The sequence below is a fragment of the Membranihabitans marinus genome (genome assembly GCF_019802045.1).
GTDB lineage: Bacteria > Bacteroidota > Bacteroidia > Chitinophagales > Saprospiraceae > Membranihabitans > Membranihabitans marinus_A.
In genome coordinates, this window is record NZ_JAHVHU010000014.1 from 1 (window position 1) to 57,671 (window position 57,671).

The window sequence follows — 57,671 nt, forward strand, 5'->3', positions numbered from 1 at the left end:
GATACCTTAAAGTATGGAGCGGGTGCCACTATAACTGATGTATCGGTCAGTTATGTGGGTGTAGAAGGAACTACAGGGACAACTAATTATACCAATTTTGACGGACAGTCTGATTATCTCATTATAGATGATGAGCAGGTTGGAACCGGAAAGGAGGATGTATTCGAGGTGAAAGTGACCTTTGCAGTGGATCCTGCTGCGGTCACTCCTCAGAGTGCGGACTGTGAACTCACAGAGGGTGAAGAAGGAACGGGCTTGCTGAACACTGCTGAAGTCAGCGACGGCGTTCCGTCGAAGCGTGATGATGCCTGTACAGATATGCCGAATCCATCGGTCAATATCGTGAAGACGGTAACGGCAGGACCGACGTCTACGGGCAATGTGAATGAATATACGATTACGTATCAGGTTGAAGTGAGTAACACAAGTGACGCTCTGGCATTCTATGATTTGTCGGATACCTTAAAGTATGGAGCGGGTGCTACTATAACCGATGTATCGGTCAGTTATGTGAGTGGAGATGGCGAGACCGGAACAACTAATTATACCAATTTTGACGGACAGTCTGATTATCTCATTATAGATGATGAGCAAGTTGGAGTAGATCAAGTGGATGTATTCGAGGTGGAAGTGACCTTTGCAGTGGATCCTGCTGCGGTCACTCCTCAGAGTGCAGACTGTGAACTCACGGAGGGGGAAGAAGGAACGGGCTTGCTGAACACAGCTGAAGTCAGCGACGGCGTTCCGTCGAAGAATGATGATGCCTGTGCAGATATGCCGAATCCATCGGTGGATATCGTGAAGACGGTAACGGCAGGACCGACGTCTACGGGCAATGTGAACGAATATACGATAACGTATCAGATTGAAGTGAGTAACACAAGTGAGGCTCTGGCATTCTATGATTTGTCGGATACCTTAAAGTATGGAGCGGGTGCTACTATAACCGATGTATCGGTCAGTTATGTGAGTGGAGATGGCGAGACCGGAACAACTAATTATACCAATTTTGACGGACAGTCTGATTATCTAATTATAGATGATGAGCAGGTTGGAGTAGATCAAGTGGATGTATTCGAGGTGGAAGTGACCTTTGCAGTGGATCCTGCTGCGGTCACTCCTCAGAGTGCAGACTGTGAACTCACGGAGGGGGAAGAAGGAACGGGCTTGCTGAACACAGCTGAAGTCAGCGACGGCGTTCCGTCGAAGAATGATGATGCCTGTGCAGATATGCCGAATCCATCGGTGGATATCGTGAAGACGGTAACGGCAGGACCGACGTCTACGGGCAATGTGAACGAATATACGATAACGTATCAGGTTGAAGTGAGTAACACAAGTGACGCTCTGGCATTCTACGATTTGTCGGATACCTTAAAGTATGGAGCGGGTGCCACTATAACTGATGTATCGGTCAGTTATGTGGGTGTAGAAGGAACTACAGGAACAGCTAATTATACCAACTTTGACGGACAGTCTGATTATCTCATTATAGATGATGAGCAGGTAGGAACCGGTAAGGAGGATGTGTTTCAGATCGTTGTGACTTTTGAGGTGGATCCTGCAAAGGTTACGTCTCAGAGTGCGGACTGTGAACTCACGGAGGGTGAAGAAGGAACGGGCTTACTAAATATAGCGGAAGTCAGCGACGGCGTTCCGTCGAAGCGTGATGATGCCTGTACAGATATGCCGAATCCATCGGTCAATATCGTGAAGACGGTAACGGCAGGACCGACGTCTACGGGCAATGTGAATGAATATACGATGACGTATCAAGTTGAAGTGAGTAACACAAGTGACGCTCTGGCATTCTATGATTTGTCGGATACCTTAAAGTATGGAGCGGGCGCTACTATAACCGATGTATCGGTCAGTTATGTGGGTGTAGAAGGAACTACAGGGACAACTAATTATACCAATTTTGACGGACAGTCTGATTATCTCATTATAGATGATGAGCAAGTTGGAGTAGCTCAAGTGGATGTATTCGAGGTGGAAGTGACCTTTGCAGTGGATCCTGCTGCGGTCACTCCTCAGAGTGCGGACTGTGAACTCACAGAGGGTGAAGAAGGAACGGGCTTGCTGAACACAGCTGAAGTAAGTGACGGCGTTCCGTCGAAGAATGATGATGCCTGTGCAGAGCAACCTTTGATATGCAGTACAACAGTTAATCAACATGTCAGTTGTAATGGCGGTGATGATGGTATGGCGACAGCAAGTGCAGTTGGAGGTTTGGTTCCGTTCAGTTTTGAATGGTCAAATGGTGATAAAACTGCTACGGCATCTAATCTAAGTGCCGGAACTTATATCGTAATAGTAACCGATGCATTAGGAAATACCAGTAAATGCGAGGTGACAGTAAAAGAGCCCGATCCATTGTCCCTGACTTGCTCCTCTAATTTCGAGAGTAACGAATTGAACTGCAATGGAGATACCGATGGGGAAGTAAAAGTATCTGTATCTGGTGGTACGGAGGACTATACCTATAATTGGGTCAATATGAATGATCTCCAGACCTCGATAGGAGACGGAGCTTCTGTGATGGGTCTCGGAGCAGGCACCTATAAAGTGACGGTTACGGATGCGAATGGATGTACTGCCACTTGCGAGGTCACGTTGTCGGAGCCTGATCCATTGATGTTTTGTGTGGATTTGGAATGTGCCGGTATCACCGATGGTCCTGCTCAGACCTATGTTACGGTCCACCCTATGGGTGGAACTCCGGGGTATCAATACCAGGTTTTGTATTCGGCGGATCAATCAATCCACACGGACTGGACAGACATTTCATATGGTGGAGTGTTTACCTTGCCGGATGGTGGATATATTTTGAGGGTACGAGATGAGAATGGATGTATCGCTACTGCTGAAGAATGTGAAAATATTCTCCAGCCAAGATTGGATCTCAGAAGTACTTATAGCTTAAACCCACCTAGTGAAATCGAGATTAATGCGAGTTGTTGCCGAATATTTTGTAATGATGCTGCGACATTTGAATGTAGTGATGAAGAAGGTATCCAGGCGTGGTTAAATGGAGGTGCCTATCGGCTTGAAGGCGATTGTTCTGGTCTTACCGTGGTTCACGATTTGGATACGATAACGGGTTGTGGTATTTATGAAGTAACCTTTACTATCGTTGACGCAAATGGTGATCCTGACCGGGATGATCAAGGTCAGGTCAAGTCGTGTACTAATACTTTGATAATTCAGGACACGAAAGCCCCTGTTATCGTAGTGGAATCGCTGAAAACGTTGGATTGTAGCGAGAGTATAGAATTTGACGAACCTGAAATTTTTGACAATTGTGATGATAATGTAGAAGTTGAAGTATCTACAGAATGGTATATTGATGGATTTGCAGATTGCCGACATCGCAGAACATGGACCGCCACGGATGATTGTGGGAATACGAGTACGGCGACCCAAGTAATTCAAATCATTGATTCCGAACTTCCGGAACTGGTTCCGGTGCATCCTTTGCTTCAGGGATTGGGTGATGGTGATTCGATATTCGTCGAATGCAGTAAACCGGCATTTTTTACAACGGCTGCCTTTGAAGTCAAACAGGATTGTTCCAAATGCCCTCAGAACTTGACCGTTAACATGGATGATTATATCAATTTTCATCATTGTGAAGATGGAAAGGAACTGCAGGAAATCGTGTGCTGGTGGTACGTGACCGATAAATACGATCGTACGGTGCGACATACCATTCATATTTTCATGATGGATCGCATGCCGCCTGAATTCGTTAGTGTACCTGAAGATAAAACCATTGCCTGTGATGCCCCGGTGGAGTTTGGTCAGGTAGTGACCTATGATGCGTGCAGCAAGAATGTATCTTTGACACATCGGGACACGTTTGGTGTGAATGCTGCTGGTCAGAGTACGATTACCCGGGTATGGACAGCAACCGATGGATGTGGAAACTGGGACACAGCTTCACAGACCATTACCCTGGAAGGAACCGGGCCTGTGTTCTCTAGTTTGCCGGAAGACAAAGTCTTGCCCGCAGGATCCGAGATTGTTTTTGATGATCCGGTAGCGGGTAGTAGTTGTGGTGAAGTAAACATCACTGTGGACGGGGATGATGCTGTGGCTGGTGATCAATGCGCAGGATGGACGTATACCCGGACCTGGAAGGCGGTCAGTGCTAATGGGTTGTCTGCCACAACCTCGCAGACCATTACAGTCAAACCTGATGATGAAGCGCCGGTATTTAATAAAATGCCCGGGGATGTGGTGTTGCCGTGTGGGTCAAAATTACCTCCATTCAATATTAGTGTGACTGATAATGTGGACGAGGGCGTGGTCATATCTGTAGCTTCTACGGCGGAAGGAGAAGGCTGTGATCAGGTGATTACCCGAACCTGGACAGCAACAGATGCATGTGGAAATGCGTCATCGGTTAGTCAAGAAGTACGGTTTGCTGCGAATTTGGACATTGCCTTTACCTATGTGCCCGGCACTTTTAGAGGGAATATTGGAGATTTAGTGCCCGAAGATATGGCGGTAGCCTCTTCGCAATGCACAGAAGGTGAAGTTGTGATCTCCGTGGAGGATAGTGTAATACAGGATGCCACGTGTGATCGATCGATTCATCGGCTCTTTATAGCTACGGACGGATGTGGGAACCGAGATACAGCGGTGCAGGTGATTGCTTTGATCGACAATGTTCCCCCTGTGTTGACCAACACTATAGCTGGTAAAAGTATAGAGTGTGGTGACTCGGTGGTGTATGACGAGCCGGTATTTGCGGACAATGTCGGAATAGAGTCTGTGATAACTACAGATACAGTGGTCCGTGAACAATGTAATGGTTACTACAAGAGGACCTGGTTGGCGATCGATTCGTGTGGAAACTCGACCGAGGTCAGTCAGACCCTGACCATTCTTCCGGATACAAAAGCTCCGGAATTTACCACAAGAGACAGCATTGTCCAGATTGGTTGCAAGGATACGATGCCTGATTTTTCACCTGTAGCTTTTGATAATTGTTCCTCACAAGTTGCCCTTGAAATGGAAGAAACGACCACAGGTACCTCTTGTGATGAGCGGACGGTTCGTATTTGGACGGCCACGGACAGCTGCGGGAACAGTTCCACGCTGAAGTGGGAGATAATCCGTCGGGATACTTTGGCTCCACAGTTCGACCACATCCCGGAAGACTATAGCGTGCTGTGTATAGAGGATGTGGTATTTGATACGCTGAGCGTCACAGATGACTGCACGGACTCTGTTCAAGTGAATTATATGGACCTGAAGCGAGAGGGGAATTGCTTTACCGGATTTACGATCAGCCGTATCTGGCGGGTGATGGATGATTGTGGAAATATGAACCAGACCATGCAAAACATCTTTGTAATGGGAGATACCATGGCACCGATGATTACGGAGGTTCCTGCTGATACGGTGGTTGCCTGTGGATTTGATCTTCCAGAACAAACGGTGGAAGTGGCTGAGAATTGTCGCGTTGATACAGTAATGGTCCGGCAAGACTACCGACCACTCGGAGTGAAGGATTGTGCAGACGGGGCTGGATACTACCTCATCCGAAGCTGGGTGGCGGTGGATCAATGTGGTAATCGGGATACAGCAAGTCAGTATATTGCAGTTCTTGGCGAAGGGCAGACGAGCCTGACGGCTTTTGTAGAAGTACCGGCTACAAAAATTGTATCGTGTGTTAGCGAGGCTGTATTTGGAGAGCCGGTTGTAAAATCAACGTGTGATTCTATCGCAATAACGACAGAGGACTTTACTCTGGGAGAACCGTGTGGACCTGAATACAAGATGATCCGGGAATGGACGGCGACGGATACCTGCGGTCAATCTGTGTCGACGTACCAGACGATAATTATCCGTCAGGATACCACAGCTCCACTTTTAAGCCTGGAGTATCCGGTGAAGTTTATGGGCTGTGGCAGTGACGCCACGGAGGAGTCTTTGACCTTTGATCAACCGGTGGTCCGTGATCCTTGCGGTACTGAATTAACGCAGACGGAAAATGAAACCATTTTTGATAGCAGTGACGCTGATTCTATACAGGTAAGAACGTGGACCTATATGGATCAATGCGGGAACCAGTCTTCGATTAGCCAGCAGCTGATCTTTGGATTGAATGATACGGATGATTATTTTCACTCGGAACGAGACACGTTTAATCTGAGCTGTGTGTTTGACATGGAAACACATCGCCCGGTGGTATACAGCTGCGACACCGTCCTGGTGAGTTATGAAGATGTGGTGTCAGACTCTACGTGTCATAATCAGTTGACCGTATTGCGGACCTGGACTGCATCGGATACTTCCGGTAATGTGGACCGTTATGTACAACTGTTTATGATTAATGATGAAATCGCTCCGGTGATTGAGTTGGCGAGTGATACTTTGCATATGACCTCCTTGGAATATGCCACAAACGGTGCAGAATCAAACATTGTGTCCGTGTCAGATAACTGTGGTTCGGTCACTGAAGAGGTCAGCATTACAAAGCAAGAACGTAACGGTGAGGTGTGGTATGAGTATACCGTGTATGTGAGTGATGAGTGCGGAAATTCCACTACGGAATACTTTGTAGTCATCATATCAGAGAAGCCCCCAATCGTAAATCTGCAGTATAACAGTCCGGAAGTCGTGGCTCAAGTGTCCGGCGGGGTGGCTCCCTTCGACTATTCCTGGAGTTACCTTCGTCCTGGCAAGCAGGGTTGGGTACCTGTGAAGGAAAGTGGGAATAAAATAAGTCTGAAGAACATGGGGATGATCCACAAGGTCAAGGTCCGTGTTCGTGATGCACAGAATCAGTGGAGTGAAGGGCAATTGGACTTGATGGTGACGAAAGATGTTAAACGGAACATTACTCTTCATCCCAATCCGGCTCGTGATTACGTAGAAGTTCGAATGGAAATGGAAGATATAAACCGAATAGAATTGTACAATATGTTGGGCCAAAGAGTGAAAGTCTACGAATTTGATGCTCTGCGGGATCAATCGAGGATGCAGTTGGATCTGCGGGATGTACTGCAGGGATCATATACGCTTCGCTTTATTAATGATTACAGAGTTTACACCAGGTCATTAATTAAAGTAAATTAGAATATTTTTAAGTGTGCCTGAAAAGGGTACACCGGGAAGTTTGTTTCTTAAGGGGTTGGCTCTCTCTTCCTTCAGGAGGAGGGGGCCTTTTTTTTGGAAGCTGAAAAGATGGTTGCTAAAAAGCGCAGGTATAACCTGAGCTGGACTGTGTATTTTTTGATGAATAAAATTGGAGAATATTCGGATTACATCCGGAAATCATGAATTCAGAGGATGTCGCTAATTAACCTATATAAACGACTCTATGGAGATTTTTATGATCTGTGTAGGTATCGAGAATAGTAAAGTATCGCTTGTTCCGTAAGATTGCCTGACCAGCCTGGTCGAAAAATCTATTGATGTTACTAGCCCAAACCCAGAAATATCATAAGCAATACGAAGAAACATGTGTAATGATTTTCCAGTCCTTGCCGCACCACTTTTAAGGCCTGAACCAGATGGTTTTTAGCAGTATTTGGTGAAATTTTCAACTTGACGGCGATTTCTTCGAGTGAAAGTCCATTTTTCCGACTTAAAATATAGACCTCTTTTTGTCGGGGCGAAAGCGAGTTAAGTAATTCTTCGATTTCGTTTTCAAGCTCTTCTTTGTAGATGTCCAGCAAGACGGAATTCGATTGCCGCTCCATGTGATACCATACCGTCTCTTGATATTTTTTTTCCGTAGCGAGCTTTCGGTAGTGATCTGTGAGGTGATTCCGGGCCAGGGTATACAACCAGGCATCGAGATTGTCAATGTTTTCAAAGGTGTCTTTCTTTTGCCAGAATTTCACAAAAACATCCTGGGTCAGGTCCTCAGCGAGAGCGGGAACCTTAACGTGTTTAAGGAAAAATTGGTAAATAAAATCTCGGTAGGACTCGTAAATCTTATTCATTTTCACATTCTTGATCGCGTGAAATTAACGGAATTGATCGGAATTCAAAACTATTTTTCAGGCAACTTGCAGAAATATTAAAATTGTGAAAATTTATTGAAAATATATAGTCCCAATTGGTTTGTAATTCGTCAATAGAATGGCGGAAACTGACTGAAAGAGTGAAGAGGCTTTTGATCAACCTGATTTTTGCCTTATTGCGGAGTTAAAATTCAGCGATCAAATGTGAATAGAAATAAAATAACGGTATACTTGCCAAATTTGTCGAGTAGTACGTTTGAAATATTATAAACATTGACGAAAATGACAATTATTAGAATATTGATATAATTATATACAATAAATTTATATGAAACAATTATCTACTTTTATATTTATTGGAATCTGTTGGTGCCTGGTTGCCACCCATCAGAAGGCCTATGCGAGTGACCGCCAAGGGGCCGGTCTGACTGTGGAGCAAAATCGGGTTGAGGTGAATGTGACAGGACAGGTGACCGATAAAGATGGTGAAGCTTTGATCGGTGTTAACGTGATCGTCAAAGGAACCAACAAAGGGACGGCAACGGATTTTGATGGTAACTATTCATTGGAAGCGGTCGATGACGATGCGATATTGGTGTTTTCTTACATCGGATATCAGACGCTTGAAGAATCTGTTGACGGACGAGACGTGGTAAATGTTGTCCTGCAAGACGATTCACAAACCCTCGATGAACTGGTCATCGTCGCCTATGGTGAACAAACCAAAGAAAGCGTGATTGGCGCCATCACTACGATGTCCACAGATGACCTGAAGATACCGGTGAGTAAAATCAGTAATAGTCTGGCGGGACAATTGGCCGGAGTCGTCTCTGTACAAGGTACCGGGGAGCCCGGTGCGGGATCTTCCTTTTGGATCCGTGGCGTAAGTACCTTTGGGGCGAACAACCGTCCACTGGTGTTGGTCGATGGGGTAGAGCGGTCACTTGACCTGGTAGACCCGGAAGATGTCGCTTCTTTTTCTATTCTAAAAGATGCGACCGCCACGGCAGTGTATGGGGTCCGGGGGGCTAACGGCATCGTATTGATTACGACTAAAAGAGGTAGGGAAAGCGAGAAACCTCTCATTAACGGAAAGGTTGAGTATGGGACGCTGTCACCGACCCGATTACCGGAATTGGCCACAGCCGAACAGTGGATGGATTATTACAATGATATCACATTTAGTGCGTCCAACCGAATTCCTTTCCCGGAGCACGAAAAGCAAAAATATTTAAGTGGGGAAGATCCGGATCTGTATCCAAATGTCAATTGGATGGATCAGATTTTCAAACCATCCACGACCAGCCAACGGGCAAATCTCAATGTAAGTGGTGGTGGAAAAGTTCTGCGATATTTTGTTTCGGGTTCTTACTACAATGAGAATGGAATTTTTGATCCCAAAGTCACCAAGCAGTACAATCCGTCCATGAACTACGATAAATTTAATTTTCGATCCAATCTGGATGTCGATTTGTCCTCATCCACGACCGTAAGCTTGAGTTTGTCCAATCAATATGAAACAAAAAATCGTCTTGGGGTGGCACTGGGTACCATGTATCAAATCCTGATGACTACACCCTCTATTTCCATCCCGACTGAGTATTCTGACGGAACACATGCTCAGCCTCTGGTAGGAAGCAACCCGTATTATTCACTCAACAGTACCGGATATTCTCAGGATTTTTGGAATAACTCTCAGGCATTGGTTGGATTGAAGCAAGATCTATCCGGTATCGTGACGCCGGGTCTGGAATTTAATTTTAGATTTTCATGGGATGCATACAACGGGTCAACGCTGGATAAACGGAAGCACCCGGCCACCTATTATGCCACCGGCCGCGATGAAAACGGAGATTTGATTCTACATAAAAATGCTGACGGAAGTGATTATTTGTCCCTGGCCCGATCGAACCGTGGAAACCGCACGACGAACCTGGAGTCTAGCTTGAATTATAAACGAACTTTTGCGGATGATCATCGCGTGGGTGGTTTGTTTTTGTTCAATATGCGGGAACATACGAATAATTTTCCAGGTAGTTTTATAGCTGCTTTTCCCAACCGGAACATTGGAGTCGCTGCCCGGGGGACATATTCTTACCGGAACACTTATTTTGTGGAAGGAAACTTTGGATACAACGGTTCAGAAAATTTTGCACCCGGACATCGATTTGGGTTTTTCCCATCCGTTGCACTCGGCTATATGGTGAGCAACGCGCCCTATTTTAAAGAAGTTTTCCCGTATGTTTCTCTGTTGAAATTGAAAGGTTCTTATGGGGAGATCGGCAATGATAAGATTGGGGGAAACCGGCGCTTTGCTTTTAACTCAGAAATGCAATTTACAGGCGGGTATCATTTTGGACGGACGGGCCAACAATGGCGTGGGGGGATCGCAACAGGACACCCTGGAAACCCTAATGTAGCCTGGGAAAGTGCTCTTAAGCAGAATGTTGGAATCGAACTTGGTCTTTTCCATGAACTGGAGATTCAGGCAGACTTCTTCTATGAAAAGCGGGAGGGAATCTATATTCTCCAGGAGAGCGTGCCCTCCATCGTGGGGGTCAATGTACCTCAGTATGTTAACCTGGGTCGGATGGAAAACCGCGGGGTTGATGCTTCTTTGGAGTACACGAAAAACATCAATGACTTTACCATCCAGGTTCGAAGCAATTTTACTTTTAACCGAAATAAAAAACTGTATGATGATAAGCCCACACCGATATGGGCCTATCAATCTGAGGTCGGTAAACCGCTCTATCAGCAAAGAGGGTTGATCGCACTGGGCTTGTTTGAGTCTTATGCAGATATTGAGAACAGTCCGGTTCAGAAATTCGGAGATGTTCAGCCCGGTGACGTGAAATACAAAGACATTAACGGTGATGGGGTGATCGATAGTTACGATTTCGTAGCCATAGGTCGTACCCATATTCCGGAAATTAGTTATGGCGCCGGGGTGTCGATGGGATGGAAGGGCGCTGACCTTTCCCTCTTTTTTCAAGGGGTAGAGAATGTGACTCGGATTCTGAGTGGGAATCCGGTAGTAGGTCCTTCGGGAAGTATCTTGGTCAATGGTCAGATCTTTTCTGATCTTGCGGATAATCGATGGACAGCAGCCAATCCGGATCCACAGGCCAAATACCCACGCCTCCACCTGGCTTATAATGAAAACAATCGCCACCATTCCACTTTGTTTCAACGCGATATGAGCTTTTTACGGTTAAAACAGGCAGAACTAGGCTATACACTTCCTGAGAACTTCACCGAGAAAGCAAAAATGTCTACTGTGCGTGTTTATGTGCAGGCGGTGAATCTTTTTACGTTTAGCAAATTCAAACTTTGGGACCCCGAATTGAGTACGAGTTATGGAGCAATTTATCCCCAAATGAAAACCATAAATTTTGGATTAAACATCAAGATATAAAAACTGACTTATGAATATTATACCGAAATATACCCTGTTGTTTATTGTGCTGATCCTGGGTCTTAGTTCCTGTGAAAGCTACCTTGACGTAGAACTGCAGAACCAGCTGACCCTGGATGAAGTGTTTGATAAACGAGAAACCACCGAGTCCTACCTGGCTCAGATTTATGGTTATTTGCCCGATGAACAGAATATTGTCACCGGAGATGGTACCGTGGTGCCGCGCAGCGATGAAGCCCTCTTTTCCTGGTTGTCCGGTGTGGGGTGGCTGAATTTTAATAATGGATCATGGGGGCCAACCAGTGGTGCCTATCAGACGTGGCAGCACGACTACAATGGTATTAATCAAGCCACTATTTTTATCAATAATGTTGATAAAAACACAGAACTCAACGCAGAGACCATTGCCGTGATGAAAGCAGAGGCGCGTTTTTTACGGGCTTACTTTTATTTTACCTTGCTAAGAAAATACGGACCAGTTTATATCTGGGGTGATCAGCCTTCCGACATTACGATACGACCAGAAGAAATCGATCGGCACAGTCTCCAGGAGAACCTGGACTTTATATTGTCTGAATATGACAAAGCCATTGAAGTATTGCCCCGCCAGGTGACCGATGAAGCTTGGGCAGGACGTATTACCAAAGGTGCTGCGATGTCAGCCAAATCACGATTAACCTTGTATGCGGCCAGACCTTTGTTCAATGGAACCCCACTGTATCATGGTATGAAGAACCATTATGGTGATTTTCTATTCCCTCAGTCGACCGACCCGGAGAAGTGGGAGGTCGCCGCGAAAGCGGCAAAGGCTGTCATTGACCTCAATCAATATACGCTAAATGAAAACACCAGTGAATCGGATCCGTTTAAGCGGGCCATCAAATCCTACATGGGCATTTTCTTTGACTTTTGGAATGATGAGGTCATTTGGGGACGTTGGTATAGCAATGCCCATTCGTTTGTCGTCCGGGCTTCTCCGCCACGGGTGGTTAAGCAAGGGTATGGCGGCTACAGCCCGTCATTAAAACTAGTGGATACATATCCCATGAAGGAATCCGGTCGGTACCCGGTGACGGGCTATACAGAAAACGGACAACCCATCATCGATCCGGCGTCTGGCTACAGCGATGAAGGGTTCACAAACCCCTACATCCACCCTTTGGATGATTTTGCACCCATCAACGCCCACAACAGCTGCGTAGGTCGCGATGCCCGGTTTTATGCGTCTGTATTGGCTAATGGAATGAACTGGATCAATACGTATAAAGGTGAAAAAGTGGTGACTTTTCATACTGGGGGTACATCAACCTATCAGCAATCTGGTGACTGCGTAAAATCCGGGTACTTGTGGCGACGTATGAGTGATCCTACGAACAACATCGAAGAAGGGAAATGGGGGCAGTTTGCCTGGCCTTACTACCGGTTGGCTGAAATATATTTGAATTACGCAGAAGCCTGCAACGAAAAGCCCAACCGGGATGAAGCTGAAGCGCTCCTCTACATCAACAAGGTACGCGCACGGAGTGGATTGAACAAATTGGAAGATGCTTATCCGGAGGTGATTGGAAACCAAGAATTACTGCGGGATCTATTACGAAAAGAACGTATGGTTGAGTTAGCTTTTGAAAGTCATCGCTATTACGATATCAGAACCTGGATGATCGCTGAAGAGGAATTCTCGGGTCCGAATTATACCCGCAATTTGTTAGCGACAGAATATGAAGAATCCTGGGGAAGAACGGATAAGGTGTTTCCTGGCGAAAAAGTGTTTGAACCTAAACACTATTTTTTCCCGATTCACCAGAACCAATTGAATGAAATGAAAAATATCACACAGAATTATGGCTGGTAAATTTAAAATAGCCCAAATACAAAGGACCATGGACAGAATACGAGTATTTTTTATGTTACTATTCCTGGGATTCACGACCTTGTTTTTTAGTTGTGAAGACAATAGACGCGTGGATATTGTCGAGGATAAGGTCTATCTTCTGGAGTCCGGATTCAATGAACAAGAGATGCTCAATATGGATTCTTATATCCATCACATCATGGTGATCAAAAGTGGGATTGGAACACAAAGCGGAACGGTGAAACTAGTGGTTGATGAGAATATTGTGGATTCCTACAACGAAGAACACGGTACGCAATACCAGGTTGTTCCGTCCAACTTGTATGAAATCTCTACCTCGGACATAGTGTTCAACAAGCAGGATTACCGGGTTCCTTTTGAAGTTCGTATGAATGCACCAGCCATCCGGGAACTTCAAAAAGAAAATTCAGAAGAATATGTGATCCCAATCCGGGCTGAGGTGGTTTCCGGTAATATTACAAAAGGGGAGCCGGAACAAATGGAGTCTTTGGTTTTACCACATGTAATTGATCCTTACCTATCATTTACAGATAACGGCTTGGTGTCTGGAAATACCATTGTAGATTTTGAATCACCGGATGAAACGTTGATTTTCTCCGAAGTAGAGGTGAATTTCGTAAATCAATGGAATATAGATTTTGAGGTAGAAGTTGATCCTGCTCTCGTCGTAGAATACAATGAAAGGAATGGAACAAATTATACTTCGTTGCATCCTGAAGCCTTTCAGATCGACGAAGAAACTCTTAGCTTGAAAGCTATAGATAATGATCATGCCTTCAAAATTTCCATTTCAAAACAAGGTTTTATTGATGCGAATGGGAATTATTTATTTGGGGATTACCTGATTCCTGTGGTCCTCACTTCCACAGATAAATTTGGAGTAGATCCTGAAAGACGTACACAACTTATTCCTGTAACTTTTCGACCGAACCGATTAGATCGGAGCAAGTGGGAAATTATTGATTGGAATTCATGTATTTGTGAGGAACCTCAGTATGAGGGTCTCGGACGGGTGCCTGAAAATTTATTGGATGGAGATGGAGATACTTATTGGGGGTCCAAATGGGATGAACCCAAACCATTTCCATACTATTTCGTATTTGATATGAAAACCAGTCACACCGTTTATCAGATGGACTTGCACAAGCCATTGAGTGCGAGCTGGCGAGGAAATGTGAAGTCGGGATATTTTGAGATTAGCAATGATGGAGAAACCTGGACGCGGATCGGGTCGTGGGAGATGCTTGGGAATGCACCCCGGGAACATGCATATCAAGTAGGACCTGCTTCTGGTCGTTACATAAAATTAGTCATCGAAGAAGCATTCACCTATGTGGATCAGGAAATCGGACCAGAAAGTGGTGCCAATGTTGACCTGGCTGAGTTTGTAGTCTGGGGAGAATAGGGGAAGATTACTACTTTCGTGCTCTGGTGTCTTCGAGCACGAAAGTTTTAGGACGGACAATTGTGGACCAGGGCGTCTGGGCATTGGTGCATTTCATGTAGATGAAAGGCTTTGATTCATAATAATTGGTGATACCGCACCATCCATTTTTTATCATTACGATTTCGTCCCCGGATTCCTACCCAACTCATTGAGTAGAAATTTGATCGAGCCGTTCAGTGGCTGATGATAAATAATTTGTGCCTTCTGATTCTGACCAAGAATGATATAATTATTCGGTTGGCGCACGGATCCCGTGAGCGACAAACCACGCTTAGGAGTAGTTGGCATAGAAGGGTGGCAACGAAGAATGTCAAATGTCTCCAGGCAGGCCTGTGGCATTCTTCCATTCAATATCCTGAACATGTGGGCAAATGTGCCGCTACCCGGTCCCAGGTAATTTAACCCGGTTTATTCATCTCGTCATTTATTAAGATGTATAATGAGCAGGGCATCAATTGCTTAAACTCCTAAATTGGGTATACTATATCGCCCAATTTTGGTTGATATTTGACTTTTGATTCATACATTATCCTCGGGATAGAATCCTCCCACAGCCACGGCGGGGACAGGTCGGTTCCCTCATCCAAGGTTCACCGAACCTTGTGCCCCGGCTAAGCCGAGGCTTCATTCGCTCATCTTCATCAACGATGGATTTACCATCTTTGGTCTGCGTTGCACTCCGACCATCTTCAGTCATTCCTGGCATCTGCACCTGTCTAACTGCCATTAAAACAATAATCAACGCCAGGTAGGTAAATCAAAAGCCATGAATTTTGCAGGTTAATTCGCTTTGCAATACTCCACACTTCAAAAATATTCAGACTAGTATAGTCCTAAATGTTGAAGTCTGCGTCATTAATGATGAAAGAGGCAGTGAAGGACGGGGGCATGGAAATTGATACAAAAAGCCCCGACACCACAGCTCTCCATAAAAGCTACAGCCAAAAAATGAATGACGAGGAAATAAATCAGTTGATCAAAAAGTATCGGAATAATGAACTTTCCGATACTGAATTCCAGGATTTTCTGCTTCTGCTGCGAAACAAGGATGAAGTAACGGTCAATCTGATGCTTGATGAAGCAAAAGCTGATTGGGTGCCATCTCGCTCGATACTGCTCAAAATGCAGGAAACTCAAATAAATCGGAACCGAGCGACAAGAAGGAAGCGGTTATTTATCTGGAGCAGCGCCGCTGCGGTAGTTCTTTTGATTGTTGGGTATTTCCTCTTCACTGCTCCGCAAGTGCAAGAAGATATTGTATATCAAACTGGCTATGGAGAAACCCTTCATATAGAGCTGCCTGACGGGAGCACGGCGCTTTTGAATGCCAATTCCTCGCTGACGTGGAAAGGAGACTGGGAGAAAAATCATCTGCGACAGGTCAGTTTGGATGGAGAAGCTTTTTTTGATGTTACAAAGAAAGAGAAGATCCCATTTGAAGTTGATGCTTCTGTCCTGCGGGTTCATGTTTTGGGAACCGAATTCAATGTTCGTAACCGGCCCAATGATGTTGATGTGTTTTTACATGAAGGAAAAGTTGATGTTCGAGTGAAGCAGGAGGAAGTAAAAGAACTTTCGATGAAGCCCGGCGATTTCATTCATTTTGATAAAGCGGATGAAAATATGACTATAGATGAAAACAAACGGATAGGAAAAAAAGCCGCGTGGGTTGATGGCATGCTTGAGTTTGAAAATAGAGAAATACAAGAAATTTTGAAAGAGTATGAAATCTTGTACGGGAAGAAATTTAAGATTGAGAATGCTGAACTTGCTAATAAACGAATGGATTTTTCCTTGCCGTATTCCGACTGGGATTTGGTTCGTAAAGCACTTGGGATCGCATTGGGTGCAGAATTTAATGAGTTAGGAGATACCATAATTGTGAAATAAATAATTGTCCAATGAAAAGAATAATTACCTGTTTGCTATTTATTACCTGCCACCTTTTTGTGTCGGTGAACACAATGGTTGCAGAACCAGCCGGATCGGATCCAAATGATGGTCGACTGTTGGATATTATCCATGATATTAGTGAACGATATAATGTACACTTTACCTATAATCGGGAGATCGTAGAAAATGTCGAAATCGAAAATTATAAGCCAGACGGCTATCATGACGCCAACGAAGCATTGGAAAGTGTGTTGGCGGGCACCAATCTGAAATTTGTGATGCTGGAGATGAAGTATGTGATCATCTACCAGGATGATGCAGAAGGCATGCAATCGCTGAAACAGATGATTGAAGTACTCGAAACGATTATTGATGAAAAGAAAGTGACCCGAAAAGTCACGTCTTTGCAGAAGCTTGGTTCTTCCAGAGGGTTGAATAATATAAAGCTTGAAAAACACCGAATGGTGGTGAATGTATCCGGTACCGTGACAGATGATGAAGGTGAGCCTTTGATCGGAGTCAACGTTTTGGTAAAGGGATCTACGAAAGGAACAGCCACGGATTTTGATGGTAATTTTACCCTGGAGGATGTCAATGAAAAAGCAACTTTGGTTTTTTCTTACGTGGGATATCAGCGTAAAGAGGTGGCTTTGGAAGGACGCACGAATATTGTGGTGATCATGAAAAGTGATTCGGAGCTTTTGGATGAGGTCGTAGTAGTTGGTATGGGGGAGCAACGAAAAGCCAGTGTGATCGGAGCTATTTCCAATGTAAATATGGACGATCTCAAGGTGCCCAGTCGGTCCATGACCAATGCCTTAGCCGGAAAAATGGCCGGAGCTGTGGTGGTTCAACGGACCGGGGAATTGGGGAATGATAATGGAGGGTTTTGGATCCGGGGTATTTCGACCTTTAGTTCCAATCGGTCTCCACTGATCCTGGTCGATGGTGTGGAGCGGGAGATGCAGGATTTGAATCCTGAAAACGTAGAATCCGTATCGATATTGAAAGATGCTTCAGCAACGGCGGTCTACGGGGTTCGAGCTGCGAACGGTGTTGTTCTGGTGACGACGCGGAAAGGAAAAGTTCAAAAACCTGCCATCGAATTTAAGACTGAATACGGTGTATCAGATTTGCCGGGACTGCCTGATTATCTTGGTGGTGCAGATTATGCCCGACTTTACAACGAAGCTTTGGGGCGTGATAATTATTCTGAAGAATATATCGAAAACCTGGTGAGCGGGGCAGATCCTATGCTTTATCCGAACGTAGACTGGTTCGATGAGACCTATACCAAATATTCGAATAATGCGCAGGCGACCCTCAATGTACGAGGTGGGGGAGATGTAGCCCGGTATTTTGTGGGACTGGGATTTTTGGGAGAAAATGGAAACTTTAAGGAAAGCCCTGAAACCGCATATAGCTCCAACCTGGGACTCCAGCGATATAACTTCCGTTCTAATGTGGATATTACTTTGTCGGAGACCACGGTGGTGGACTTGGAAGTAGGTGGTTATTTGACCGATCTGCATACCCCTGGTTTGGGAAGAAATATCTACGGAACCAATTTTTCACCAGCTGGTGAATTGTTTTACTGGTCCAATCTGTCGACTCCAATTTCCAATCCGGTGAAAATACCTATTGGTGTGGACGCCAATGGCAATACAGAGTACGGCTGGGGAGCTCCATCCCAGGTAGGCGAGAAAAACCCCGCAGAACGATTACTCGGATCCGGATACAATACGGAGTATCGGAATCAGCTCATGAGCCAGATAACTTTGAATCAGGATCTGGGTATGATTACTGATGGGCTGAAACTAAAATCATCATATTCTTTTGATGCGTATAACCTGACACGGATCCAACGATGGAAACAATCGACAACCTATGGAGTGCAGGGACGTGAAGAAGATACCGGAGACTTGATCTACAATGAAGTCGATAAAGGGCAGGAGTTTTTGAACTATTCACGGTCACTTCAAAGCAATCGGGCCAAAGAATTTAAATTCCAGCTGATTTATAATAATACGATTCAGGACCGACATCGGATCGGGGGGATGTTGATGTATTATCAACGGGATTTTATCAATGGAAATGCCGGATCTTCGATTCTGGCTTTACCATACCGTCGACAGGGAATTGCAGCGCGGATGACGTATGATTACGATGACAGATATTTTGGTGAGTTAAACGTGGGTTACAACGGGTCAGAGAACTTTCCGAAAGAAAGCCGGTTTGGTGTCTTTCCTGCCGTGGCGGGTGGATGGTTGGTATCCAATGAGGATTTCTGGAGCGGAAGAATGCGACGGTTGATCAATGTGTTGAAAATCAAAGGATCTTATGGTCTGGTCGGGTCGGAAGCGTTACCTGGCGGACAGCGATATGGCTATTTGTCGATCTATGGCGGTGGTCTCGGTGGTTATCATTTCGGAGAAACACCCCGTGGATTTGGCGGTGTAGGATTGGACCGGATTGGTGTACAAGACTTGACCTGGGAGAAAGGGATTAAAAAGAATATTGGATTTGAAATGCTGATGTTCAATGGTGATATCTCGCTGGAAGTGGATTATTTCCATGAGCGACGACATGATATTCTATTACGTAGAACTTCCTTACCGGCTATTGTGGGAATCAATTCTGTGCCTTTTGCGAATCGAGGAGAAATGATTAATCGTGGAATGGATGGTACATTGGAAGTCTCCAGAAGTTATGAAAACGGCTACACTAGGGTATATGGTAACTTTACTTATGCCCGTGACAAAATATTGGAGCAAGATGAGCCCGATCGAAACTATGAATACCGGCAACGGACCGGTCATAAATACGGCCAGAACTTTGGATTGATCGCTCTAGGCTATTTTGTCGATGAAGCAGATATTGAAAACAGTCCCGAACAAACTTTTGGAGATGTACGTCCAGGTGATGTAAAGTATAAGGACATTAATGGCGATGGGAAGATCACCATCGATGATGAAGTGCCGATCGGGTTTTCCAATTTGCCGGAGATCAATTATGGATTTGGAATACAAACCATGTACCGCAACTTTGATATTGGTATTTTCTTCCGGGGACAAGGTCGGGTTTCTTATAGCCTGGGTGGCGCATATGTTCCATTTAACCAGGGCGTTGGGAAAGGCAACCTTTATGTACAGGCCTTAGATCGCTGGACGGTGGATAATCCGCGTCAGGATGCTCAGTATCCCCGTTTGTACAATGGTACTTCCGCCAATAACTGGCAGCGATCAACCAAGACGCTTTATGATGGGAGCTTTCTCCGATTGTCCGATGTCGAATTGGGCTACACTTTGCGGGCTGATGCGTTGTCAAAAATCGGCATGGAGTCCGTCCGTTTTTATCTTATCGGTAACAATGTGGCTCTTTTTTCAAATTGGAAGATGTGGGACCCTGAAACAGGATCCGCAAGTGGAAGCAATTACCCATTACAGCGAAAATTTAACTTCGGTATTCGAGGAACTTTCTAAAATACGTAGAACATGAGATTATTATATATTACACTGATCATTTTTATTCTGGGAAGTTGCGAATTTCTCGACAAACTACCCGATGATATGAAAACAGGCGAAACGGTCTGGACATCCAGAAAAGAAACCGAAAGTTTTCTGTACAACGTTTACGCCGCTATTCCGACGCCAGCTCTGAATCTGGGGTATGGTTTTATGGGAATTTCTGATGAGATTGATTTTACCTGGAACGTTTATCCAAGTTACAATATTAATCTTGGGAACTGGAATTCAAACTCCAATTTTCAAAATCATTGGGGCCGGTATTACAAGGCCATTCGAGCTTCTTTTGTATTTGAAAACAATGTAGATCGAAACCCAGAACTCAGTGAGGAGCTCATCGCTCAGTACAAAGCTGAGGTTAAGTTCCTTCGAGGATATTATTATTGGCAGTTAATCCAGCAATATGGCCCCGTTCCGTTGATTACTGAAGAACGACCAGTGAGTGCGGATTGGGATTTGTTTCGGGCTCCCTTCGATACCGTCGTCGAATACATCATCGAAATGATGGAAGAAGCCCAGAAAGACCTGCCGGTTCGATGGCAGAACACCGATCGCACCTGGCTGGGTAAACCCGATCAAATGACGTGCAAAGCTATTATCGCAGCCGCTTTGACGACCGCTGCCAGTCCGCAGTGGAATGGAAATTCGGAATATAATGGATTTACAAATAGTGATGGTACCGCTTTGGCTTCGACTTCTTATGATCCTGGGAAGTGGCAACGGGCCATGGAGGCAAATAAAGCGGTGATTGATCTGGCAGAAAGTGGACAAGTCGATGTGAAACTATACCGAAATAATGAAAATGGAAAAGGCACAGAATTTAGCGCATTTAAATCTGTTCGGCAGGTCCATTTGGATGGTTGGAACCCGGAGATTATTTGGGGAAAGTCGAATTATAATCCCACAGGATGGTCAGTGCATGCTTCACCAGGTCCCAATAACCTGGGAGGGATTGCTCCCACGCAGCGAATCGTCGATGCTTTCATGATGGAGAATGGAAAGTGGATCACAGATTCGGAATCCGGTTATGTAGAAGAAGGATTTGCAGCAGAAGGGGGAGCTAATTATATTCCTGATGGGCTGAATCCATCGTCAGACCGTGTGGATATTATCGAAGCCATCCGAAATGAAGATGCATGGGGGCACTGGCCCGGTGAATGGAATATGTATGCCAATCGGGAACCGAGGTTTTATGCTTCCGTTTTGTACAATAAGCGAATTATTCCTCAAGTTCCTCGTGATATTGCAAAGAGAGATTACTACTCGTCCCCGGGACAGAAAAATGGATACGGTCGGGTAGAATTTTATTATGGCGGATCATCTCGTCAGTCTGGATCGTATACTTTTTTCCCGCGGACAGGTTATTTGGTTTTAAAAAATGTAAGTTTTCAAAGCAATATGCGGGATCGAAATATCGCAGATGCCAACCGACCATTGATTCTCATTCGGTACGCCAAAGTTCTCTTGGATTATATCGAATGTCTAAATGAGGTAGACCCCAACCATCCGGATATAGAAAAGTATTGGAATGACATCCGAGATCGCGCTGGTATTCCTGGAATATATGACGCTTATCCGGAAATCAAAGGGAATAAGGAACTCCAGCTGGAACATATCCTTCGCGAGCGACAGGTAGAGTTAGCGTTCGAAGAATCTTTTGATCGCTACTTTACCATGCGTCGACGCCTTTTAGCAGGAACGGCAGATGATGGCGATCCGATGCGTAAATACGGCGCCGGAGGTAAAATGTGGGGCATGGATATCAATGCAGGAAATCCATCTACCAATGATTTTGATTTTACGGGTTTCTATGAACGAGTCCCTTTCGAAACGCGGGTGTTCGACGATAAAATGTATTTGTTCCCGATACCGCAAAGCGAAATAGACCGGAATAAGAATTTAGTTCAGAATCCAGGTTGGTAATTTTTTATAAAGTAAATGTAGAAAAATGAAAAATATCCTAATATATGCGTGCCTAATCGTCATGTGTACCCAGATGTCCTGTGAAAAGGGACTTGATTTGATAGAGGTAGATAGTACGGTTTATATTCCTCAGTATGGCATCTCGGAGCATCCTTTGTTGCTGGGAGAGTCGTTTCTCAACCTGGGGGTTTATCAGGCAGGAGTCAATCAAAAAGCTGGTAACCTGGAAGTGACAATGGATGTTGATCCGTCTGCTTTGGAAGATTTTTTGGCAGACCATCCAGATTTTGAGATGCTCCCCGAAAACTATTTTGATCTGGCTGAGAATAAAGTAGTAATTCCTTCAGGTGATGAGCGAGGTTTTTTGCCGGTGCACATCAAGAACATCGGGACGGACTTTGTTGACAAGAACTATGTTCTGCCGATTAGTATTCAGGATGTCTCCCCGGAAGTCGATGTTCTGGAAGATCAGAAAACGGCATTTTTGACTTTTCCCCGTTATCGCAATATGTACGAAGGAAATTATAAGGCTTTTGGAACCGTCTCTGAGGAAACTGGAAATGCCACTGTAGATAAAATAGATAAAGTAATTTTTGCAGAGACAGCCGGTCCGCAAAGCATTCGCATCAATAGCCTGATCAAGTCAGGAGATGTGATTCTGACGGTGAAGGGCACCGAGGTAGAGGTCGCAGAAGCGCCCGGGTCGGAAAGTTTGGAAATCTCGAACCAGGCAGGTAAGTCCAGTACTTTCACCGGAGCGTTTGATCCGGTTTACCAGCGGGCCAATGGGACCTTTGATCTTTATTTCACCTATGAAACCAATGGAGAGAAGAATAATGTACAGGTGCAACTCGATTTTTGGATGGAGTGATATGTAGCTGATTAGTTAATTAAATACACTCAATGGGGGCCATTAATTGTCTTTGGATATGTATTCTGCTGGTATGTGCTTCTTTAATTTCATGTGATAAGAAGGAAGATGCCGGGCATCACCAATCTGTACCTGCCGCAATATTTGCTACGTTCGAAGACGGCCATGGCCTGTTTTTTCCACAGGAATCTACACCATATGGGGATACCATTCATTTTGTTTTTGGAACACACTTTCCCGAAGGCAGTGACCAGGAAATAGATGTTTCCCGAATGTGGCTCCAGGCGAATGGATCCGTTGAAGTGGCCGTGGATGGCAGATCACCTGCTTACGTGGACCTCAATCGACCCACCACCATTACGATAAAGTCACCTGGAAATATGCCAAGCCGACATGTCGTCATGGGTGAGATTAGAAAAAGTTCTGAAGCTCAGATAACTCATTTTAGTGTGCCGGAGGTCGGTTTTGGAAGCTTTATCCGCGAAGATGAGAAAGTGATCGAATTGCTGATCGGTGACCGGGATTCCGGTTTGCTTAAGCCAACCATCGAGCTGTCTCCGTATGCCACTATAACACCAGATTCTTCAGAAGCACAAAATTTCACCAAAGAAATAGAATATGTGGTGACGGCTGAGGATGGAACTCAGGTGCGATACACCGTAAAACCGGTACCGCCGGGATACGGAAAAATCGATATAGCGGATATGGTCTTGATCTACCACGGTGGCGTACATCGTCCGATGGAATGGACAAAGGATCAATTTGATCCCTATGTGACCTATGAAGATGAGAAGGGGGGCAAAAATTGGCTTTTTGACGGATTCTTGTTTTTGGAATTCAAGGACGGTCAGGGGCGTGGTTTTGCACCTGGTTATGTAGAAGGGAACGCCCGGCGAACGGAGTGGGAGTGGTTAATGGATCGGCACTTTGGTAACCATACGGCTTTTGCTGCATTGGATGCCAGCATTGAATCCCATATTTCGGAGTTAGGTTCGCCCCCGTTCAAACACAAAGTGGTGATGGGGCTGCCTTCACCTATTCCTGGACAAAAAGATTGGGGAGAATTGAATGGCGAACGGCTGGACTTCTCCAAAAGATCAGATCGATTAAAAGCCGCACATTGGTTTATTGATACTTTTATCCAACGTTTTGAAGCCCAAAACTATAAGCACATCGAATTGGATGGATTCTACTGGGTTGATGAAGATGTCGCTAAAAATGAAGACCTTTTGAATAATCTTGGTGATTATATACGGAAGGGTGATAATCGCTTTTATTGGATCCCTTATTGGCGGGCCAAAGGAAACAACCGATGGAAGGAGCTGGGTTTTGATTTTGCCTGGCAACAACCGAACCACTTTTTTAACTCCGGTGTCCCGGATTCTCGATTGGATGTAGCGTGTGAGTTTGGCCGGGAACATGGCATGGGGATGGAAATGGAATTTGACGGTCGTGCTATAGCTCATTCACCCACAGGATTTCGAAGTCGTCTGGAAGCTTACATCGATTATTTTGAAAAAAATCTGGTATATCGGTATGCGTCGATTGCCTATTATGAAGGGGGAAATGGCATCTATCATTTTTCAAGGTCCAATGACCCGTTGGACAAAAAACTGTTGGGCAGGTTAGCCAAAAAAATTATTGAGCGGAAAAAGTGGTTTTTTCCGGAAGACGACGATTAAAGTATTGAAATAGAATAAATTATACTATGATGATGGACTGTACATGCAGTAAGAAGATTAGGCCTGGGATTGACACGGGAGCTATAAGTATTATACGATCGGGCATTCTGATTGTTTTTTTAGTTCTTTTGATGGGAACTCTAAGTCATGGGCAATCCGATTATGGCCGCATCGATATGGCGGACGTTGTGTTGATTTATCACGGGGGTGTACATCGACCGATGGAATGGACGCAGGACCAGTTTGATCCTTATGTGGTGTATGAAGACGAGACTGGAGCAAAAGATTGGTTGTTTGACGGATTTCTGTTTCTGGAATTTAAAGACGGAAATGGTCGGGGGTTTGCGCCCGGATACGTGGGAGAACATGCCCGGAAGACAGAGTGGGAGTGGTTGATGGACCGTCATTTTGGTGCGACAACAGCTTTTGGCGCTTTAGATGCCAGCATTGATGCGCAAATCAAAGAACTTGGTGCCCCACCATTCAAACACAAAGTCATCATGGGCTTGCCGTCGCCAATTCCGGATTTTCAGGATTGGGGGGAGTTGGATGGCCAGACTTTAGACTTTTCATCGGAGGAGGACCGGCTAAAGGCCGCTTATTGGTTTATTGAAGAATTTGTCAATCGATTTAAAGCAGCAGATTATAAGCATATTGAACTGGAAGGTTTTTATTGGGTGGATGAAGATGTTGCGAAGAATGAAGATATTCTCAATCAAATTGGCGATTACGTACGAACCAAAGATCTTAAGTTTGTTTGGATTCCGTATTGGGGAGCTAAAGGATATGACCGATGGCAAGAACTGGGCTTTGATTTTGCCTGGCAACAACCGAATCACTTTTTCAATTCCAATGTCCCTGATTCTCAGCTTGATAAAGCCTGTGAATTTGGTCGCAAACATGGGATGGGGATGGAAATGGAATTTGACGGCCGGGCTCTGGCTCGTTCTGAAACTGGATTTAGTCACCGTTTGGAAGCATATATACACTACTTTGAGCGACATCATGTGTTTTCAGAGGCATCGATTGCTTACTATGAAGGTGGGAATGGAGTTTATCAGTTTTCAAAATCCGACAATCCGGCGGATAAAAAGCTTTTTCATAAATTAGCACAAAAAATTATTGACCGGAAAACTATGTTTTTTTCGAACGGTAAAAAGTAGAATTTAGGTAAAAAAATCCGGTGATATTCGCGAAATGAGCTGTGAAGTTGTTTACTTGCACCGGATAACCAACGGACTTTATGGACGTGGATGGTTCAGTGGAAGGTGAGCTTCATTTCTTTCAGCACGAAAGAGTGAAGATATACGAATGGTGTTACTCCACATCGTGAGCGAAGTGATGCTTGTTTTTTTTTATTCATTGCGCAATGTATTAACCGATATGCGATATTTGTCACTACTAAATAAAGCTACAGTCTTCTGTCTGATCGGGGGACTTTTTCTATTTTATTCCTGCACACCAAAACGATCTGAAGTAAAAGTACTTTTACTAGCATCACCGCAAAGTCTGGACAGTGCGGTGCTCCCGGACATCGAAGCAAAAGACTGGAAACTAACACAAGTTACTCCAACTGCTGGTTTTTTGAATGAGGACACGTTAGCTACTTACAGTGCTGTTCTTTTACGCTTGTCGGACCTGGATGATCTTTACTACCGGGATCGCAATGTATTAGAACGCTATGTGGAAAGTGGAGGCGGATTGGTTGCGCTTATCGACACGATCAAACCGTACCCGGTCTGGAAGATTACAAAAACTTTACAGGAACTGGAACTGAATATACCATCCATGTATGGTGCCGGTCACGTGGTTCTTGTGCCTTCGCATGGACAGGAAGGCTTGGTAGAAGCATTGCAATCAGCGGTTGGTCCGAATTATGTGGTCAGTTTTGATGATGCGATAACAGGTCGTATACCAGACAGCAGCCGGTTTTCAAGACAGGTTCTCGTACAAGGTATGGATGAACCCATGGAAATGGAGATTTTGCCGAATAATGATATCTTGATGGTTGAGCGGAAAGGATTGGTGAAACTGTATGATGCATCAGAAGGAGAGATTCGGGTAATCCACCGATTTGATGTCTTTAGTGGAATAGAAGACGGTTTACTGGGCATGACGATTGATCCGGATTTTGAGGAAAATGGGTGGGTTTATTTTTACTATGCCGTTGGTGGTGATGATCACAAGAACCGATTATCACGAATCGATTACCAGGAGGGGCAACTTAATCTGGATAGTGAGAAAATTTTACTGGAAATACCTATGCAGCGGCAGTATTGCTGTCATTCAGCGGGTTATCTGACCTTCGACTCGCAAGGGATGTTGTATCTGTCTACCGGTGACAATACCAACGCTGAAGAAGCGGAGGGGTATATTCCGATTGATGAGCGTCCGGGAAGGGAGTTGGCAGATGACCAGGCCACTGCTGCCAACACCAATGACCTCCGGGGCAAAATCCTACGAATAAAACCTGAAGATGACGGAACGTATTCTATTCCTGAAGGAAATCTTTTTCCAGAAGGCATGGCCAATACACGGCCTGAGATTTATATCATGGGGTGCCGGAATCCTTATCGGTTTAGTGTGGACAAAAACGGGACGGTTTATTGGGGCGATGTTGGTCCCTACACCAAAGTCCAGGGAAAGTATGGATCTTTAAGTTATGATGAATTTAACCGTGCAGATGAACCCGGTTTTTATGGCTGGCCTTATTTCCTGGGAGACAATGAAGCCTACCCCTACTATGATTTTGAAACCAAAGAGGTAGGACCCCGGTTTGATCCGGAAAATCCGGTCAATTTATCACCGAACAATACCGGACTCAAAGAACTTCCTTTACCACAGCCTGCCTTTATATGGTATGGAAGTGAGCGCATTGACCGTTTTCCGCTAGTAGGGCAGGGAGGTGCATCCGGTATGGCGGGGCCCGTCTATGACTATGCGGCTATGGATGGAGCTCCATTTCAATTGGCCGGTTACTATGATGGGAAATTGATTATATACGAATGGATTCGAAATTGGTTTTTAGTAGTGGAATTTGATGAAGAAGGGGAAATGGTCAGCATGGAACCCTTTCTGGATCAGTTTGATTTTTCATCTCCGGTTGATTTCAAATTTGGACCCGATGGTGCGATGTACGTGCTCGAATATGGATCCAATTGGTTTTCCAAAAATACAGATGCCAAGTTGGTTCGGATCGAGTATGTGGAAGGGAACAGAGCGCCGGAAGCCGTCATAGAAGCAGATTATTTGGTAGGTGCGGCTCCATTGGATGTGCAATTTGATGCCGGGAGTTCCATTGATTTTGATCAGGATGATCAGTTAAGCTATGTATGGCGCATTAAGGGAGAGGAATTGAGCGGCGTGGTGGTTGATTATCGATTTGAAGAACCAGGAAGTTATTCCGTGACACTTGCAGTCACAGATTCAGAGGGTGCGAGCGGTGAAACATCGGTGCAAGTTGTGGTGGGAAACACCCCGCCTGAAATCAACTTGGATATTGCGGGTAACAAGACATTCATCCCTAAGAATGGAAAGTTAGCGTATTCCATTTCTGGGAAGGATGCGGAGGATGGAGAGATTCAAGGGGTGGATTTGCATCCTCAGTTTGGTTATTTGGATCACCGGGCGGATCTGGCATTGATACTGAGTAATTCAGAAACAGTCAATCTAGGTCAGTTTTCCGAAGGAAAATCACTCATAGAAAAAAGTGACTGCCAATCGTGTCACCATACCGCTGAAAAATCAGTGGGGCCCGCTTATCAGGATGTAGCCGCTAAATATCAAAATACACCGGTCATCGTGGAAGATTTGGCTGCAAAGGTTATCGAAGGAGGAAGTGGTAATTGGGGGAGTCGGCCGATGACCCCTCATCCTCATCTGAATGAACAGGATGCCAGAAAAATGATCCAATACATCATGTCATTGGATGAAAAGACTGCTACCTTATCTCCCCAAGGCATCCTTGAGTTTGACAGCCATGCGCCGGAAGATCAGTCCGGTGGATATGTGCTCATGGCTGAATATACGGATCAAGGGGGTGAAAACGACACCCCGCCGCTACACACCCGGAGTTACAATGTATGGCAGTCGTCCCGGATTGAAGCAGAGTCCTTTGATGAAGGCAATGTAAGTATTGGAACGATTACTACAGAAAAACTAAGTTATATCCGTGGAATCCTTGATGGTTCTTATGTTGTGTATGAAAACATAGACCTCACAGACATCGATCACTTGCAATATCGGATCCAGGCCAATGGTCCTGGAGGTAAAATCAGTATTCATTTGGATCGCATTGACGGACCTGTAGTGAGCGAATTGGTTGTAACACGGAAAGCTGGCGGGAGCTGGGATGTGTACAAAGGAGAATTGCAATCAACGGACTCTGTGCATGATTTGTACATCGTATTTACAAACCCCGATAATCCACGCTACAACTTATTTAATATTGATTGGGTGGAGTTTGTGCAGTGAGGTGTAGCAGTTGGCACTTGCAGAGTAGATAGATGCGGGTGGATAGTGCCCGGCACCTTAATAGGGCATATACGTGTGAATATGAAGTGGCTAATGCGGTGGATGGTGTTTAGCTCGTGTTGGGACAGTTAGCGGAGTAATGTCCGGCACCCTATTCCGGATTATTTACCACGATTTAATAGATAAAGTTTATGGAGGTGTAGTGTAAGTAAGGTAATAGCCAGGAATTTGGTAAAGGAAGTGGGCTTTTAATTACGGAGAATCTTAACCCGCAAAATTCATGGCTTTTGATTTATGCAGATGCAAGGCATCTAACTCCGCAGGAATAGTATTCTATTTCAAGGAGTTAGTAACGCAGCAGATGTATGAATCAAAAGTCAAACGTCACCCAAAATTGGGCTATGTAATATGCCCAATTTTGGAATTTAAGCAATTGATGCACTACATATTAGGCGTCATAACAGATTGACGTGGTGAATAAAGCGGGTTAATTCTCTTTCTCCGTCACAGCTTGATTCGGGCTCTTGATCCTTGGCGACGGAGTAAGAGTCCGCTGGAGGACGAGAATCTTCTGCAGAACATGAAGGATTGAAACTGCTTTCAAACAATAGCCGCCGACAGCAGTAGTATGAAGGTGATGTCTTCTTGGTGATCTCTCAGGTAGGTTCGGAGAATTCGTAGCGCTTGCACCATATGATTTTTAACGGTATTCGGTGATATTTTCAATTCTTTTCCAATTTCACGGTACGAGAGGTCCTTCTCACGTGCCATGTTGTATATCCTCCATTGTTGAGGAGTCAGCTTTGTCAGTGCTGCTTTGAAGAGCGCCTTGGTTTCTTGATGTTCAATATGATTCATTATGGGATTCGTGCTGTTCACTTGCCCCCAAAGATATTCGCGGTATTTTCGGGAATGGGCTACTTTTCGATGGTGGTCTACGATTCGATTACGGGTGATGGTCCAAATGACCGATTCGATGTTATCTATTTTATCCAGTGTGTAGGATGCATATAAACGGACAAATACATCATGTGTCAAATCAAGGGCTAGTTCCTCAGATTTGATGTGAAAGAGGATAAAACCATAGATTTTATCCTGGTACTCCTTATAAATATCTCTTTTCCAGTTCATGCTTGAGTTTCAATCGTATTGGACAATTTTAATTCATCAGGAATCTTTAAAATATTTTTAAAAAAATAGACTGTCAACTAGTCCTTTCTCTTCCTGAAGCGTCTACTTAGCACTTAATTGATTGATGAACTCATTTTTAACTTAAGACATTTAAGATTGACTCAAGATAATAATAAAAAAGAAATTGGAGAACTATACCGTAAATATTTGCGCGGAGATCTCTCCAAAAAAGAATTTGAAGAGTTGTTTGATATAATTCAAGATGATGAAGACAACCAAATGCTTCATAGAATCATTGATGATACGCTTCCAGCCGGGGTAAGCACTTCTCCACAAGCCAATACAGTTATCTCAGATCATATAGGTTCACCTACTACTCCGACAGGTGTTTTTAGTATATCCCGGAGGTCTTTTTACAGGCTGTCTGTGGCAGCCACCGTATTGATTTTATTGTTCGCCGTTTTCTATGCTCTTGACAGTAGCCAGGAAGAGTGGATCGTTCACACGACTGATTTTCAAGAAACGAAAGAGGTGGTGTTGCCTGATGGTAGCCGTATTGTCTTAAATGCAAACACAGAATTAAAATGGAAGAAAGGCTTCGAGAAAGAAGACATCCGGACGGTTCACTTTGCAGGAGAGGGATACTTTGATGTTAATCACCTGGACGGGAAAGGCTTTGTGGTGAAAACTGGCTCGGTCGATGTCAATGTCCTCGGTACCGAGTTTAATCTGGAAACGCGCCGTCACCATACCAATGTGTTTCTGAAAGAAGGAAAGGTCGTACTCAAGGGGCGAGATATTCAGCCCATTGAAATGGTTCCGGGAGATCTGGTCCACTATGATACAGAAAAAAAGAAGATCAGCAAGGTGACGGATCAGTCATCCGAGTCAGCCCTCTCCTGGAAAGAAGGTGTATTCACTTTTGAAGATCTGACTGGCATCCAGATTCTGGATAAAATGGAGGACATCTACGGCAAGGAGTTTATCATAGAAACCCCGGGAAATCTCGGGGATATCATCGTTGTCCAGGGATTACCCTATACGGATTGGGATTTTACTCGGGAGGCTTTGGAGTTATCGCTGGGAGTGCGATTTATTGATTCGACATCCAATAAAATAATAGTTAAGACCAAACAAATGAGCGACAATCAAAATAATTAAGATTATGAAAGTAGGATTTACCTTTATTAAGTATTACGTATCGGTATTGGTTTTGGTTGTCTTGATGAGCACTCCCTATAGTTTACTAGCGTATCAGGGAGAGCCGATGGCCCTTGAAGAGGCGATACAAAGGATTAGCATACGATACGATGTATATTTTACTTACAATAAGTCGCTGATTAAGGATCATACAGTTGAATATGATGATTCAGGAGATGTTACATTATCAGAAGCAGTAGAGCAGGTATTATCAGAAACATCTCTTCGGTATCGTATCCATGAAAACAAATATGTAATCATATACCGAAGTGACCGGGAGGGTATATCCTCCTTAAAGAAGATGGCCCGACACCTTGATGATTTGATCCTTACGGAAGAAAAAAGAGAAAATAATGTGTTGAATACTATGCAGCAGCTTTCGTCAAAAAATAAGATGAGTAAGATTTATCTTAAAAAGCATCGCATGGTACTCAATGTTTCCGGTACTGTCACTGATGAAACGGGAGGTCCGCTCATAGGAGTGAATATTAAGGTGAAAGGTACTAATAAAGGAACCTCTACAGATCTTGAAGGTAGATTCATCTTTCGAGATGTAAATGAACAGGCTACTTTGGTGTTTTCTTATGTGGGGTACCAAACCCAACAAGTGGAGTTGAAAGGAAGAACAAATATTTCTGTGACGATGACAGAGGATCTGCAGACTTTGGATGAAGTCGTGGTGGTGGGATATGGAACACAGAAAAAGAGCGATGTAACGGGTTCTGTGGTTTCGTTTGACACGGAGATCCTAGAAAGCCGTCCGCAAACGAATCTGATCCAGGCTCTCCAGGGAAATGTGCCAGGTATGACCGTCACCACATCAGGCTCGTCGGCAGAAGATGGTGCCACTATTCTCATCCGTGGCCAGAATTCCATCACAGCCAGCAACAGCCCGCTGGTCATCATGGATGGTGTACCTTACAACGGTTCATTTTCCGAGATCAACCCAAACGATGTGAAACGTATCGAAGTACTAAAGGATGCTTCTTCTACGGCTATTTATGGATCCAGGGGAGCCAATGGCGTTATTTTAATTACTACAAAAAGCGGTCAGGCTGGAAAGATGCGGATCAATTACAGCGGAATGTACAGCTTCGACAACATCGCTCACCTTCCGGACATGCAAAATGCATCCGAATACTGGGCAGACCGGATCGAAAGAAATGTGATCAATGTACTTACCCAGCCCAGTAACACCGAAAGCCTCCGGGATCGTCTTTACGAAGTGTTCAATGGTGAAGACACCGAGATCAGTGCTTTTATGGAAGGGTACCCCGGACAAACTTGGGACGGATTTATCGACAACCTGCTCAGCCAATACCCGGATAATGTTCATGACCGTGGAACTTTGTTGTCACTGGCAGATGATCTGGCATATCCGACCAATGGCCGTGATATAGACTGGATCGACCTAGCTACCCGGACTGGGCACAAGCAACAGCATAGCCTATCCGTTTCAGGTGGAACCGAACAGACAAAATATTACCTGTCGGGAATATACACGAATACAACTGGGATCGCACGGGGGGATAAATTTGAAAAGATGACCTTCCGGGTCAACCTGGACCAGAGGTTGCTCAAAGGTCTCCATTATGGAACCAATACCCAGATTGGTTTTTTTGATCGCGGAGGTCACGCTGCCACCTGGGGAGGAAACAGCGGTGCTTTTATGTTGAGCCCATTGTATGTCCCCTTTAATGAAAACGGAACGATCAATCTAAGCCCTATACCGGAAGATACGAAGATCCAGAACCCGTTGGAACCCCTGCTTTTTGAAAATGAAGACAATGAAACACGGGTTATCACCAACCACTACCTGGATTGGGAAATACCCGGCATTTCGGGGTTAAAGTACAAATTGAATACAGGTTTTACCTGGAATGCCAACGATAATAAAACCTACAAAGGACTCAATACTGTAACTGGCCGGATAGATGGAGGCAACCTGCACATAGGCAACTTTAAGGACAATTCCTGGATCATTGAAAACATATTGAGCTACCATAAGGAAATGGGACTTCATTCCCTGTTTTTCACAGGATTATACAGTGCCCAGGAGAATAAAAGAGAAAACAACCGTATAAACGGCCGGGGATTTGCCAATGATGTCATGTCTTTTTTTCAGCCTGCCCAGGCTCAAATTCTGACAGCTGATGCAGCGTACGCCAGGAAAGGCTATATCTCCCAAATGCTCCGGGCCAATTACTCCTATGACAATCGTTATCTGATCACAGCAACGCTGCGACGCGATGGCTATTCCGCTTTTGGGGATGATACGAAATTTGGATTATTTCCTTCTGTTGCCCTGGGCTGGAACCTGGCCAATGAATCCTTTTTTGCAGATATGACCGCTTTCGACCAGTTGAAATTGCGATTATCATATGGCGAAAATGGCAATGAGGCTATAGGTCCCTATTCTACTTTGCCGAGAATGTCCTCTAAAAATTATATTTCACCCGATCAGACCCAATTGTTCGGTTTCTTTCCACAACGGTTATCCAATCCCAGCCTCGGTTGGGAAACGACGAAGTCCTTGAATGCAGGAATTGATTTTTCGTTAAAAAGCGGACGGTTCAGCGGCAGTTTGGATGTATATACATCCCGGACCTCTGATTTGCTGTTGAATGAAACCATTTCAGCGATTAACGGAACGACTTCCATTCTGAGAAACATAGGAGAAACCCTGAATCATGGAGCTGAAGTTCAACTTTCAAGCATCAACATGAGTTCCAGGGACTTCTCTTGGGAAACGATCATGAATTTCAGTACTTATCAGTCAGAGATCGTCCAGGTAGGATTGAAGGATGATGATGGTGCTTACATCGATGATGTGGCGAGTCAATGGTTTATCGGTCACCCTGTGAATGTGAACTTTGATTATGAAGTGGATCGTATTCTTCAAAAGGAAGATTTTATGGTGGATGGAAGCGGAGTTTATATCCTGGATGAAAACAACAACTATCAATTGCGTCCGGAAGTGGCAGAGGAGATCGTTCTTGTCACCAATACAGCACGTCCCGGCCAACCCATTCTCCGGGATGTTAATGGCGATGGAGTAATTACCGGTTCCGATGATAAGGTCATACATGGAAACCGGAATCCTGATTTTCTGGCAGGCCTTACCAATACGGTCCGTTATAAAAGCTGGAGCTTCACCGTCTTTCTGAACGGTGTCTGGGGGGTAACTAAGGCCAATGGATTGATCAACAGTCGGAGCATTGGCCCAAGACGAAAGTTGAATATTAATTACTGGTCACCTGAAAATCCAGTGAATACTTACCCGGGAATAAACGCAGGAAGCCAGCTCAATGTGCCGGGATATGCACCCTATCACAAAGCGGATTTTATCCGGTTACAGGATATAAGCCTGTCCTATAAAGTTCCCGGATCAACATTAATCCGGTGGCCAGTATCAGGCATCGAGGGTTTCATCAACGTTAAGAATGCATACACCTTTACTTCCTGGCAAGGCCTTGATCCGGAATATTCGAGTCAGTCCGGAGTACCAAGAGCACGGAGCTTTATTTTTGGTCTGAGACTAACCCTTTAATTAGCTAAACACCAAACACAATGAGATACTTTAAAACATTATTCCTGACCACTGTTGGACTCCTTATTGTACTTAGTTGTAATGAAGATGAATTCCTTCGTGAAGAACCCCGGGACAGCATTTTCGCGAATAACCTGTTCAATAGCTATTCTGGATTTGAATCGGGCATGAATGCGGTTTATGCGCAAATGCGTGAAATGTATACCAAGGGAGATACCCGGACAAGGGATCAGCTTTGGGTAATGAATACCGACAATGTTTCCACCCGCACAACTTCCGTAAATCAGTTTTTGGATATCGCTGCGGGATGGAGTGAAGTTTCTGGCGTGTACAATTGGCTTTTCCGGGTCATCAACTCGACGAACATGATCATCCACAGAGCAGAAAATAACCCTGACGTAGACTGGGAAGGAGCGACCGGCATGGAAGCTGAAAATAACCGGAAATTAATTTTGGGACAGGCAAGAGTAGCTCGGGCGTGGGCTTACCGGCTTTTGATTTATGCTTTTGGGCCCGTTCCCCTGAGTACGGAAGAAATCACCGGGGCTACCTATAGCAACGCCTGGGAAAGAGTTGATATCGCAAGTATAAAGAATCAAATGGTAGAAGATCTGCAATATGGAGTGGAAAATCTCCCGCTGCTGACCTCTGATGTCTCCAGGATCAATGGATCAGCCGCCCGGCATTATCTGGGGGAAACCTATCTGTCCATGGGTGAATTTCAAAAGGCCATTGAAGTGCTGAAACCTCTGGTTGAATCTGAAGGATATGAATTGGTCCATAAACGGATGGGGCGAACCGCCAACGACCCGGATGGTAATTATTTTATGGATATGATCCGAAACCCGTACCATGCCGATGGAAATACAGAAACCATCTTTGTGCTGGCCAATGGGACAGATCTTCCCGGGTCAGCAATGACAAGTTTGCTCGATTCCTGGACCGGAGAATATAGAAAACATAAAAAAATCAAACAAAACGCAGAATGGTATGAGCGGTTTGGTGGTTTTGGCAAGGCCCGGTACCTGATGACACCCTGGGCTATGATGGATCAGAAAATGTATGCCCTGTACGATGAATTGAAAGATAAAAAAGATCCTGAAGATCCCCACATCATCGACCACTGGCTGTGGCATAATGAGGATACTCGTGATAATTTCCTGTATGAGATGGATGATATCCGTGGGCAGGGGACTTCCATTCGCAGGTATTGGGTCTATGACTGGAATGAGAATGGTACTGTGACCGACTCCCCATCGCATACCTTGAAAGAAACACTTTATAAAAATGATGCTTCCCTGATGGACCGAGGGAATAAAGGGGATACCATCTATGGATTTTTTATTTTCAAACCCGACAATCTTGGAAATCCCAACTGGCAGGACAAGCATACTTATCTCTATCCCCGTAAATGGGAAACAGATGCTGCCACTACGACGGATTTCGGTTCAAAGGACAACAGTTGGTTTTCCATCCCCCACATTCGAATCGCAGAGAGTTACCTACTCTATGCTGAAGCCCAGTTGATGATTGGCAACTCAAATGAAGCAGCCCAGTGGATTAATAAACTAAGAAACAGAGCCCTGACCTCTCCCGTGCCTCCCGAACAAATAACTATTGATTTTATTCTGGATGAACGCTCTCGTGAACTCATCGGTGAAGAACAGAGAAGGATCTCCCTTCTGAGGACCGGTAAATACCTGGAAAGAGTACGGAAATACAATGCTATGTCAAAAGATTATATTCAGGATTTTCATAAATTGTATCCTTTTCCGGCGGATGCCATAGATGCAAATAAAGATCGAATCTTAGAACAGAACGATGGCTATGGCAGCGGAGGTGGGGTCATGGTGGATTTTACCCCTGAAGGATATCCTGACGAAGGCAATAATCCATAACAAGTTTTTATAGCAGCCATTGAAACGGTCATATACATGAGAATTTACATCTGTTTATTTATCTTCTCTGTGCTCTCCGCAGTTCTTGGTCGTGGGATCGACCGTCCTAATGTTATTATATACCTTTCGGATGATCATGGAGCCGATGATGCTGCATGCCTGGGGAATCCCGATCTCCAAACGCCTATTATCGATCAAATGGCGCGGGAAGGAATGATTTTTTCCAGGGCATTTTCGGCAACTAGTGTGTGTACCCCTTCCCGCTCTGTATTGTTTACAGGTCTGTACCCCCACTCCAATGGCTGCGATCAGAATCACGGTCGTATTCGTTCCGGCATCAGGACATTGCCTGCCTACCTCAAGCCATTAGGGTACCAAGTAGTGTTGGCAGGGAAAAAGCATATCCGTCCTGAAAATGCATTTGACTTCGATTATATCGGTCTGCACGATATCCCTGAATTTCTCGAACACATCGGCAACACTCCATTTTGCTTGATCATCGCTACCCACACACCTCATCAACCCTATTTCAACCATAAAAGTGGATACAGAAATATTACACCAAAGGTCTGGATGCCTGATACGAAAGAAACCCGTCAATTCACAGCCGCGTATTATGACCATGTGGATCTCCTGGACCGTGAATTAGGAAGCTACTTGTATTGGGTAGAAAAATATGGATACGATCACGCATTACAAATATATACGAGTGATCACGGCCCGGCCTTCCCTTTTGCCAAATGGACGCTTTACAATCAGGGGATTCGCGTGCCGTTTATAGTCAAGTGGTCCGGAAAAGTGCCGCCAAACTCCACAATCAATGCGCTTATAAGTTTGACAGACCTGCTCCCGACCCTCATAGAGACTGCTGGCGGCCAAGTGCCGGATGGATTGGATGGTAAAAGCCTGTTGTCGTTGTTTCAGGGGCATCGTGAATCGATCCATGATCAAATTTATGCTACTTATACCAATCAGGGCGTGAACGGAGCGAACACCTATCCGATACGTGCCATAATAGGAAATACCTACAAGTTGATCGTCAATATCCGCCATGAAAACGAATTCCATATTAAAAGAATGGATGAACCGGATGATCGTGCTGTGACAGACAGCTATAAGGTGATCCAATCGTGGATAAAAAGCGGGAAAGGTGAGCGGGCCAGGCAGTTCCTGAAGCGTCCGGCGATTGAACTTTATCAGATCAAAACAGATCCGTATGAGCTAAACAATCTTGCCACCAACACTGAATATCGGCAGGTGATATCAAAAATGATGGATGATCTATTGGTGTGGATGGAGACCCAGGGTGACCCGTTAACGGATGAGATGAAGGCATTAAAAGAGAATTTGTAAACGGAAAAGAGACACCAATGAACAGACGTAAATTTATAAAAATGACTTCAGCAGGATCGCTTGCAATAGCTGCAGGACCTGCTGTCTGGTCGATACATGCATCCGATTGGGAGGAACGTCCATGTCCCTTTGAAACCTACAGAAAAGGACGGACTATGGTGCCTATAGTCAAAGTTACACCGGACGATGGGTATTATATCCATACCTTTTATGATGAATGTCCCTGGAGTCCGGATGGAAGATATCTTTTAGTGACCCGGCTGCCCTATCAGAAAAAGAAACCAAGGTGGGGCGATACGGCAGAAATTTGTCTCATAGATCTATCCGGACAAACCATCCGGAAAATATATGAAACCCGCGCCTGGTCGTTTCAGCTGGGTGCCAACGCCCAGTGGAGTGATGTTTCATCCCGATATGTGTACATCAACGATCTGATCAATAATGTGCCGGTTTGCGTTCGCATTGATATCACATCCGGAAAAATCCTGGCATACGCCGGACCGAAATACGACATATCCCCGAATGGCCAATGGGTGGCCGGGCCTAACTTGAATTACGTTAACATTACCCAGTACGGGTATTCTTTGCCTGATCCGCCTTCCGGTATCCCTCATCAGTTGAAAAAATCACAAATGGACACGGAAGGTTTGTGGTTGACGGATCTGCAGACAAATGAAAAAAAATTACTGGCCAGTATGAATGATTTGTACCGTCAATGCATTCCGGAAGATCAAAATTTTTATAAAGATGGCGTGTACTATGCTTTTCACACCAAATTCAATAGTCAAAGTTCCCGGATCATGCAGGTATTTCGGTGTTTGTTCAATGGAGAGGGTAGACATGCTTCCTTATTTACCCTAGATACAGACGGTAACAATATTGTCCAATGCCTGTCCAGAAACAAATGGAATCAGAAGGCGGAACTGGGTGGTAGTGGAAATCACCCCAACTGGCATCCCGATGGCGACCATATCATCATGAATACGATACCCACGTGGCAGGGATACAAGAACATGCGGTTCTCCATGTTTAAGCATGACGGCTCGGAGTTTCAGGTCCTTTCGGAAAAACACCTCGGAAGCGGACACCCCCGTGTTGATCCTCAGACAAAGTATCTTATAGCTGATGCATACCGGAAACAGACCTATGTGACCAAAAATGATGAAATACCGATCCGGTTTATCGACCTCGCCAGTGACCGTGAATATACCCTCTGCACCATTTCCAATGATGTGGGTAATAAAGGAAAAATGTATTCCGATGAAGGAGGGAGTCAATTCAAGTTGGATCCTCATCCCACCTGGAACAGGAATTATTCGGAAGTGTGTTTCAATGGAGCTCCCGAAGGTAAACGTCAGGTTTTTATCGCAGATATAGCTTCAATAGTCAACTAGAAAGATATCACCATGAATCATTTTGTACGATATATTGCAATTTTAGTTGTTTTTTCTTTGTCCATCACCCTCCTTTCTACAGGATGCCAGGATGGGCGTTCAGGAGCTAGCGACAAAATTGAAAAAGGAGCATTAATATATGAAAACGATCTGTCCGGCCCGGAAGATGTAAAAGACTGGGTGATGGAAGGGCCTGGCGTAACCGAATTCCGGGACAGATGGATGGAAATGTATTCACCTGAAGAAGAATACCATCATGTTTTTTGGTGCCCGATGGATTTTCCGGATAGTATCATTGTGGAATGGGAGGCACAGAACCTGGAAACCGACGCTGGCTTATGCATCATATTTTTTGCAGCAAAAGGAATTCACGGAGAAGACATTTTTGATTCTTCCCTGCCCGCCCGTGATGGTGATTTTACCTGGTACATCAAAGATCAGTTGCGCAATTATCACATCTCCTATTATGCAAATACCCCCAAAAAGCCGGATAGAGGAAGTTCGCACCTGAGGAAGAACAATAATTTTGTATTGGTCAGCAGCGGTGATGAGGGCATACCAACGGAATCCACAAAAATCCATCACATGAAACTCGTTAAAGCAGGCCCCCTCATCCGGATGTATGTGGATGACCGGAAAATCATCGACTGGATGGACACGGATGAAAATGATCCGAGACCTTATTATAAAGGGGGCAAAATTGGGTTCCGTCAAATGCAATGGACACATTTCCGGTACCGGAATTTAAAAATATGGAGCATTGAAGAATAACGGACCACATAATCACATCGATCATGTATAGAAAGGTATTCATTATTTCGATCATTTTATCAATGATATATATGGTTATTCCCGGCTGGGCCTGGGGACAGAATCATCCTCGCAATTCAGTGGATAAAATGGTTTCTCCTGAGGATATACCGGTTGTTCATCCTCAGTTCAGGAAGTGGCCTGAGCCGTCTTCCGGAATGGAGGCGTCGTACAATCCTCCCTTTTTTTTATGGCCGGTCACACATCAAAATAACTCTACATACGATGTTCGGTTAGCCACAGATCCGGACTTCAAGGAGATCGTCTTTATGGATACGGATATACCATATGCCATATCCAATCCCTACCAAAGACTGAACCCCGGAAAATGGTATTGGCAATACCGGACCAACGATGGTCCGTGGTCAAAGGTTAGCCAATTTACTATTTCGGATTCTACACCGATTTGGAATCTGCCATCGAAAGTAAATTTCCGAAACAGCATTTCGAAAGGTCATCCGCGTGTGCTCATTTCTAAGGAGGAATGGTTCCGGCTTCGTCAGGAAACCAGTGAGATGGAGGATACCCGGCGGATTATACAAAACGCAGAAGTTCAGATGCAGCGGCCCTTCATTCAGGAAGAATTGGATATTTCGGATCACCTCCAATTAAGCCCGTCAAGAATAAATAAGTTGAAAAAAGATGCTTCCAAAGTGCTCGGAAATACAGCTTTTGAAGTCATAGGCGGGCTCTCCAAAGCTTACGTACTTACTAAAAATCAAAAGTATGCAGATAAGGCCAAGGAGTGGGCGATGATGGTGGCTTCCTGGGATCCGGAAGGGGTCAGCAGCATGAATGATTTTGGTGATAGCCGTTGTATGCTGTCGATGGCTCTGGCCTATGACACCTTTTATGATCAATTATCAACATCCGAAAAGGAGCAATTACTTCAGGCCATTCGGTACCGTGGAGATCGCTTTTACCATCACTGGATCAATCTCATTGAGGCTAAAGTGTTGTCCAACCACGTCTGGCAGCATATACTACACTATTTTTTCCAAACTGCATTGGCCACTTATGGGGATATCCCCGAAGCGGAGGATTGGGTCGATTACTTATATGAATTATTTCTGGCACGGGCACCTGCTCTTGGGCGGGATGACGGGGCATGGGTCAACGGCAACAGCTATTTTACAATGAATATGGATATGTTGCTCGATATCCCATTGACGATCAAAGAATTGACTGGGTTTGATTTTATACGGCACAATAATTGGTATCAAAACAATCCCTGGTATTTGTGGTACAGTCTGCCACCGCACTCCTCCAGCGATGGATTTGGAGACAACAGCAAAGGGTTTTCCCAACCCAATAACTCTTATATAGCTTATGCAGATGCGTTGGGTAAAATCACACAAAACCCCATAGCCTCGAAGTATGCCATCGAATCTGCTAAGGGTACCGGCTTCCATATAGCGGATGACGATAATCTACGATGGCTCCGCCTCAAATATTTAAGAAATATGACACAACCTGATAAAAACAGGATGAAGGTTTTGGAAAAGGCGCATGTATTCAAAGACGCCGGCTTGGTGTATATGCATTCACATCCTTCAAATACTTCTCTGAATTTGATGCTAGCTTTGCGATCCAGTCCATTTGGATCTTACGGTCATATGCTGGCAGATCAGAACACCTTCAACATATTGTACGGAGGGAAACCGTTGTATTATCATTCCGGGCACAAAATATCCATGAATGATCCCCACCGGTTGGGATGGTATAAACATACCAAAAGCCACAATGGAATTCTGATAAACGGTCACGGACAGCCTTACAGTTCCGAAGCCTATGGCTGTATTCCCCGGTTTATAAATGGAAAATATTTGGCATATGCAAAGGGGGATGCTTCCATGGCCTACAATACGGTAGAACATGGTGGAAAAGTGGATTATGGTGTACGAAGATTTGACCGCCATGTAGTGATGTTGTATCCTAATATTATTGTCACCTATGATGTCTTGGAGGCCGATCATCCAGCCGAATGGTCCTGGGTGCTCCACAGTCCATATAAAATCAACTTGAAAAATGACCAGAATACATTTTCGTGTGAAATGGATGAAGCGTCCAGCCGGGTCAGTGTATTTGGCTCCGAGAAAATCACCTGGCAACTGACAGATGAATATGAAGTGCCGGCTGAGAATTGGCGGAAGGCATCAAAATCCGGTGATCAAATGGAGGAGTATAATGATAGCGGCTGGCACCTGAAAGGCACAAGTGATCGTACAGGTGATATGCGGTTTTTATCTGTGATACAGGTGGGACCCGATGGTCAATTGGTTCACCTGGAACACGATCAGAAAGGCACTATTAAATGCGGTGAATGGATCTTCAATGCTGAACTTAACGATGATGTTTCGCCAAAATTGAAGATTACGAGAAAAGATGGTAAAGTGGTTTTTATTACCGGTGGAGATGAAATCCACTTGGATGGTAAGACTTATAAAGGTCGGAAAGCAGGAAGTGCGAAATTGGCTGAAATGAGTGATGGTCAGGTGGTATTCCAGGAATCAGATGATCAAATGCCGACAGCTATGCAACTCGCCGCAAAACAGTTTGAGCAAAAATGAACAGAAAAATGAATGCAATAAAAAGGAATCGAATAAATACATCTTATCATAGAAATCGATCATTCCCAGGGGGTAGTTTTACATCGTTACTACCCCTGCTTTTTGTATGCACCGCATTTTCTTTGTACAGTCAGGCGGGCGCAGAAAGGCCCAATTTCATCCTGATATTCACCGATGACCAGGGGTGGTCGTCCACATCACTCCAAATGGACGACGAACAACCATCATCCAGAAGTGATTTTTATCAGACCCCCAACATAGAACGATTGGCGAGAGCAGGCAAACGCTTCACCCACGGATACGCATCTGCGGCGATATGTTCGCCTTCCCGCCGAAGCCTGCAGTTTGGTCAGACACCGGCACGGCAGGGAGACATCCGGTTTGCAAATGATTACGGTCCTGATTCCGACACACACCTGGCCATCCCGGGTGTACTCAAATCCATTGACCCCACGTACCGCACGGCACATTATGGGAAATGGGATCTGCGTGCAGATATATTTCCGGAGGATCTGGGCTATGATGAAAGCGATGGGAACACGGGCAATAAAGACGGAAATATGAACTCCAATTCAATCACGAAATGGACAGAGTATTTTATCAATTCCAACCCCAAAAAGATCAGGAGTTTGACAAGCCGGGCATTGAACTTCATGGAACGTCAGGTAAAAACTGACCATCCTTTTTATTTACAGATTTCGCACTATGCGACCCATGTGGACATCCAGGCCACTGAAGAATCCTTTGATGAATACTGGAAAAAAGATCCGGGGACTAAGCATGGGGATCCGGGAATGGCTGCTATGACTAGGGATCTCGATGATGGCATTGGCCTGATTTTAGATAAGGTGCATGAATTGGGCATCGAAGATAATACATATATCATAATGATGGCGGACAATGGAGGCGTGGAACTTATGCCGCAGACCCGTGAAAAGATGATTCCTCCATCTGAGTATGGGAGAATGCGGCGCAACTACCCATTACGGGGTGGGAAATGGACGTTGTATGAAGGAGGTATCCGAGTGCCGTTTATAGTGGCAGGTCCCGGAATAGACCCCGGAAGTCAAACCAGTACATCCGTGGTGGGATGGGATATATTGCCTACTATAACTGATCTGGCAGGCCTTGAAGGTGAACTGCCCCAGGATGTGGATGGCCACAGCTTTAAAAATGTTCTTACAGGTTCCGCTCCCATGAATGAAATGGCATCCAGGCCATTAATATTTCATAGGTACAATGACCATTATCCACATTCTGCTATTATTTTTGGTCACTATAAGCTGATCAAGCGCTGGAAGAAAGGCGAAGTAGAATTATATAATCTGTTTGACGACATAGGAGAAACCAATAATATCGCAGATTCCTTACCCACAAAAACTAAAGAGTTATATACCATGCTGATCGATTACCTTAAGGAAGTGAATGCCGAAATATTGGAAACATATAATCCTTGACTATGACTAGAATTGTATGGCTGTTATGTGTTGTTATTTCGATGTCTTCAGGTTGTTACTTGGAGCAGGAAGATCACCGTCCCAACATTTTAATGATCTCTATTGATGACCTGAACACATTTTTGAATTGTATGGGGTATGATGTAGCTTATACCCCCAATATTGATCGACTGGCTGCACAAGGTGTTCTATTTACCAATGCTCATTGTCAAGCCCCTTTATGTGGTCCTTCCAGAGCCTCTGTAATGACAGGTTTAAGACCTTCTACTACGGGTATTTATGGTCAAATAAAAGATGAAAATTTACTCAAAGCATCCGCAGCAACAAAAGACATTTCGTTACTACCTCAATATTTTAAAGATCACGGATACTATACCATGGGAGTGGGCAAAATATTTCACCAACATGCTCCGGAAGGTTTGTTTCACGAATCAGGAGGTCGTGTAAAAGGATTCGGCCCAAAACCATCTGATGGCAAATATTTTAAATGGAGCAAAAAAGGGACCAGTACGGATTGGGGGGCATTCCCGGATAAAGATATAGAAATGCCGGATTATTTATCGACACAGTGGGCCGTGGATCGTTTGAACAAGGATTATAATTCGCCCTTTTTTATGGCCGTAGGCTTTTTACGTCCTCATGTACCCTGGTATGTACCTCGAAAATGGTTTGACATGTATGATACTGCACAAATTACAACCCCACCATATCTGGAGTATGATTTTGAGGATATTCCTGCCATAGTAGATAAGATTGATGATATGCCAATGTACCCTAGTACTCAGTGGGCCATCGAAAATGGTGAATGGAAGAATATCGTTCAGGCTTATTTGGCTTGTGTTTCTTTTGTTGATTTTTATGTTGGTGAAATATTGAAGGTTCTGGAGAATAGCCAGTATGCTGATAACACGATCGTTGTTCTTTGGTCTGATCACGGTTATCGGTTGGGAGAGAAGAGTACCTTTGCCAAACATTGCTTATGGGATGTAGGAACTCGTGTCCCATTAATATTTAAAGGACCTGGAATACCACAAAATAAAACTATTGCTGCACCTGCAGAACTATTAAGTATATATCCCACATTAGTTGATTTATGTCATTTGCCACCAAATCCTGCGAACGAAGGAAAAAGTTTTTTGCCCTTATTCAATGACGAGAATCTCGCTTGGGAATATCCGGCAATTACCACTTATGGCCGTGGCAACCATTCCGTAGTATTTGGCAATTATCGTTATATCAGATATGATGATGGCTCGGAAGAGTTGTATGATCGACAAGAAGACCCCAATGAATGGAATAATTTAGCAATCGATACTATAAATCGAGATTGGAATCAAATTACTAAATTGTTGCAAAACCTGCTACCTGAAAATGATCATTCCTGGTCATCATACTCCGGTTATGAAATCAATGAATATTTCCGGAAAACTTCCCGATGAGGTATATATCGGGAGTTTTTTAGATGTGAAGTTGGTTTCTAGTACTCAGTTTCATAAATCATTATGGTTAATTCTGGTCCCTTTTTGTGCTAACGTGCGTTGCAAAGCCTCACCTTAACCCCAGCTAGCGGGTTAAAAGGCGAACCACGCTAATAGAATTATTTGGTGTTCCACGCTACAACTTATTTAATATTGATTGGGTGGAGTTTGTGCACTAATGAGTTAATAAAGCTCGGTTTGGGCCGATGGTCCGGTATGATTGAACATATTCATGCCATAGTCCGCAAAAGTCAAACGTCGCCCAAAATTGGGCTCTGTAATGTGCCCAATTTTAGGAAATAAGCAATTGATGCACTGGAAATTATGCATCATAATAGTTTGACGTGTTAATAAAGCGGAATAGGCGTCCTCGAATGTGATCAATCCACATTCGACGCTGGGACCAAAACATCCTTTTTTTTGAGGGATAGAATAAGTGAACCGAAAAACTCTTTTTTCGGATCAAACAGCTCCGCGAACAGGTCCAGAATAGACGGAATTTAAATAATTGATACACGAACTGGTTTGCATGAAAATAAGATGACGTGGTGAATAAAGCAGGTTGATTGAGTTTTGAATTTTAACCGATTAAAATCATGTAAGGCGGATATTTTGGAGGATTTATAATAAATTGCAAGATGGTATTTCAGAATAAGAGTATTGTCTGGCCTTTGCTGCAGTGTGTTATGAGCCTGTTTTTGGCTTTTTCTGCTCAAAGTGCTATCGTCGTTGATTCCTCTCATTACAGCGAAGTCATGGGCGAAATTCGGAAATACAGGATTTTCCTCCCCTCGAATTATGTAAAGCAAGCATCTACCCACTATGGTGTTATTTACTTTTACCACGGCTGGTCCCAGCGTTACTTTGGAAGTTTGAAAAAATCACATTCTGATGATAAAGGCCCCTCCGAAGCGGCATTGATCGCGGAGTTAGTAGAACAATACAATGTGATCGTCGTGAAACCGGATGGGTATAATAGAGATGAAGGGCAGGATTATTATTTGCGACCTTATAACATAGGTCCGGTGGAAACCCATCGGCAGTTTGCAATGTATTTTCCTGAAATTGTCCATTTTATCGATGCAAATTACCGAACCATCCCGCATCGTGACAAACGGGGTATTATGGGATACTCCATGGGGGGATTTATGGCCTTTTGGCTGGGCGGGAAATATTCCCACCTGGTTTCTGCAGCGGGAAGTTTTTGTGGTTCACCGGAGTTTGTAATAGGACCGAAAGACTTCCCCGTTGAATACTACCATGGCGATATGTATGGAAATTACGGCGGGGTGCGCTTGCGGTTAAATTACGGGCGGGATGATTTTATACGTGCGTACCATAAAGATTTGAATGCCGTTTTTTCAAATGTTCTGGATCATTATGAAGTACAGGACTATCCCGGAGGACATGCTCTCTCGGGATTGGATGATATGTTTGATTTTTTTGACAGATCGTTTGAGTCCGCCCTTCCACAGCCGAAAGAGTGGAACCATACCGATGTGTTTCCCGTATTTGAGGTCTGGGATTATAAGATATCGTCCAATCGGGATATCCCCGGGTTTACACTTTTTGAACAGGTATGCAAAAGTGGGTTCCGAAGTTCGATACGACCCTTTCTCCCAAATGGAAGACCCATGGCACAGTTTGACATGGTTATTCGTACAGCGCCGATCTACAGAAAAAATGCAAGCTATCACATCAGGTTCTTTTCGCATTCCCGAAAAGATATACGGGAAGAAATGGTGGTCTCGGATCATGAAGGTAGGTTGACCATAAAGTTGAACGGTGAAGTAAACGATGTGCTGATCACAGCATCTGGAGAGCAATCCACCTGGCCTGTCGTCTTTTCTGTCCAGGCCAACGAAGATGGATTTTTAAAACCGGGTGCGAAAAATAAAATTTCGCTGCAGCTGGTTAATTTGGGCAATAAAGATATGGTACGTGGACGACTGAGCTGGCAACTTTTAAAGGATAAAACGAATCTGCTTCAAGCTCAAATTCAAACTTTGAGCCCTGGGGTGCTGGAAAATATCACCGGTCTCCTTACGATGCCCCGAACCCTGGAAAACGGTTCGGTCCAGAAGTTAAACCTGGTATTTACGGATGAGAAAGGCGCACAATGGAGTAAGTCCATAGTGTTGCCCGTCCGGAAGAACCAAACGCTCACAAAACCTTTTGAAATTGCTGACGGTCGTGTATTTACCTATCTGGAAAACGCGTCGGATACAGTCACTGCCCGCTTGGGCTATGGCAATGGGGACGGCGTTCTCAATCCCGGTGAAACCTTTAAGATCTTGGTTGAAGAAGGGGGAATACACCGATTGACACAGTTAACTTCCACCAGCCCTCATGTTGATTTGAGCGATCCAGTGACCAGAAAATCAGATAGTTGGGCTCCGTTTGATCATGTAGGAGGTAGTTTTAAATATATTGTGCCCACACTATCCTCAAATGCATCACCAGGTGATCACATTGATTTGGGGGTTCTGTATTGGTTGCCTGACTATCCGGACCATCTTGAAAGAAGAGGACAAATACGGTTGCGGATACAAGGCACAGATACCACCGAACCGAAAGTGGCCAGGGTGACGTTGAAAGCAAATAATGAGTTGCGAGTGCGCGTGCTGGATGGAGGTCGAATAGAAAAAGTGGTTGTTGAACTAACTTCTGTCGATGATCCTGACACCAAGATTAAGAGGGAATTGTATGATACGGGGGAGGATGGTGACCGGGTAAAGGGTGATTTTATATTCACTAAAAAGATTAATGTCCCCTATTTTGGATCGTATACCATAGAGCTTTATTTGCTGGATGAATTTGGAAATTCCAGTATTCGGCGACTTGATAAACCGCATGTGTTTTTAGCCGGCCCTTAGGGGCATAACGGTCCAGATTTTTTTATTTTAGCATGTTCTGGGGACTATGACACAGCGAGGATGTGATGTCTCTTAATCCAAAGATTTGAATGCATATTGCATTATCCCAGAGATTGGAAATTCTGCAGAAATGATCATTGGGTCAAGCATTTTGCACATCGAATCAAATGGTATGGGCTATACTGATCTTGCGAGCTGCCATTCTTATGATATCGTGAAGAAGATCGGGTATGAAAAATCTATAATACAAGAAATGAAATCTAAAAAAAAACTGGATGGATACTAATTGGCGCTGGAATGGTCAACGGATAACAGTCATTACAGTCATGTTGGCTTTTGGATTCCTCCCTTTACATGCTCAATATCGTCCTGTACCACATAGAACAGTAGAACGAGGCGAAATCCCGATTGACCGTCCTGGGTTTTACGGAGAACAAGGGGCAACCTACGTGATGACCAACGATATTGTCAGTGATCGGAGTGGAATATTTTTGGGGAAAGATGTGACTCTCGATCTCAATGGGTATACCTTGACGTTTGCAGAAGGGAACTATACTCATATTCCCAACTCCGGTTTTGAAAGGGGTAGCGAAGACTGGGATTTGACCAAGGCACCGGGAGCGGAGATAAAGAATACCAAGGATGTGCATGTTTTTATGGGTGACAAACTCTTGAGTTTGAAAAAGGGTGATGAAGTTGTATCTGATTACGTTCACCTTCCCATAGCTAATCGGTCTTACTATGCGATGTGTGGTATTACGGGCCACCATTTCAGGGATATGGAGGGAGACTTGGCGAATGAGATGAAAATTAGTTTGTTTGTGGAAGATGAAGCGGGTAATAGTGTAAAGGTCACCACAGCATATCAAGATGGATCCAAGGTAAGTGCACCTGTCGAAAGGAAGTCATCGCGATTAGGCGGTGGATTTATAATAGCGCATCTGAATAATCTTCCTTCAGGAAAATACAGAGTTCGAATTCGGGCGGATACGGATTGCCTTATTGATGAAGTGGATATTCGCCCGGCCATGGATGTTGGTGTAGGGATCGTTGAACAGACACACCCTTTTGGACATTATGATCACCTGTACGAGATTCGTCACAGTGCATTTTTTGATTATACAGAGGATGTCATTACAGGTCAACCCATTCAGGATATCCCGGTTGTGAAGGAGAAAGGAACGGTGACGATCAAAAATGGCATCATCCGATCTGGTGTCAATGGTGTCCAATCCTGGGGGATACAATCCACGGCCAATGACGCCAAGATCATTATCGATAATGTCAAAGTAATTAATCAGGGAATCAATGCCACCGCAGTGGATGTTCCCCAAGCCTTGATTACCGAATGCACATTTGAAGTGGATAATCCATTTTTAATTAATCGACACGGTGCACAGTTTTATGCGGTGGATCTCCGGGGTGATGCGCCGTCGGAAGTTTCGCATTCTGAATTCATCGGAGGTCAAGGTTGTCTGGTTTTTAAGGGGAAGTATTCCAGTATCCACCATAATCGGTTTGTCAATAAACAAATGGTGACGAATCATTACAGCATTATGGCCATTGGTGACAGTTCATATATATTTGAAAACGATATCGAACCCGACATAGGGTCGGGCATCGAAGTATATGTACACCGAGGCATGGAAATATTCAATAATAGAATAACGATTGAATCATCGCCACCCACCTGTGAATACGGCAGTGAAGAATACAGTGTTGCCGCCATTCGGATTGCCGATTACCGTGCTGAACCCGGTTCACCACGAAGCGCCGCAGATAATAAAGTTTACAACAATAAAATCCATGTCACGGCCAGAGATTTTCCGGAATTCGAAGAATACGTACCGATGGCGTGGGCATTTTTCTACAGCGCCAGTGGCGGCGATAATTATATCTTTGGTAATGAAATACATGTCAACCACCAGGATCCGGGGTCGAAAGCTGATGCCGCCGCTTTTTACATATGCGGTGGTCCCAATGGTTATGGGGGTCAGTTCTATAATAATAAAATATTTACTAATGTCCCGGCGGCCTGGATCGCTACGCGGTATGGCGGAACGGCCCATACGGAGGTTTATAACAACACCATTATTCGTTCCCCGGATGCTCCTGGTGATCTGAAGCCATACAGGATGGGTTGGAGAAATTGTAATTCGTGCTATGCCGAGAATGTCGTATTTCGTTCGAACACGTACGAAGGGATGGATTTCGGGATAGAAATGACGGATCAAAACCATTCTTTCGAAGTTTTCCATACTTTGGAGGTTTTGGTAACCAATGGATCCGGAGCCCGGTTGCCGGATAAATTGATTTCAATTAAGAATAATTCAGGAGAAATTGTGAAAGAAGGAAGAACAGATGAACAGGGTGCCTGGGAAGTTGAACTACAGGAATTGTATTTTGGTGAAGGTGAAAAGGTTTCCAGAAATCCATATCTGGTGACTTGTGAGAACGTTTCACAACAAATTGATATACTCCGGAATCAAACCATAACCATTAGGATTAAATAATCAGGATATGAGAAAATTAGTATTGTTGATTGTGCTTGTTATGGTGTCATTACTCCCCGGGCATAGTGGCATCAATGTGTTTTCTGTAAAGGGGAATAAAACGTTACTGAATGGTCAGGATTTCCAGGTGATTGGGCTTCGTTGTTCCAATTCGTTGTACTCAGAAGAAACTACCCAAGATTTGATCGATCATTTAGATGCTTATATGGCGTATGGGATCAATACCGTCAGCGTATTTTTGATGGGCTCCCGATTTGGTGATTTCAAGGGGTATCACGAAGATGGTTCATTGAATTCGGTTTATGCCAAACGACTGAAGAGGATTATAGCAGAATGCGACAAAAGAGCAATGGTTGTATTGGTGGGGTGTTTGTATTGGAGTGATGCCAACGGCTCTCAGGCAAAATGGGATAGCTGGACACAAAAGGAAGCAAATCTTGCCGTGGCCAATACTATCCGGTTTTTAAAGGAGAATGATTTCAGAAATGTATTCATCGACCCGGATAATGAAGGTATGGCCAATCGAGCTGCTGGATTTAATATCAGTGAAATGATCAGTGCTGGTAAGGCCGTGGACTCCACCTATATGATTGGATACAATAATTGGGGGTATACGCCCAGGAATGCGGATTTGGCGCTTCACTTTTCCAGTAAAACGAAGTTTATTCCCTATATTGAAATAGAAGGCACGATGACCAACTACTTGGGTATAGCAAAGAAGTGGGTAATTATTCTTACATCAATGTGGGTGTTTATACCGAAATCAAAAAAGCAGAGCAGCTTCGGTTAACCAGAGAGCACCTGGAGGACGGGTATGGGTACATATTTGCCAGTACATGGTTGCAAAATATCCCGGTGAATCATCAACCCGGAGGCTACGGAACCCATTGCGATCCGGGGATCAAATGGTGGCTCGAGTATGTAAAGGAGAATTATGGGGCATATTCCCCGACACATTAATGATGATCCCTGTATAAAAAGTGAATCTTTTAATGTCGATCTTTAGCCCGATAAATGGGGCGATGGATATGCGGTGTCTTCCTTACTCAGGATATCGAAAGGTTGTCCGGTCGGACATGAAATCCGGTTTCTGGCCACTTATGAAATCAAAGAAGGGAAAACGATAAAGCGAAACGTATATTGGGGGTGTATTACTATTACAGTGGGTAAAGATTATTTGCCCGGTGGTTTAGTTTTTTAAATTTAAAGTGAACAATAAATTTTACATGCTGATTTTTAAAAAGGGTGTAATGTTGGTGGTTGGAATGCTGTCATTATGGAGCAACGGGCATACTCAGTCCATCAGTCAAACATTTGAGATGCGACAATTTACAAAAGATCCAACCGCCAATGGAGAAACAGACTTTAAGGGTGAAACGGAGTGGTTGGATACGGACGGTCGAATCCATTTTTTAAATCAATACGCCGATTTTGCGTCAAAGTTTTTCGAAAATCCTGATTTGGATCAGGCGATTGTAACGGACGGAGAAATTGACTCGCTGTTGAGCGCGCTGAAGCCACAACCTTCACCCCGTGTACGTGAAACCTTGTTGTTGAAAGACTGGAAGTCTTATGGTTATCGTAGGGGGCAACATGAAGAAAGCAAAACCGCATTGAGGGAGTGGAAAAGCTATAAAGGAGTGACCATTGAAGAGGAGGCCCTTGTTCTAGAAAACGGAAAAATTGAAAAGACTATAGATTTAATGGACTGGCGATTTAAGTTAGAGTCCAGGATTAGATTGTCTTCGGGAAGTACGGTTTTCTGGTCTCTGAAGAAAGGAAAAGAGAATGTAATCGAAGTGGAGATTGGGGAAAACAAGATTCGGACCCAATCAACCCTCGGGATGAAGGAGTCAACACTGGATTTGAACCAATGGGTTGATTTGTTGATTGAAGCCGATTTGCAGGAAAAGAAATTCAACGTACGCATTAATGGAGTGTTGGTGTTTGATTTTATTCCGATGGCGAATCAGAAAATTGATATAGTGGATGAAATAATCATCGAAGGTCATGGAAAAGTGGTAGTAGATGACTTACTGTTGATGAATTATGCGCAGAATGATAATGTCCGTATCCCGTTTATACCGGAGGTGCGGATTGATGAGAATTTTGAACTGAAGAAGCCTCCACAAAACTGGACCGATATTGATTTTGATGATGGGGACTGGAAAGAAGTGAAGTTACCAGCAGTCCATGGTGGTCTGCGAGAGGCGGGTGAAGCGCTTTACCTCAGAAAGAAATTGAAATTAGGTGGATTTGAAAGGGGGACATTAGAAATAGAATCTCTAGATCCGGGGGGCGAAGTATGGATTAACGGGGAAGTCGTGACCGTGGTGGATACTCGTCATCCCCGGGTAATAGATGTAACTCGCTATCTGCGCAAGAATGACCAAAATATTATAGCGGTGAAAGTACGGCCCTATCGATCCAATATCCCCATGACCCATTCTCCGGCTGATCGGAATATTGGGTGGTTCCTGGATGAGACCAAATTGGTATTGAGCAGCCAATGCATGATCCAGGATGTCGAAGTGTATACCAAAGAATTGGGCGGGGTGGCCTTGCAGTCCAATACAATCCGGATACAGTATCCGCGCAGTGAATATTTTTCAGGGAATGTACAAGTTAATTATTATCCTTGGTTTCCGGATGAAGGCGATACGGTAGCTACCGTAACCATCCCTGTTGAAGTGCGTCCCAGGATAGTTAATACCATTGAGGTGGATCTGCCGATTACTGACCCGCTACTGTGGGCACCCGGGAATCCACATCTCTACAAAGTCGAAGTGCTGTTGAGAGATAATGAAGACCAGGTCATCGATGACAAAGTAATCACGACAGGAATACGAACGATTGACCAGAGTGGGGGGTATTTATATGTGAATCAAAAGGTTGAAATGCTGAATGGTGTCCAGATTATGGGTTTCCGAACACCAGTGGAAAAACTAGCGAAGTACAACCGATGCCCGCCGGATGAAATTGTCGCAGAAGAGATGTTGATGGTTCAGAAAATGGATGCAAACCTGTTGAGAATTCACGTGCATGCTGAGAAAGATACAGCGGACGGTGTGAACGATATTCGGTATGCCCGATTAGCTGATCAAATGGGCATTTACCTGATCTGGTCGACGGCAGGGTTTATCCGGGAAGGCGAAGCATGGAATGTCGATATTGAGGGGTATCCGGCGTATATGGCCAGAGTCTTTAATCATCCTTCGATTGTCATGTGGGAAGCATCCAATCACCCCAACCGGTTTAAGAACCACGATATTTCGGATTCTCATGATTATATCAGGGATATATACAACACTATATATGACCGGGATCCAAGCCGATTGATTTCTCCAACCTCATTTTGGCAACATACACATTATGGAAATTATAGAGGGGATTTGGATTATGAAGGGAATCCCATGGTTCCCGTTCCCGAATACCATGCTTCGCGGATGACCCGGGGCAGTCAGGATGCTTATACCGGCTATGGCGCGGAATGGACCAAACTTCGTACAGCACCCAATGAATGGGCAGCATCTTGTCTGAATGCCGGTGAAAAAGCATACTTTAATTTTGAACACGAAGAATCAGCCGGTCAACCCAATTGGGAATTATCAAAAGGCAAACCGTGGTACAAGATTCAGTCTTATGAATGGTCGTATGAAAAAGGGAGTATTGGACGAAAATTGAATGCCGATGAATGGCGGGCCAGTCAGGCCTGGCAAGCGTTCTCAGCGTGGGAGTCGATGAAGAAACAAATGCTGCTGGGGTACGATGGGTTTTCCTGGTGTTCACTTCGGGGAGGAGCAAATACCGGAACCTACCAAAAACCACTTATTGATAACCTTCGTCATCCGAAATTAGCGTATTATACCAACAAAATGGCATTCCAGAGGACTTGGGCAGGGAGTGCGAATGTGGATGTAATTTATGGTCCTGACGATGCGATTGAACCTGTCATACACCATTTGGGGGAGCAGCTAGTGGTGAACCTGAGAGTAACTTTAGTCAATGCAGAAAATATTGAATTGGATGCCAAAGAATATCATGATGTCCAGTTGAAAAGAGGAAGAGATATTGTGAAACTTCCCGGATTTCAATTTGATGCTTTGCCGGGAAAGTATGGTTTTATAGTTTATGAAATATTTGGTGAGGAGTAAGCTTTTGTATGTTGACCGAACTTGTACCTTTATATTTTTCAAATTTTCGACCGAAGTCTCAAATAGCATACTGGCTGTTGTGCTATTTTTTATTTATGTACTAAATTGTTTGATAAACTTCTATGTCCTACGTTAATTTCGCTTCATATCTGATGTTGCTTGTTTTATTAACAGGTTGCACCGAGCCATCTTATAAACTGGTTGGTGTGGTGCAAAATGGACTGACGGGCGAGCCGATTCAAGGGGTGAACGTATCGATCCAGGGTGCATCTCGATCTGAAATCACCAATCGGGATGGTTGTTTTTCTTTAACTGTGCCCAAACAGGCCATGCTTGGAACGACATCGGGAAAGAACGGAAATACTTCATATCCGTACGAGGAGGCCGCTGCTTCTCGGATTCTGCTAGATGTAGTCAAAAGTGAATTTCAGTCACAAGAATATCAAGTGTTTTCCAATCACAAAAAGATTACCATTCTTTTGATGCCGGCCCCGAATTCCGTTGAAAGTAAGGGTTATCTGGGTATAAAGATGCCTCAGACTGACCTGTTAGAACACGAGGTTCAGTGGGAGAACATCATCGATGGCGTCCGGATGTTCTATGAAAAGCGGATTGAAAAGCTAAAACCCCGACGCAGGAGACATTGGGACCGGGATACAAGTTCCACAGAAGCATATGAAAAATCCGTAGCACCTAATCGAGATCGGTTTCGATCTCTGCTGGGTGCAATCGATAAACGGGAGCATATGTCCCTGGACCGGGGGAGATTGGTGGCAGAAACAAAAGATTACACGGTGTACGAAGTCCGTTGGCCGGTGTTGAAAGAAGTGGCCCCGGGTCCACCCCGCCAAGATTGGCCGGATTTGGACGTGCCAACTAAAATTTACGGTGAAGGATTATTGTTGGAACCAAAGGGCGCTGTAAAAGGATATACTATCGCCATTCCGGATGCGGACCAGGAGCCGGAAGATCTGGTGGGGCTGAATGATCGGGTGGATTCGGAATCGCAATTTGCACGCCGGTTCGTCGAAAATGGATTTGCTGTAGTCGTTCCGGTGATTGCAGATCGGACTCATCGATGGTCGCGAAACACGAACCGACCATCGAGAACCTGGATTTATTCTCAGGCTCATGAACTGGGGCGAACCATCGCCGGTTATGAGGTTCAGAAAATGGAAGCGCTGGTTGATTGGTTTGATTTGCAAGATGGACCGGGGAGCGGAGTAATCGGAATAGCAGGCTATGGGGAGGGCGGTTTGTTGGCATTGTATACGGCTGCTCTGGATACCCGGATCAAATCGACGATGGTGAGCGGTTACTTTGCACCCCGTGAAAAAATATGGAAAGAACCAATATATAGAAATATCTGGGGATTACTCCGTGAATTTGGCGATGCAGAGTTAGCCAGCCTGATCGCACCGCGTTCCCTCGTGGTGGAGTACAGCAAGGTGCCCGAATATAGCGGCCCGCCCACCGAAGGAAAACAAATTGAACCGCCCGGAAAACTATGGACCCCATTTCTTGTTGAAGTCGAATCGGAATTTGACCGCATTAATGCGCTAGTGGGTGCAGGTTTTGGTGATCGATACCTGGTGAAAGGGGAGGGCGAGCAGCCCATACCATTTGGTTCGTCAGAAGCGGTTTACGTTTTTTTGAAGAAGCTTGGCCTGGATCAACCAACAGAATTAAAAGATAATCTGCCTCAGGATCTCAGAAACGAATTTGATCCAGGCCGCCGAATGGGCCGAATGGTGGAACAATTGACGGGTCATACCCAGTTATTATTACGAAACAGTGAATACATCCGCAGTGAATTTGTTCAAGGATTCAATGACCAGAATGAAGCCCGACAATTTTTTAAAAGAGAATTAATTGGATGGTTGGATGATGACCTGATTCCGGCCAATGTCCGTACCAAATTATTTGATGTTCAAGAAAAGTATACCTGTTACGAAGTGTTGATGGATGTGTTGCCCGATGTGCAGCTGTGGGGTATCATCACTATACCACGAGATATACCGGTGGGTGAAAAACGTCCGGTGGTGGTGTTGCAGCACGGACGAGGTGGAGACCCTACGACGGCATTGAGTGACCGCTCGGGCTATTATGAGATTGGGAGAAAATTGGCAGCACGTGGATTTATCGTGTTTACACCGTTCGGAAACTGGACTGGAGAAACGCGATTCCGCTGGATTGAT

Annotated in this window: 28 protein-coding genes (1 of these 28 running past the window's edge); 25 read left to right on the plus strand and 3 right to left on the minus strand. The window is 44.5% G+C overall.

The window, feature by feature from the left end; genetic code table 11:
* The first annotated feature begins 54 nt into the window (after positions 1-54).
* Positions 55-7,092 (plus strand): T9SS type A sorting domain-containing protein, encoded by a 7,038-nt coding sequence (locus tag KUV50_RS14585; RefSeq protein ID WP_222580911.1) that lies wholly within the window; start codon positions 55-57, stop codon positions 7,090-7,092.
* 344 nt (positions 7,093-7,436) lie between these two features.
* Here the strand turns inward: KUV50_RS14585 and KUV50_RS14590 are convergent, their stop codons facing one another.
* Positions 7,437-7,964 carry an RNA polymerase sigma factor gene (locus KUV50_RS14590; RefSeq protein WP_222580912.1) on the minus strand — a complete coding sequence of 176 codons (528 nt, stop codon included), beginning with the start codon at positions 7,962-7,964 and terminating at the stop codon, positions 7,437-7,439.
* A gap of 349 nt (positions 7,965-8,313) precedes the next feature.
* Between KUV50_RS14590 and KUV50_RS14595 the strand changes: the two genes are divergently transcribed.
* From KUV50_RS14595 to KUV50_RS14605, 3 genes are read left to right on the plus strand one after another with little or no spacing between them, the layout of a single operon-like run.
* Positions 8,314-11,403: a SusC/RagA family TonB-linked outer membrane protein gene (locus tag KUV50_RS14595; protein WP_222580913.1), complete on the plus strand. Its 3,090-nt coding sequence runs from the start codon at positions 8,314-8,316 to the stop codon at positions 11,401-11,403.
* Between the two features lie 10 nt (positions 11,404-11,413).
* Positions 11,414-13,255, plus strand: a complete 1,842-nt coding sequence (locus KUV50_RS14600) for a RagB/SusD family nutrient uptake outer membrane protein (RefSeq protein ID WP_222580914.1) — start codon at positions 11,414-11,416, stop codon at positions 13,253-13,255.
* A gap of 28 nt (positions 13,256-13,283) precedes the next feature.
* Complete coding sequence (locus KUV50_RS14605) at positions 13,284-14,681, plus strand: BT_3987 domain-containing protein (protein WP_222580915.1); 1,398 nt, start codon at positions 13,284-13,286, stop codon at positions 14,679-14,681.
* A gap of 568 nt (positions 14,682-15,249) precedes the next feature.
* Here KUV50_RS14605 and KUV50_RS14610 read toward each other — a convergent pair.
* The gene (locus KUV50_RS14610) at positions 15,250-15,450 is read right to left on the minus strand and encodes a hypothetical protein (protein WP_222580916.1); all 201 of its coding nucleotides are present in this window, start codon (positions 15,448-15,450) and stop codon (positions 15,250-15,252) included.
* A gap of 131 nt (positions 15,451-15,581) precedes the next feature.
* Here KUV50_RS14610 and KUV50_RS14615 point away from each other — a divergent pair, with 131 nt between their 5' ends.
* From KUV50_RS14615 to KUV50_RS14645, 7 genes are all read left to right on the plus strand, one after another.
* On the plus strand, positions 15,582-16,613 hold the full coding sequence (locus tag KUV50_RS14615; RefSeq protein WP_222580917.1) for a FecR family protein: 1,032 nt from the start codon (positions 15,582-15,584) through the stop codon (positions 16,611-16,613).
* An 11-nt stretch (positions 16,614-16,624) separates the two neighbouring features.
* Complete coding sequence (locus KUV50_RS14620; protein ID WP_222580918.1) at positions 16,625-20,098, plus strand: SusC/RagA family TonB-linked outer membrane protein; 3,474 nt, start codon at positions 16,625-16,627, stop codon at positions 20,096-20,098.
* A gap of 12 nt (positions 20,099-20,110) precedes the next feature.
* Positions 20,111-22,063 carry a RagB/SusD family nutrient uptake outer membrane protein gene (locus tag KUV50_RS14625; protein ID WP_222580919.1) on the plus strand — a complete coding sequence of 651 codons (1,953 nt, stop codon included), beginning with the start codon at positions 20,111-20,113 and terminating at the stop codon, positions 22,061-22,063.
* A gap of 25 nt (positions 22,064-22,088) precedes the next feature.
* On the plus strand, positions 22,089-22,934 hold the full coding sequence (locus tag KUV50_RS14630) for a DUF1735 domain-containing protein (RefSeq protein WP_222580920.1): 846 nt from the start codon (positions 22,089-22,091) through the stop codon (positions 22,932-22,934).
* Between the two features lie 32 nt (positions 22,935-22,966).
* Positions 22,967-24,616: a DUF4855 domain-containing protein gene (locus KUV50_RS14635; protein ID WP_222580921.1), complete on the plus strand. Its 1,650-nt coding sequence runs from the start codon at positions 22,967-22,969 to the stop codon at positions 24,614-24,616.
* 26 nt (positions 24,617-24,642) lie between these two features.
* Complete coding sequence (locus KUV50_RS14640; protein WP_222580922.1) at positions 24,643-25,779, plus strand: DUF4855 domain-containing protein; 1,137 nt, start codon at positions 24,643-24,645, stop codon at positions 25,777-25,779.
* A gap of 148 nt (positions 25,780-25,927) precedes the next feature.
* Positions 25,928-29,089 carry a PQQ-dependent sugar dehydrogenase gene (locus KUV50_RS14645; RefSeq protein WP_222580923.1) on the plus strand — a complete coding sequence of 1,054 codons (3,162 nt, stop codon included), beginning with the start codon at positions 25,928-25,930 and terminating at the stop codon, positions 29,087-29,089.
* 600 nt (positions 29,090-29,689) lie between these two features.
* Here KUV50_RS14645 and KUV50_RS14650 read toward each other — a convergent pair.
* On the minus strand, positions 29,690-30,220 hold the full coding sequence (locus KUV50_RS14650; RefSeq protein ID WP_222580924.1) for an RNA polymerase sigma factor: 531 nt from the start codon (positions 30,218-30,220) through the stop codon (positions 29,690-29,692).
* Between the two features lie 156 nt (positions 30,221-30,376).
* Here KUV50_RS14650 and KUV50_RS14655 point away from each other — a divergent pair, with 156 nt between their 5' ends.
* From KUV50_RS14655 to KUV50_RS14720, 14 genes are all read left to right on the plus strand, one after another.
* On the plus strand, positions 30,377-31,381 hold the full coding sequence (locus KUV50_RS14655; protein ID WP_222580925.1) for a FecR family protein: 1,005 nt from the start codon (positions 30,377-30,379) through the stop codon (positions 31,379-31,381).
* 4 nt (positions 31,382-31,385) lie between these two features.
* The gene (locus KUV50_RS14660; protein ID WP_222580926.1) at positions 31,386-34,970 is read left to right on the plus strand and encodes a SusC/RagA family TonB-linked outer membrane protein; all 3,585 of its coding nucleotides are present in this window, start codon (positions 31,386-31,388) and stop codon (positions 34,968-34,970) included.
* Positions 34,971-34,990: 20 nt separating this feature from the next.
* Positions 34,991-36,868 carry a RagB/SusD family nutrient uptake outer membrane protein gene (locus KUV50_RS14665; protein WP_222580927.1) on the plus strand — a complete coding sequence of 626 codons (1,878 nt, stop codon included), beginning with the start codon at positions 34,991-34,993 and terminating at the stop codon, positions 36,866-36,868.
* A gap of 36 nt (positions 36,869-36,904) precedes the next feature.
* Complete coding sequence (locus KUV50_RS14670) at positions 36,905-38,221, plus strand: sulfatase (RefSeq protein WP_222580928.1); 1,317 nt, start codon at positions 36,905-36,907, stop codon at positions 38,219-38,221.
* A 17-nt stretch (positions 38,222-38,238) separates the two neighbouring features.
* On the plus strand, positions 38,239-39,615 hold the full coding sequence (locus tag KUV50_RS14675) for a hypothetical protein (RefSeq protein WP_222580929.1): 1,377 nt from the start codon (positions 38,239-38,241) through the stop codon (positions 39,613-39,615).
* A 12-nt stretch (positions 39,616-39,627) separates the two neighbouring features.
* Complete coding sequence (locus KUV50_RS14680; RefSeq protein WP_222580930.1) at positions 39,628-40,386, plus strand: DUF1961 family protein; 759 nt, start codon at positions 39,628-39,630, stop codon at positions 40,384-40,386.
* Positions 40,387-40,409: 23 nt separating this feature from the next.
* On the plus strand, positions 40,410-42,995 hold the full coding sequence (locus tag KUV50_RS14685; protein WP_222580931.1) for a DUF4962 domain-containing protein: 2,586 nt from the start codon (positions 40,410-40,412) through the stop codon (positions 42,993-42,995).
* An 8-nt stretch (positions 42,996-43,003) separates the two neighbouring features.
* Positions 43,004-44,452 carry a sulfatase gene (locus KUV50_RS14690; RefSeq protein WP_222580932.1) on the plus strand — a complete coding sequence of 483 codons (1,449 nt, stop codon included), beginning with the start codon at positions 43,004-43,006 and terminating at the stop codon, positions 44,450-44,452.
* Positions 44,453-44,454: 2 nt separating this feature from the next.
* A complete protein-coding gene (locus KUV50_RS14695) occupies positions 44,455-45,891 on the plus strand; it encodes a sulfatase (protein WP_222580933.1) in 1,437 nt (478 codons plus the stop codon).
* Positions 45,892-46,568: 677 nt separating this feature from the next.
* Positions 46,569-48,806, plus strand: coding sequence for an alpha/beta hydrolase (locus tag KUV50_RS14700; RefSeq protein WP_222580934.1), 2,238 nt, complete (start codon positions 46,569-46,571; stop codon positions 48,804-48,806).
* 275 nt (positions 48,807-49,081) lie between these two features.
* On the plus strand, positions 49,082-51,319 hold the full coding sequence (locus tag KUV50_RS14705) for a hypothetical protein (RefSeq protein WP_222580935.1): 2,238 nt from the start codon (positions 49,082-49,084) through the stop codon (positions 51,317-51,319).
* A gap of 7 nt (positions 51,320-51,326) precedes the next feature.
* The gene (locus tag KUV50_RS14710) at positions 51,327-52,109 is read left to right on the plus strand and encodes a hypothetical protein (RefSeq protein ID WP_222580936.1); all 783 of its coding nucleotides are present in this window, start codon (positions 51,327-51,329) and stop codon (positions 52,107-52,109) included.
* Positions 52,110-52,638: 529 nt separating this feature from the next.
* Positions 52,639-55,473 (plus strand): hypothetical protein, encoded by a 2,835-nt coding sequence (locus KUV50_RS14715; RefSeq protein WP_222580937.1) that lies wholly within the window; start codon positions 52,639-52,641, stop codon positions 55,471-55,473.
* Positions 55,474-55,595: 122 nt separating this feature from the next.
* A protein-coding gene (locus KUV50_RS14720; protein ID WP_222580938.1) for a dienelactone hydrolase family protein crosses the window boundary here: on the plus strand, positions 55,596-57,671 show its 5' portion. 534 nt of this gene lie beyond the right edge of the window; the window shows 2,076 of its 2,610 coding nt (coding positions 1-2,076); it begins with the start codon at positions 55,596-55,598; its stop codon lies off the right edge, out of view.

Excerpts from the sequence above, each read along its gene's own strand:
- KUV50_RS14590 (WP_222580912.1), bottom strand. The coding sequence starts at position 7,964 with ATGAATAAGATTTACGAGTCCTACCGAGATTTTATTTACCAATTTTTC.
- KUV50_RS14595 (WP_222580913.1), top strand. The coding sequence starts at position 8,314 with ATGAAACAATTATCTACTTTTATATTTATTGGAATCTGTTGGTGCCTG.
- KUV50_RS14600 (WP_222580914.1), top strand. The coding sequence starts at position 11,414 with ATGAATATTATACCGAAATATACCCTGTTGTTTATTGTGCTGATCCTG.
- KUV50_RS14605 (WP_222580915.1), top strand. The coding sequence starts at position 13,284 with ATGGACAGAATACGAGTATTTTTTATGTTACTATTCCTGGGATTCACG.
- KUV50_RS14610 (WP_222580916.1), bottom strand. The coding sequence starts at position 15,450 with ATGGCAGTTAGACAGGTGCAGATGCCAGGAATGACTGAAGATGGTCGG.
- KUV50_RS14615 (WP_222580917.1), top strand. The coding sequence starts at position 15,582 with ATGATGAAAGAGGCAGTGAAGGACGGGGGCATGGAAATTGATACAAAA.
- KUV50_RS14620 (WP_222580918.1), top strand. The coding sequence starts at position 16,625 with ATGAAAAGAATAATTACCTGTTTGCTATTTATTACCTGCCACCTTTTT.
- KUV50_RS14625 (WP_222580919.1), top strand. The coding sequence starts at position 20,111 with ATGAGATTATTATATATTACACTGATCATTTTTATTCTGGGAAGTTGC.
- KUV50_RS14630 (WP_222580920.1), top strand. The coding sequence starts at position 22,089 with ATGAAAAATATCCTAATATATGCGTGCCTAATCGTCATGTGTACCCAG.
- KUV50_RS14635 (WP_222580921.1), top strand. The coding sequence starts at position 22,967 with ATGGGGGCCATTAATTGTCTTTGGATATGTATTCTGCTGGTATGTGCT.
- KUV50_RS14640 (WP_222580922.1), top strand. The coding sequence starts at position 24,643 with ATGATGATGGACTGTACATGCAGTAAGAAGATTAGGCCTGGGATTGAC.
- KUV50_RS14645 (WP_222580923.1), top strand. The coding sequence starts at position 25,928 with ATGGTGTTACTCCACATCGTGAGCGAAGTGATGCTTGTTTTTTTTTAT.
- KUV50_RS14650 (WP_222580924.1), bottom strand. The coding sequence starts at position 30,220 with ATGAACTGGAAAAGAGATATTTATAAGGAGTACCAGGATAAAATCTAT.
- KUV50_RS14660 (WP_222580926.1), top strand. The coding sequence starts at position 31,386 with ATGAAAGTAGGATTTACCTTTATTAAGTATTACGTATCGGTATTGGTT.
- KUV50_RS14665 (WP_222580927.1), top strand. The coding sequence starts at position 34,991 with ATGAGATACTTTAAAACATTATTCCTGACCACTGTTGGACTCCTTATT.
- KUV50_RS14670 (WP_222580928.1), top strand. The coding sequence starts at position 36,905 with ATGAGAATTTACATCTGTTTATTTATCTTCTCTGTGCTCTCCGCAGTT.
- KUV50_RS14675 (WP_222580929.1), top strand. The coding sequence starts at position 38,239 with ATGAACAGACGTAAATTTATAAAAATGACTTCAGCAGGATCGCTTGCA.
- KUV50_RS14680 (WP_222580930.1), top strand. The coding sequence starts at position 39,628 with ATGAATCATTTTGTACGATATATTGCAATTTTAGTTGTTTTTTCTTTG.
- KUV50_RS14685 (WP_222580931.1), top strand. The coding sequence starts at position 40,410 with ATGTATAGAAAGGTATTCATTATTTCGATCATTTTATCAATGATATAT.
- KUV50_RS14690 (WP_222580932.1), top strand. The coding sequence starts at position 43,004 with ATGAATGCAATAAAAAGGAATCGAATAAATACATCTTATCATAGAAAT.
- KUV50_RS14695 (WP_222580933.1), top strand. The coding sequence starts at position 44,455 with ATGACTAGAATTGTATGGCTGTTATGTGTTGTTATTTCGATGTCTTCA.
- KUV50_RS14700 (WP_222580934.1), top strand. The coding sequence starts at position 46,569 with ATGGTATTTCAGAATAAGAGTATTGTCTGGCCTTTGCTGCAGTGTGTT.
- KUV50_RS14705 (WP_222580935.1), top strand. The coding sequence starts at position 49,082 with ATGGATACTAATTGGCGCTGGAATGGTCAACGGATAACAGTCATTACA.
- KUV50_RS14710 (WP_222580936.1), top strand. The coding sequence starts at position 51,327 with ATGAGAAAATTAGTATTGTTGATTGTGCTTGTTATGGTGTCATTACTC.
- KUV50_RS14715 (WP_222580937.1), top strand. The coding sequence starts at position 52,639 with ATGCGACAATTTACAAAAGATCCAACCGCCAATGGAGAAACAGACTTT.